The sequence below is a fragment of the Mycobacterium sp. 1081908.1 genome, assembly GCF_001673535.1.
Lineage (GTDB): Bacteria > Actinomycetota > Actinomycetes > Mycobacteriales > Mycobacteriaceae > Mycobacterium.
The window spans coordinates 1-55,208 of record NZ_LZLY01000079.1 but is presented as its reverse complement, the minus strand read 5'-3'; the positions used below and the strand labels follow the sequence as shown (position 1 = coordinate 55,208).

64 protein-coding genes (1 of these 64 running past the window's edge) are annotated in these 55,208 nt (G+C 66.1%); 33 read left to right on the top strand and 31 right to left on the bottom strand.

What is annotated here, in order from left to right; all coding sequences use genetic code 11:
• The 5 genes from A5655_RS11365 to A5655_RS11345 all read right to left on the bottom strand — a co-directional run.
• Positions 1-164, bottom strand: the 5' portion of a protein-coding gene (locus A5655_RS11365) for an ABC transporter permease (RefSeq protein ID WP_067009722.1). 709 nt of this gene lie to the left of the window's left edge; 164 of the gene's 873 nt are visible here — the first part of the coding sequence; its start codon is at positions 162-164; its stop codon lies beyond the left edge, outside the window.
• Positions 164-877 (bottom strand): MlaE family ABC transporter permease, encoded by a 714-nt coding sequence (locus A5655_RS11360; protein ID WP_369807206.1) that lies wholly within the window; start codon positions 875-877, stop codon positions 164-166. Before A5655_RS11360 ends, A5655_RS11365 begins: the two co-directional genes overlap by 1 nt.
• Before the next feature lie 602 nt (positions 878-1,479).
• Positions 1,480-2,118, bottom strand: coding sequence for a TetR/AcrR family transcriptional regulator (locus A5655_RS11355; protein WP_231999134.1), 639 nt, complete (start codon positions 2,116-2,118; stop codon positions 1,480-1,482).
• A gap of 147 nt (positions 2,119-2,265) precedes the next feature.
• A complete protein-coding gene (locus A5655_RS11350) occupies positions 2,266-2,580 on the bottom strand; it encodes a hypothetical protein (RefSeq protein ID WP_067009801.1) in 315 nt (104 codons plus the stop codon).
• Between the two features lie 155 nt (positions 2,581-2,735).
• On the bottom strand, positions 2,736-4,088 hold the full coding sequence (locus tag A5655_RS11345) for an acyltransferase (protein ID WP_369807205.1): 1,353 nt from the start codon (positions 4,086-4,088) through the stop codon (positions 2,736-2,738).
• A 46-nt stretch (positions 4,089-4,134) separates the two neighbouring features.
• Here A5655_RS11345 and A5655_RS11340 point away from each other — a divergent pair, with 46 nt between their 5' ends.
• Positions 4,135-5,106: an aldo/keto reductase gene (locus A5655_RS11340; RefSeq protein WP_067009795.1), complete on the top strand. Its 972-nt coding sequence runs from the start codon at positions 4,135-4,137 to the stop codon at positions 5,104-5,106.
• The gene (locus A5655_RS11335; protein ID WP_067009797.1) at positions 5,106-6,086 is read left to right on the top strand and encodes an NAD-dependent epimerase/dehydratase family protein; all 981 of its coding nucleotides are present in this window, start codon (positions 5,106-5,108) and stop codon (positions 6,084-6,086) included. Before A5655_RS11340 ends, A5655_RS11335 begins: the two co-directional genes overlap by 1 nt.
• 3 nt (positions 6,087-6,089) lie before the next feature.
• Here A5655_RS11335 and A5655_RS11330 read toward each other — a convergent pair whose 3' ends face one another.
• The gene (locus A5655_RS11330; RefSeq protein ID WP_067009717.1) at positions 6,090-7,184 is read right to left on the bottom strand and encodes an NAD(P)-dependent oxidoreductase; all 1,095 of its coding nucleotides are present in this window, start codon (positions 7,182-7,184) and stop codon (positions 6,090-6,092) included.
• Positions 7,185-7,191: 7 nt separating this feature from the next.
• A complete protein-coding gene (locus A5655_RS11325) occupies positions 7,192-7,710 on the bottom strand; it encodes a nuclear transport factor 2 family protein (protein ID WP_067009793.1) in 519 nt (172 codons plus the stop codon).
• A 169-nt stretch (positions 7,711-7,879) separates the two neighbouring features.
• On the opposite strand from A5655_RS11325, the gene A5655_RS11320 reads away from it, so the two are divergent.
• From A5655_RS11320 to A5655_RS11295, 6 genes are all read left to right on the top strand, one after another.
• Positions 7,880-8,899: an NAD(P)-dependent alcohol dehydrogenase gene (locus tag A5655_RS11320; protein WP_067009714.1), complete on the top strand. Its 1,020-nt coding sequence runs from the start codon at positions 7,880-7,882 to the stop codon at positions 8,897-8,899.
• 24 nt (positions 8,900-8,923) lie between these two features.
• Positions 8,924-9,289, top strand: coding sequence for a DUF1801 domain-containing protein (locus tag A5655_RS11315; protein WP_067009711.1), 366 nt, complete (start codon positions 8,924-8,926; stop codon positions 9,287-9,289).
• Positions 9,290-9,376: 87 nt separating this feature from the next.
• Entirely contained in the window at positions 9,377-10,624 is a 1,248-nt protein-coding gene (locus A5655_RS11310) for an acyl-CoA dehydrogenase family protein (protein ID WP_067009707.1), read from the top strand.
• Entirely contained in the window at positions 10,621-11,493 is an 873-nt protein-coding gene (locus A5655_RS11305) for a hypothetical protein (protein ID WP_067009704.1), read from the top strand. The genes A5655_RS11310 and A5655_RS11305 overlap by 4 nt, the downstream gene beginning before the upstream one ends.
• Positions 11,494-11,737: 244 nt before the next feature.
• Positions 11,738-12,064, top strand: coding sequence for a DUF732 domain-containing protein (locus tag A5655_RS11300; protein WP_197508668.1), 327 nt, complete (start codon positions 11,738-11,740; stop codon positions 12,062-12,064).
• Between the two features lie 81 nt (positions 12,065-12,145).
• Positions 12,146-12,928: an SDR family oxidoreductase gene (locus A5655_RS11295; RefSeq protein ID WP_067009699.1), complete on the top strand. Its 783-nt coding sequence runs from the start codon at positions 12,146-12,148 to the stop codon at positions 12,926-12,928.
• A gap of 15 nt (positions 12,929-12,943) precedes the next feature.
• Here A5655_RS11295 and A5655_RS11290 read toward each other — a convergent pair whose 3' ends face one another.
• The 4 genes from A5655_RS11290 to A5655_RS11275 form a co-directional block, all read right to left on the bottom strand.
• Positions 12,944-15,838, bottom strand: a complete 2,895-nt coding sequence (locus A5655_RS11290) for an RND family transporter (protein WP_067009696.1) — start codon at positions 15,836-15,838, stop codon at positions 12,944-12,946.
• Positions 15,835-16,269 (bottom strand): MmpS family transport accessory protein, encoded by a 435-nt coding sequence (locus A5655_RS11285; protein ID WP_197508667.1) that lies wholly within the window; start codon positions 16,267-16,269, stop codon positions 15,835-15,837. Before A5655_RS11285 ends, A5655_RS11290 begins: the two co-directional genes overlap by 4 nt.
• Before the next feature lie 238 nt (positions 16,270-16,507).
• Positions 16,508-17,116: a TetR family transcriptional regulator gene (locus A5655_RS11280; RefSeq protein ID WP_067009693.1), complete on the bottom strand. Its 609-nt coding sequence runs from the start codon at positions 17,114-17,116 to the stop codon at positions 16,508-16,510.
• Positions 17,117-17,151: 35 nt separating this feature from the next.
• Positions 17,152-18,081: an alpha/beta hydrolase gene (locus A5655_RS11275; RefSeq protein ID WP_067009690.1), complete on the bottom strand. Its 930-nt coding sequence runs from the start codon at positions 18,079-18,081 to the stop codon at positions 17,152-17,154.
• A gap of 110 nt (positions 18,082-18,191) precedes the next feature.
• Between A5655_RS11275 and A5655_RS11270 the strand changes: the two genes are divergently transcribed.
• A complete protein-coding gene (locus tag A5655_RS11270) occupies positions 18,192-19,520 on the top strand; it encodes an aldehyde dehydrogenase (RefSeq protein ID WP_197508666.1) in 1,329 nt (442 codons plus the stop codon).
• A 49-nt stretch (positions 19,521-19,569) separates the two neighbouring features.
• Here A5655_RS11270 and A5655_RS11265 read toward each other — a convergent pair whose 3' ends face one another.
• From A5655_RS11265 to A5655_RS11255, 3 genes are read right to left on the bottom strand one after another with little or no spacing between them, the layout of a single operon-like run.
• Positions 19,570-20,193 carry a hypothetical protein gene (locus tag A5655_RS11265; RefSeq protein WP_067009689.1) on the bottom strand — a complete coding sequence of 208 codons (624 nt, stop codon included), beginning with the start codon at positions 20,191-20,193 and terminating at the stop codon, positions 19,570-19,572.
• Positions 20,190-20,792, bottom strand: a complete 603-nt coding sequence (locus tag A5655_RS11260) for a methylated-DNA--[protein]-cysteine S-methyltransferase (protein ID WP_067009686.1) — start codon at positions 20,790-20,792, stop codon at positions 20,190-20,192. Before A5655_RS11260 ends, A5655_RS11265 begins: the two co-directional genes overlap by 4 nt.
• Positions 20,789-21,295 carry an RNA polymerase sigma factor gene (locus A5655_RS11255; protein ID WP_067009684.1) on the bottom strand — a complete coding sequence of 169 codons (507 nt, stop codon included), beginning with the start codon at positions 21,293-21,295 and terminating at the stop codon, positions 20,789-20,791. The genes A5655_RS11260 and A5655_RS11255 overlap by 4 nt, the downstream gene beginning before the upstream one ends.
• A gap of 143 nt (positions 21,296-21,438) precedes the next feature.
• Between A5655_RS11255 and A5655_RS11250 the strand changes: the two genes are divergently transcribed.
• The 3 genes from A5655_RS11250 to A5655_RS11240 are packed head-to-tail and all read left to right on the top strand — an operon-like array spanning position 21,439 to position 23,353.
• Positions 21,439-21,951 carry a methylated-DNA--[protein]-cysteine S-methyltransferase gene (locus tag A5655_RS11250; protein ID WP_067009681.1) on the top strand — a complete coding sequence of 171 codons (513 nt, stop codon included), beginning with the start codon at positions 21,439-21,441 and terminating at the stop codon, positions 21,949-21,951.
• Positions 21,951-22,664, top strand: a complete 714-nt coding sequence (locus A5655_RS11245) for a 2OG-Fe(II) oxygenase (RefSeq protein ID WP_067009678.1) — start codon at positions 21,951-21,953, stop codon at positions 22,662-22,664. The genes A5655_RS11250 and A5655_RS11245 overlap by 1 nt, the downstream gene beginning before the upstream one ends.
• A gap of 23 nt (positions 22,665-22,687) precedes the next feature.
• Positions 22,688-23,353, top strand: a complete 666-nt coding sequence (locus A5655_RS11240) for a nitroreductase family protein (RefSeq protein WP_067009783.1) — start codon at positions 22,688-22,690, stop codon at positions 23,351-23,353.
• Here the strand turns inward: A5655_RS11240 and nthA are convergent.
• The 4 genes from nthA to A5655_RS11220 are packed head-to-tail and all read right to left on the bottom strand — an operon-like array spanning position 23,343 to position 25,814.
• The gene (nthA, locus tag A5655_RS11235) at positions 23,343-23,942 is read right to left on the bottom strand and encodes a nitrile hydratase subunit alpha (protein ID WP_067009675.1); all 600 of its coding nucleotides are present in this window, start codon (positions 23,940-23,942) and stop codon (positions 23,343-23,345) included. The two genes, A5655_RS11240 and nthA, sit on opposite strands and share 11 nt — an antisense overlap.
• Entirely contained in the window at positions 23,939-24,622 is a 684-nt protein-coding gene (nthB, locus tag A5655_RS11230; protein WP_067009672.1) for a nitrile hydratase subunit beta, read from the bottom strand. Before nthB ends, nthA begins: the two co-directional genes overlap by 4 nt.
• A gap of 12 nt (positions 24,623-24,634) precedes the next feature.
• On the bottom strand, positions 24,635-24,922 hold the full coding sequence (locus A5655_RS11225) for a hypothetical protein (protein WP_231999133.1): 288 nt from the start codon (positions 24,920-24,922) through the stop codon (positions 24,635-24,637).
• A gap of 28 nt (positions 24,923-24,950) precedes the next feature.
• Positions 24,951-25,814, bottom strand: a complete 864-nt coding sequence (locus tag A5655_RS11220; RefSeq protein ID WP_231999132.1) for an SAM-dependent methyltransferase — start codon at positions 25,812-25,814, stop codon at positions 24,951-24,953.
• Between the two features lie 105 nt (positions 25,815-25,919).
• Between A5655_RS11220 and A5655_RS11215 the strand changes: the two genes are divergently transcribed.
• The gene (locus A5655_RS11215) at positions 25,920-26,525 is read left to right on the top strand and encodes a TetR/AcrR family transcriptional regulator (RefSeq protein WP_067009666.1); all 606 of its coding nucleotides are present in this window, start codon (positions 25,920-25,922) and stop codon (positions 26,523-26,525) included.
• Positions 26,526-27,137: 612 nt separating this feature from the next.
• Here the strand turns inward: A5655_RS11215 and A5655_RS11210 are convergent.
• On the bottom strand, positions 27,138-28,118 hold the full coding sequence (locus A5655_RS11210) for a WD40 repeat domain-containing protein (protein WP_197508665.1): 981 nt from the start codon (positions 28,116-28,118) through the stop codon (positions 27,138-27,140).
• 478 nt (positions 28,119-28,596) lie between these two features.
• On the opposite strand from A5655_RS11210, the gene A5655_RS11205 reads away from it, so the two are divergent.
• Complete coding sequence (locus tag A5655_RS11205; RefSeq protein ID WP_197508664.1) at positions 28,597-29,214, top strand: maleylpyruvate isomerase family mycothiol-dependent enzyme; 618 nt, start codon at positions 28,597-28,599, stop codon at positions 29,212-29,214.
• A gap of 22 nt (positions 29,215-29,236) precedes the next feature.
• On the opposite strand, the gene A5655_RS11200 is transcribed toward A5655_RS11205, so the two are convergent.
• Entirely contained in the window at positions 29,237-29,659 is a 423-nt protein-coding gene (locus tag A5655_RS11200) for an SRPBCC family protein (protein WP_067009657.1), read from the bottom strand.
• Between the two features lie 87 nt (positions 29,660-29,746).
• On the opposite strand from A5655_RS11200, the gene A5655_RS11195 reads away from it, so the two are divergent.
• Positions 29,747-30,298 carry a MarR family winged helix-turn-helix transcriptional regulator gene (locus tag A5655_RS11195; RefSeq protein WP_067009654.1) on the top strand — a complete coding sequence of 184 codons (552 nt, stop codon included), beginning with the start codon at positions 29,747-29,749 and terminating at the stop codon, positions 30,296-30,298.
• 19 nt (positions 30,299-30,317) lie between these two features.
• Here the strand turns inward: A5655_RS11195 and A5655_RS11190 are convergent, their stop codons facing one another.
• Complete coding sequence (locus A5655_RS11190) at positions 30,318-30,926, bottom strand: LGFP repeat-containing protein (RefSeq protein ID WP_067009777.1); 609 nt, start codon at positions 30,924-30,926, stop codon at positions 30,318-30,320.
• 312 nt (positions 30,927-31,238) lie between these two features.
• Here A5655_RS11190 and A5655_RS11185 point away from each other — a divergent pair, with 312 nt between their 5' ends.
• Positions 31,239-31,694 (top strand): MPT63 family protein, encoded by a 456-nt coding sequence (locus A5655_RS11185; protein ID WP_067009652.1) that lies wholly within the window; start codon positions 31,239-31,241, stop codon positions 31,692-31,694.
• 221 nt (positions 31,695-31,915) lie between these two features.
• Here the strand turns inward: A5655_RS11185 and A5655_RS11180 are convergent, their stop codons facing one another.
• Positions 31,916-32,161: a hypothetical protein gene (locus A5655_RS11180; protein WP_067009649.1), complete on the bottom strand. Its 246-nt coding sequence runs from the start codon at positions 32,159-32,161 to the stop codon at positions 31,916-31,918.
• A 378-nt stretch (positions 32,162-32,539) separates the two neighbouring features.
• On the opposite strand from A5655_RS11180, the gene A5655_RS11175 reads away from it, so the two are divergent.
• Positions 32,540-33,349: an alpha/beta fold hydrolase gene (locus A5655_RS11175; RefSeq protein WP_067009646.1), complete on the top strand. Its 810-nt coding sequence runs from the start codon at positions 32,540-32,542 to the stop codon at positions 33,347-33,349.
• Between the two features lie 69 nt (positions 33,350-33,418).
• Here the strand turns inward: A5655_RS11175 and A5655_RS11170 are convergent, their stop codons facing one another.
• From A5655_RS11170 to A5655_RS11150, 5 genes are all read right to left on the bottom strand, one after another.
• On the bottom strand, positions 33,419-33,841 hold the full coding sequence (locus tag A5655_RS11170) for a nuclear transport factor 2 family protein (RefSeq protein WP_067009643.1): 423 nt from the start codon (positions 33,839-33,841) through the stop codon (positions 33,419-33,421).
• Positions 33,842-33,955: 114 nt separating this feature from the next.
• On the bottom strand, positions 33,956-35,101 hold the full coding sequence (locus A5655_RS11165) for a diguanylate cyclase (RefSeq protein ID WP_067009640.1): 1,146 nt from the start codon (positions 35,099-35,101) through the stop codon (positions 33,956-33,958).
• 100 nt (positions 35,102-35,201) lie between these two features.
• The gene (locus A5655_RS27100; RefSeq protein ID WP_082978604.1) at positions 35,202-36,485 is read right to left on the bottom strand and encodes an EAL domain-containing protein; all 1,284 of its coding nucleotides are present in this window, start codon (positions 36,483-36,485) and stop codon (positions 35,202-35,204) included.
• Between the two features lie 130 nt (positions 36,486-36,615).
• On the bottom strand, positions 36,616-37,044 hold the full coding sequence (locus A5655_RS27095; protein ID WP_082978603.1) for a cellulose-binding domain-containing protein: 429 nt from the start codon (positions 37,042-37,044) through the stop codon (positions 36,616-36,618).
• Positions 37,045-37,155: 111 nt separating this feature from the next.
• Positions 37,156-38,769: an MFS transporter gene (locus A5655_RS11150; protein ID WP_231999131.1), complete on the bottom strand. Its 1,614-nt coding sequence runs from the start codon at positions 38,767-38,769 to the stop codon at positions 37,156-37,158.
• Between the two features lie 387 nt (positions 38,770-39,156).
• Between A5655_RS11150 and A5655_RS11145 the strand changes: the two genes are divergently transcribed.
• From A5655_RS11145 to A5655_RS11125, 5 genes are all read left to right on the top strand, one after another.
• Entirely contained in the window at positions 39,157-40,626 is a 1,470-nt protein-coding gene (locus A5655_RS11145) for a biotin carboxylase (RefSeq protein ID WP_067009638.1), read from the top strand.
• Positions 40,623-41,819 (top strand): serine hydrolase domain-containing protein, encoded by a 1,197-nt coding sequence (locus A5655_RS11140; RefSeq protein ID WP_067009635.1) that lies wholly within the window; start codon positions 40,623-40,625, stop codon positions 41,817-41,819. Before A5655_RS11145 ends, A5655_RS11140 begins: the two co-directional genes overlap by 4 nt.
• A 256-nt stretch (positions 41,820-42,075) precedes the next feature.
• Entirely contained in the window at positions 42,076-42,471 is a 396-nt protein-coding gene (locus A5655_RS11135) for a thiol-disulfide oxidoreductase DCC family protein (protein ID WP_067009630.1), read from the top strand.
• Between the two features lie 29 nt (positions 42,472-42,500).
• On the top strand, positions 42,501-43,055 hold the full coding sequence (locus tag A5655_RS11130) for an FKBP-type peptidyl-prolyl cis-trans isomerase (protein WP_067009628.1): 555 nt from the start codon (positions 42,501-42,503) through the stop codon (positions 43,053-43,055).
• 81 nt (positions 43,056-43,136) lie between these two features.
• The gene (locus A5655_RS11125) at positions 43,137-43,340 is read left to right on the top strand and encodes a cold-shock protein (RefSeq protein WP_067009625.1); all 204 of its coding nucleotides are present in this window, start codon (positions 43,137-43,139) and stop codon (positions 43,338-43,340) included.
• 65 nt (positions 43,341-43,405) lie between these two features.
• Here the strand turns inward: A5655_RS11125 and A5655_RS11120 are convergent, their stop codons facing one another.
• Positions 43,406-43,636: a DUF167 domain-containing protein gene (locus A5655_RS11120; protein ID WP_067009765.1), complete on the bottom strand. Its 231-nt coding sequence runs from the start codon at positions 43,634-43,636 to the stop codon at positions 43,406-43,408.
• A gap of 120 nt (positions 43,637-43,756) precedes the next feature.
• Here A5655_RS11120 and A5655_RS11115 point away from each other — a divergent pair, with 120 nt between their 5' ends.
• The gene (locus A5655_RS11115) at positions 43,757-44,578 is read left to right on the top strand and encodes an oxaloacetate decarboxylase (protein WP_067009622.1); all 822 of its coding nucleotides are present in this window, start codon (positions 43,757-43,759) and stop codon (positions 44,576-44,578) included.
• Positions 44,579-44,770: 192 nt separating this feature from the next.
• On the opposite strand, the gene A5655_RS27090 is transcribed toward A5655_RS11115, so the two are convergent.
• Positions 44,771-45,163 carry a hypothetical protein gene (locus A5655_RS27090; RefSeq protein ID WP_082978602.1) on the bottom strand — a complete coding sequence of 131 codons (393 nt, stop codon included), beginning with the start codon at positions 45,161-45,163 and terminating at the stop codon, positions 44,771-44,773.
• A gap of 88 nt (positions 45,164-45,251) precedes the next feature.
• Between A5655_RS27090 and A5655_RS11110 the strand changes: the two genes are divergently transcribed.
• From A5655_RS11110 to A5655_RS11075, 8 genes are all read left to right on the top strand, one after another.
• On the top strand, positions 45,252-45,701 hold the full coding sequence (locus A5655_RS11110; RefSeq protein ID WP_067009762.1) for a nuclear transport factor 2 family protein: 450 nt from the start codon (positions 45,252-45,254) through the stop codon (positions 45,699-45,701).
• Between the two features lie 107 nt (positions 45,702-45,808).
• A complete protein-coding gene (locus A5655_RS11105; protein WP_067009619.1) occupies positions 45,809-46,654 on the top strand; it encodes an alpha/beta fold hydrolase in 846 nt (281 codons plus the stop codon).
• A 125-nt stretch (positions 46,655-46,779) separates the two neighbouring features.
• Complete coding sequence (locus tag A5655_RS11100) at positions 46,780-47,469, top strand: DUF899 family protein (RefSeq protein WP_067009759.1); 690 nt, start codon at positions 46,780-46,782, stop codon at positions 47,467-47,469.
• Complete coding sequence (locus A5655_RS11095; RefSeq protein WP_067009616.1) at positions 47,466-47,942, top strand: SRPBCC family protein; 477 nt, start codon at positions 47,466-47,468, stop codon at positions 47,940-47,942. Before A5655_RS11100 ends, A5655_RS11095 begins: the two co-directional genes overlap by 4 nt.
• Positions 47,943-48,199: 257 nt before the next feature.
• Positions 48,200-49,288 (top strand): diguanylate cyclase, encoded by a 1,089-nt coding sequence (locus A5655_RS11090; protein ID WP_067009613.1) that lies wholly within the window; start codon positions 48,200-48,202, stop codon positions 49,286-49,288.
• 601 nt (positions 49,289-49,889) lie between these two features.
• On the top strand, positions 49,890-50,531 hold the full coding sequence (locus tag A5655_RS11085; RefSeq protein ID WP_231999130.1) for a hypothetical protein: 642 nt from the start codon (positions 49,890-49,892) through the stop codon (positions 50,529-50,531).
• A complete protein-coding gene (locus A5655_RS28660; protein WP_067009607.1) occupies positions 50,528-50,761 on the top strand; it encodes a helix-turn-helix transcriptional regulator in 234 nt (77 codons plus the stop codon). Before A5655_RS11085 ends, A5655_RS28660 begins: the two co-directional genes overlap by 4 nt.
• A 10-nt stretch (positions 50,762-50,771) precedes the next feature.
• The gene (locus A5655_RS11075; protein WP_156764820.1) at positions 50,772-51,086 is read left to right on the top strand and encodes a hypothetical protein; all 315 of its coding nucleotides are present in this window, start codon (positions 50,772-50,774) and stop codon (positions 51,084-51,086) included.
• Here A5655_RS11075 and A5655_RS11070 read toward each other — a convergent pair.
• Positions 51,028-52,392: an NAD(P)/FAD-dependent oxidoreductase gene (locus A5655_RS11070; RefSeq protein WP_067009604.1), complete on the bottom strand. Its 1,365-nt coding sequence runs from the start codon at positions 52,390-52,392 to the stop codon at positions 51,028-51,030. The genes A5655_RS11075 and A5655_RS11070 overlap by 59 nt on opposite strands.
• A 271-nt stretch (positions 52,393-52,663) precedes the next feature.
• Here A5655_RS11070 and A5655_RS11065 point away from each other — a divergent pair, with 271 nt between their 5' ends.
• On the top strand, positions 52,664-53,869 hold the full coding sequence (locus tag A5655_RS11065) for an FAD-dependent oxidoreductase (protein ID WP_082978600.1): 1,206 nt from the start codon (positions 52,664-52,666) through the stop codon (positions 53,867-53,869).
• Between the two features lie 3 nt (positions 53,870-53,872).
• Here A5655_RS11065 and A5655_RS11060 read toward each other — a convergent pair whose 3' ends face one another.
• The gene (locus A5655_RS11060) at positions 53,873-54,313 is read right to left on the bottom strand and encodes a limonene-1,2-epoxide hydrolase family protein (RefSeq protein WP_067009601.1); all 441 of its coding nucleotides are present in this window, start codon (positions 54,311-54,313) and stop codon (positions 53,873-53,875) included.
• A 296-nt stretch (positions 54,314-54,609) separates the two neighbouring features.
• Between A5655_RS11060 and A5655_RS11055 the strand changes: the two genes are divergently transcribed.
• Positions 54,610-55,208 (top strand): PE family protein (locus A5655_RS11055; protein WP_156764819.1); only part of this gene is annotated, 599 nt, incomplete at its 3' end.

Below are 55,208 nucleotides of genomic sequence, written 5' to 3'. Positions count from 1 at the left end.
TGGTAGCGGCGCATGGCGAAGGGGATCTGCCCGACGGCGGTCAGCGCGAACCAGATCATCTGCCCGATCTCCACCAGCGCCCGGGCCGGGGCTTCCCCGTATCGACTGAGGGTGGTCCACGAGAGGCGGGCGGGCGCGGGGGAAGCCGCTGCGGTAACGGTCATCAGCGCCCCGTTCCGAACCGGACGCCGATGGTGGTCAGCGCCGCGTTGACCGCGAACAGCGCGATGAAACACAGCACCACCGTCTCGTTGACGGCGGTGCCCAGACCCTTGGACCCGCCACGGACGATCAGCCCGCGATAACAGCCGACGAGGCCGGCGATCAGCCCGAACGTCGCGGCCTTGATGAACGCGATGACCACCTCGGGCAGGCCGGTCAGCGCCGTCAGCGTGGACAGGTAGGCGCCGCTCGAGACGTTCTGCAGGTAAACGCTGAAGAGGTAGCCACCGCCCAGTCCGACGGCGACCACCAGGCCGTTGAGCAGCACCGCGACCATGGTCGAGGCGACGACGCGCGGCACGACCAGCCGGTGGATCGGGTCGATGCCGAGCACCTCGAGGGCGTCGATCTCCTCGCGGATGGTGCGGGCGCCGAGGTCGGCGCAGATGGCGGTGCCCCCGGCACCGGCGACCACCAGCACGGTCACGATCGGACCGAGCTGGGTGACGGCGCCGATCGCGGCGCCGGCACCGGAGACGTCCGCGGCGCCGATCTCGGCCAGTAGCAGGTTGAGCGTGAAGATGAGCAGCACGGTTTCCGGGATGGACACCGCGATGGTGGGCAGCAGCGAGACCCGCATGAGGAACCAGCCGGTCCAGATGAACTCGCGCCACTCGAACGGCTGCTTGAGGGCCTTGCCGGTCAGCACGCACATCCGGAAGAACCCGCCGGCCACCTCCGTGCCCGGCCGGATCCGTTGGCCCACCCTGCCGGCAAACGAGTGCGTGGTCGTCATCGGCGCCGCCCTCGAGGCGAATGCACAACGAATCGCGACTCGTCTGCACGCCGCTCGAGCGAGCCACGCGGCGGCGTGGGGGAGAGGCGGAGACGTCGGGTGTGATTCCGATTCGCGACCTCGCCCGAAGAGTAACGGCGCCCCGAAAATCGGGGCACCAGAGGGGGTTTCGACGGCGCCACGTTCCGGCCTGCTGGTGCTCGGCGCGACCCCGGGTGCGGCGCGCACGGGCCGGCACCGTGGTCCCTCCACGCGGCGATCCCGGTCCCCGCCCTGCGGCCCCGCGCCGCGATCGTTTGCGCCACGCTGCAACTATTGCATTAGACCGTACGTGCGGTCAATAAATCGCAAATGTCAGCCGCTTTCACCCGAAACATGGCGCGCCGATTCACGGATCGTCCGGTTCTACCAGGCCGTTTGCGCCTCGCGCCCCCTGGGCTGGCGCCGGGTCGGCTCGCGTACACATGCACGCCGCTAACGGCGAATTAGGCTCCCGCGCAACCTATTCCGCCGATTGGCCGTCAGCTTCCGCCGGCCGTTACCGCGGCGAGGCACTCCCGCACCACCGAGACGACACCGGTGGAAGGGTTCGTCCACTTGCTGAGGCCCAGGCGGTCGAGCAGCAGCCCGCCGAGGAACACGTCGACGAAAGCGGCTCCGACTTGCTCGGGTGTCCGGGAACCGGCGGGATCGAACCACACCCACATCCATTCGAGCGATCCCCACAGCTGCAGCGCCGCCAATTCGACGTCCACGCTTCGGAACACGCCGACGTCGATGCCGTTGCGGATTTCGTCAATCGCGTGTGTTTGCAACTGATCGCGCAGCTTGCGCACGTGCTGCATCGCCGGATCGTCGGACAGCTGAACCACCTCGCGCTGGCTCGCAACCGTCGCATGGCGGGCGCTCACCTGCAACAGCGCGGAGGCGTAAATGATCGCGGCGATGCGTTCGTGCGGCGCGGCCAGGCGATCCCATGCCAGACGCAACACGTCGAGCTGGCGGGCCAGGTGGGTCTCTTCGAGCTCCCGCAACATCTGGGCTTTGGTACCGAAGTGATGAACGATCGTGCCCTTTGACATGCCAAGTTCATCGGCGATGTCGCCGATATTCGTTCTGTCATAGCCACGTTCGGCGACGTAGCGGACGAACGCGTCCAATATCTCGCTACGCCTGCCAGGCGATCTGGGCATCTTCAACCCTTCGGCATAACTAACCGTACGAACGGTCTATCATAGCCTTCGCCGACGCGGATACACGTAACGGTTTAACGACCGTGCCGCGGCCGGTGAGTCGTCGCCGTTGCGTCAGCGGGGCCCGTGACGTCCCACACCGGAGCCGTCCGGTGCCGTCACGACATACATGTTTTCGCCGGGCGCCGAGCTGATGTCACCCGCGGCGTACACGGTCAAAAGTTCCCGGCCATCACGATCCGCGACGCACACGTAGGCGTCCGTCTCCGCGTCGTATTCGAAGCCGTCCCAAGCCAATACGAACGCTAGGCAGTTGCCGTCGCGGTCGAGAACGACGACCTTGTGCACGCCGGATTCCTTCAACAGTTCGGCATCCTGAGTGCGCCGTTGAGGGCCGTGGTTATTGGTGACCGCGAGGCTGTCTAACATCTGCATACTCCCTTACCGAGGGTGTCTCCTTGCGGTCCGGGCGCGCTCAAACGTTCCGAACCTGCCGGAGACGTTGCTCCCCGATACTACCTCCGACCAGGGCATTACGGCCCCTCTCAAGGGGCCGTAAGTCGCTTGCCAACGGGCCGACGCCGCTAATGCCGGCGCGCGGCGGTTCCCCCGGTCGGAGGCGCCGGATCGGCCGCGCGCCGCCCGGCCTTCGTCGGGCGAAGCGCCACCAGCACCACTCCGACGGCGAAGAGCGCCGCGGTCACCCATGGCAGGCGGCCGTCCGGCGCGAACCCCGCGTACGCAAAGAAATGCAGGCCAGTGGCGGCCAGTGCGGCGCCCGCCAGCATGAACACTTCGCCCCAGCGTTCGGTCAAGGGCACACCGAGCATGGGCAGCGGGGCCGCGAAAAGACGCCGCAGCGTCCACAACAACAGGAGCTCGGCCGCCGTCACCACGCTGAGGACGACCACCCACTCCAGCCGAGCCAGCCACCACAGCCCCGTTCCCTCCGGCGGTTGGGGCAGCAGACCCGCCGGATACGCGACGATCGCGACGATCACCACCGGGATCATGTGCCAGAGGTACAGCGCCATCACGTTGTTGTTGCCGATGGCCAGCACCCGCTTGATCATGTCTGCGCGCAGCGCCCGGTTCAGCGCGGGCGCGAGCGTTATCGCCAATGCGCCCTGGGCGCATCCGAACGCCAGCAGCGCAGCGGTCGGCGGCGTCGTGTTGTCGATCGTCTGCCCGGGAACGCCGATCATGCTGATCGGATACACGCCCAGCCAGATCAGCAGCGCCAGCGCGATCGCCGAGCAGGCGGCCAGCACCGCCGATCGGCGACCGCCCAGTAGCCCTCCGCGCCAAGCGATCCCGAGCTGGTAGAACGTGCCCCAACACAGCAAGTAGTTAACCCAGCCAAGGTTGTGCACGTGGGCACCGATCGAGAGGACGTCCACCGCGACGACCCCTACCGCGAGCGCCGCCGGCGCCAGCAGCCCCCAACGCCGATGTGCCGCAACCGCAATCGGGGTCAGCGAGACAACGATCAGGTACACGGCCAGGAACCACAGATGCATGGCCACGGCCCAACCCGCGTACTCCAGCGTCGCGCCGGCCACGTGGCCGGCGTCGAGCGCCGCCACCACCACCGACACCAGCGCGACGTAGACCGTGGTCGGGCCCAGCACGCGGGCCAGCCGGTGCCGAAGCCAGGTCTGGCGCGACATGCCGTCGGTCTCGCGCCGGTGCGTCCAGGACAACGCGCCCGCGTAGCCGGCGACCAGAAAGAACGTCGGGACGGCCTGGAAGGGCCAGGTCAGCCACTGGGTCCACGGGATGTCGACGAGCGGGTTCTGCCGACCGAAAGATCCGTCGTGATAGGTCACCGAGCCGGCCAACCAATGCCCCAGCACGATGAGGACCACACCCGACACGCGATAGAAGTCGACCGCGAGATTGCGGACCGGTCGCGCGGTGTCTGGCACGAGCGCCACGGTACCCGCCCGGTCGCCCGGGGTCGCCCGGCGCACAATGGGGGCCATGAAACGGGCTCATCTCGCGGAACTCGAAGTCGGACGCCTCGGTCTGGGCGCGATGGGCATGTCCGTCGCCTATGCCGGTGCCGGCACCGACGACGCCGAATCCATCCGCACCATCCATCGCGCCATCGACCTCGGCGTCACGCTGATCGACACGGCCGAGGTCTATGGCCCCTATGTCAACGAGGAACTCGTCGCCCGCGCCCTACAGGGCCGGCGCGATCGGGTGGTGCTGGCGACGAAGTTCGGCCTGATCTCCCACACCGGCCGCAACGGCCTCGACAGCAGCCCCGCCAACATCCGCATCGCCGTGGAGGGGTCGCTTCAGAGGCTGGCGACCGACCACATCGACCTCTACTATCAACACCGCCTCGATCGCGAGACCCCGATCGAAGACACGGTCGGGGCCCTGGCCGAGCTGGTGTCAGCCGGAAAGATCCGGCACATCGGGCTTTCCGAGGTGGGCGTCAACACCATTCGCCGCGCCCACGCCGTGCATCCGATCACCGCCGTGCAGTCCGAGTACTCCGTGTGGACCCGCGATCCCGAAGACGGCGTGCTCGACGCGTTGCGCGAACTGGGCATCGGGTTCGTCGCCTACTCGCCGCTGGGCCGCGGGTTTCTCACCGGCGCCATCCGCTCCAACGGGGAGCTTCCCGACAGCGACTACCGCAAGACCAACCCCCGCTTCTTCGACGAGAACTTCCAGCACAACCTGCGGAGCGCGGACGAGCTGCGTGAGATCGCCGCCGACGTGGGCGCCACCCCGGCCCAGGTCGCGTTGGCCTGGCTGCTGGCGAAAGGCCCTGACATCGTGCCGATTCCGGGGACCAAGCGCGTCAGCCGGCTCGAGGAGAACGTCGCCGCCGACACCGTCGAGCTCGCCCCCGACCAGCTGGCGAGGATCGACCGACTCACCCCACCGATCGGTGGCCACCACGCCGAGGCGCAGATGGGATGGATCGACCGCTGATGGGCGGCACGAAGCTGGTGATCGGGGCCAGCGGTTTCCTGGGATCCCATGTCACGCGCCAGCTCGTCGCCTCGGGCGCCGACGTGCGAGTCATGTTGCGCCGCACCAGTTCCACCCAAGGAATCGACGAGCTCCCCGTCGAGCGCTGTTACGGGGACATCTTCGACGACGACGCGCTGCGCACGGCGATGACCGGCTGTGACGTCGTCTACTACTGCGTCGTCGACGCCCGGATGTGGCTGCGCGATCCGGCGCCGTTGTTTCGCACCAACGTCGAAGGGCTGCGGCACGTCCTCGACGCCGCACTGAATGCCGACCTGACAAAGTTCGTATACACCAGCACCACCGGCTCTTTGGCGATCAGCGACAGCCGGCCGGTCACCGAAGGCGACCCGCACAACTGGGACCAGGGCGGCCCCTACATCGAAGCCCGGGTCGCCGGCGAAAACCTGCTCCTCTCGTACGCCCGCGAGCGGGGCCTGCCCGCCGTGGCCATGTGCATCTCCACCACTTACGGCCCCGGCGATTGGGCGCCGACGCCGCACGGCTCCCTGATCGCCCTCGTCGCCACGGGGCGTTTCCCGTTCTATTTCGGCTACTCGTCGGAGGTCGTGGGCATCGAGGACGCCGCCAGGGCAATGCTTTTGGCGGCGGAACGGGGACGAAACGGCGAGCGCTACATCGTGTCCGACCGCTACATGAGCGGCCGGGAGCTGCACCAGATCGCCGCCAGCGCCGTCGGCAGGCGCCCGCCGCGCATCGGCATCCCGATTTCGGTGCTGCGCGCCGGTGCGCGCGTCAACGATTTGGCGGCGCGGCTGCTGCGCCGAGACCTTCCGTTCGCCTACGCGGGAATTCGCATGGCGGAGCTGATGTCGCCACTCGACCACGGCAAGGCCGAGCGTGAACTGGGGTGGAAACCGGAACCTGTCGAAGACTCGATCCGCAAGGCCGCGGTCTTCTTCGCTTCCCGGAGGTAGCCCTTACTGCGCGCCGGCCAGCGCCTCCGGACCGTACTTCTTCTCGATCAGCGCCCACGGGTCGGCATACGGGCCGCGGCCCTCGGCGCGGCGCTGCAGCTTGAGCAGGATGCGCAGCACCGGTCGCAGGATCGGGCCCAGCGCCCACAGGACGATGCGTATGCGGCCCTGGGATTCGGCGACCCAGGCGGTCGACTCGTGCCAGTCGTGCTCCTGGAAGTCAAGCAGCGCTTGGGCTTCGGTGGTGTCGAACCATCCGGTGAAACTCCAACCGCGGTCGTCGCCGGGGTCGCCGGGCAGGCTCGCGGAGGGGCCGAGCCGGCCCAGGCCGGCGGCGGTCATCAGGTCGTCCTCGAGGTCGCGCTGCAGCATCACATACGATTCGTTGCCGCCGATCAGCAGGACCTTGCCGGCGATGCTGGCACCCCGATCGACGGCGTTGGCGAACGCCAGCGCCACGTCGCGCGCGTCCACCATGTGGATGCGGTTGTCGCCGGGCATCGAGCGCATCAGGAGCAAGTGGTCCCCGCTGATGCTCGCCTGGGTGTCCGGCGAGACCACCCCGCCCAACCGGAACAGCGCATACGGCAGGCCGCTGGCCCGGGTCGCCGCCTCGGCCAGCACCTTGTCCTCGCCGTACTGGTCGATCGGCTGCACCGCCGTGTCCGGGGTGATCCGCTCGGGGTAGCGGTACGGATTGCGCGACCCGTAGACCGCCGCGCTGGAGGCCAGCAGAAACAGCGGGGGATCGGGCAGCTGGGCGGCCGCCGCCAGCAGGGTCTCGGTACCGCCGACGTTCACTCGCCTGGCCAGCGCGGGATTGCGGTACGACGGCGGTGAAATGACGGCGGCGAGGTGAATGATCGCGTCGGGCCGATGGGTCGCGATCAGATCGCCCACCGCATCGGCGTCCAGCAGGTCGATGTAGGCCGGAATCAGCGTGCCGGCGCCCGGGGACAACTCGGCCTCGGCGGCGACGGTCTTGTCGGTCCGCAGGTCGGTGGCGACGACGGTCCGTCCCCGGTCGAGCAGGATTTGCGCGCATCGCCTGCCGACCTGGCCGAACGCGCCGGTGATCAAAATGGTACCCACACTCATCGGCGTATCACTGCTCCATCAGTCGGCCGGCGAGCTTGCTGGCTGCCCGCCGGATGCGGTCGGAGATGTAGATCGAGAACAGCGGGGTGACGATGTCCTCACGGAGCCGAGTCAGCTTGGAGCTCTTGATAACCCAGCGCCCGTCGCTGCTCTCGTAGGTCTCGTGGTAGTGGCCGTAGCCGACCAGCGTCACGCCCGGCCCGAAGCGGACCACGTCTTGCAGCGCCCACACCCCGCGCGCGGTCGTCGCCGAGGTCAGTTCGATCTCGGGCGCGTGCACCTGGTGCGCGGTGGCCTGCGCGGGGCGCCCGACGCCCTTGCGGGTGAACGCCACGAACTCGTCGGCGCCGACGATCAGCTTGCCGCCCGCCTCGGACGTGTCGCTGACGAAGTCGTCGGCGAACAGCGCCCGCCATGCCGCCCAGTCCTTGGTGTCGAGGTACCGGCAATACCGCGCTTTGAGCTGTTTGATCGCCTCGATCGCCAGCAGCGCGGTGGCGTCGACGTCCGCGGTCGGCCCCGTCATCGCGGCCTCGCGTGACACTTCACCCCAAAACTGTAACCCGAGACGCGGTCGACGCCGCGGGCGGCGCCCGAGACGGTTGTCGCGGCCCGGGGGAATCAACGGGCGCCGGCGGGAGCTTATGGTCACATGGAACCCGCGCAAGTGCCGAACCCGAGGAGGCGCGCACCGCATGACCATTCCTGACCGTCAGCGGGCGGTGGTGATGCCGGGGCCCGGCGCGCCCCTCGAGACCGTGGACAGGCCGGTCGACGAACCCGGCGCGGGGCAGGCGCTGGTCAGGGTCAGGGCGTCGAGCCTGAACTTTCACGACAACGTCAACCTGACGGGCCTCCTCCCGGGCCCGTGGCCGCGCGTGCCGATGAGCGACGGCGCCGGAGAGGTCGTAGCGGTCGGACCCGGGGTGGACGGCCTGCGGGTGGGGGACCGCGTCATGGGGGCATTCCATCCCGGTTGGCTGGATGGGCCGCCGACACCGGAATCGAAACGGGTGCTGCCCGGCGACACCGAAGACGGGTGGTTGCAGCAATATCGCGTCGCCGACGCCTCGGGTCTGGTTCGCACGCCCGGGCACCTCAGCGACGTCGAGGCCGCGACGGTGCCGTGCGCCGGTGTGACGGCCTGGAGCGCCCTGATGGAAGCCGGCATCGGTGACGGCGACGTCGTGGTGACCCAGGGCACCGGCGGGGTATCGCTGTTCACGGCGCAGCTGGCCCGGGCGCTGGGCGCCACGGTGATCTTGACGTCGTCGTCCGACGACAAACTCAAGACCGGATCGGACTTGGGTGCAACGCATCTCATCAACTACCGCGCGACCCCGAGCTGGGAGACCGAGGTGAAGCGACTGACCGGCGGCCGGGGTGCCGACCTGATCGTCGACCTCGGCGGGCCCGCCACGCTGGCGCAGTCGGTGCACTCGGCGCGGGTGGGAGGCACCGTCGCGGTGATCGGCGTGCTGAGCGGATTCGACACGGCGCCCATCTCGGTCGCGGAAGTGATGCTCAACAACCTGCGGATCGTCGGAATCACGGTGGGCAGCGTGCGCGCGCAGCGGGACCTGTGCGATTCGATGTCGGCTACCGGGATCAAGCCCCACATCAGCCACGTCTTCGACTGGGAGAAGTTGGACGAGGCGCTGGCGGTGATGCGGGCCGGCGAACACGTTGGCAAGATCGCGATAACCATCCCCTGACGAAACCATCGGGAAGGCAACGATATGACGGATTCTCCCTCCCGGCTGATCGACGCCAGGATAAAGGAACTGGGCGATTGGCGCGGCGAAATGCTCTCTCGCATCAGGGAATTGATCAAGCAGGCCGACCCCGACGTGGTCGAGGAGTGGAAGTGGAGGGGCGTCCCGGTGTGGTACCACGACGGGATGATCTGCACCGGCGAGACGTACAAGAGTGTGGTCAAGGTGACGTTCGCCAAGGGCGCCTCGCTCGAGGACCCGTCCGGCCTGTTCAACTCCAGCCTCGACGGCAACACCCGACGGGCCATCGATTTCCACGAGGGCGACAAGATCGACGAGCGCGCGTTCAAGGCGCTCGTTCGCGCCGCGGTGCAGCTGAACGCCTCCTAGGCGACCTGTACAGTCGTCAAGCGGTGCTGTACAGTCGCCCAGCACAAGCTCGAGGAGGCCATCGGCGATGACGCGCAGGCGAATTCGGTGAGCGCCGAGTCGGTCGAGGAGTTCCGCGGCCGGGCCAGGGCGTGGTTGGCCGAGAATCTGCCGCGGCTGGATTCCGCCGACGCCATGGTGCTCGAGCGCGACGAGCTGACGTCCTGGCGGCGCGCCCGCGAACTGCAGCGAAAGCTGTACGACGGAGGATTCGCGGGGATCTGCTTTCCCCGCGAATACGGCGGGCTCGGGCTGAGCTACGAGTACAAGAAGGCGTTCGACGCCGAGGCGCTGGCCTACGAGACGCCGCTGCTGCTCAACGTCCCGTCGTTCGCCATCTGCTGCGCGACGATCCTGGACATGGGCACCGAGGACCAGAAACGCACCCACATCGGCGCGGCGCTGCGCGGCGACGAAGTGCTCGTCCAGCTGCTCTCCGAACCCAGCGGTGGTTCGGACCTCGCGGGCGTCATCACCCGCGCCGACCGCCGGGACGGGCGGTGGATCATCAACGGCGCCAAGACGTGGAGCACCTGGGCGTTCGCCGCCGACTACGGCCTGTGCCTGGCCCGAACCGACTGGGACGCACCCAAACACAACGGCCTGACGATGTTCCTGCTGCCGCTTCGTCACCCCGGGGTGACGATCAACCGCATCCGTCAGGTCAACGGCTCGGTCGAGTTCTGCGAGGAGTTTTTCGACGACGTCGACGTGGGCGACGACGCCGTCGTCGGAGAGCCGGGCAAAGGGTGGGACGTCGCGTCACGGCAGCTCTACCACGAGCGCCGCACGATGGGCGACGGCTCGGAGTACACCAGTGGGCCCGGAATCGCTGAGGCCGAGGATATTTCGATCGACCTGATGGCGTTGGTCGACAGCACCAGGCAAGGGGAGAGCGAACGTGTCCGCGAGATGGTGGGCCGGGTCCTGGTCCACCGGGCGGTGCACGGGCAACTGAGCGAGCACGTCTACCACGCCGTGGTCGACGGATCCCTGCCGCCCGCCGCGGGATCGATCATCAGGCTCGACATGGCCGAGGTGCACGACGTCGAGAACGACACCGCCCTCGCCATCGCCGGCTCCGCGGGCGTGGTGGAGGACGACGCGGGCCTGCTCGGCGTCGGCACGCGATACCTGGGCCGTCAGATCGCCAGCATCGGGGGCGGCACGACGGAGATGGCCCGCAACGTGATCGGCGAGCGGGTCCTGAACTTTCCGCGTGAGTACGCCGCCGACCGCGGTGTGCCGTTCAACCAGGTGCGCCGTGGCAGAGTCGCAAAGGGGAACCACCAGTGAGCGACCGACCTCGCGACATCCGAGAGCTGGCCGATGACACCGGCGCCTACCGCGACGAGTTGTTCCGACGCTGGACCGGACTGCTCAGCTATCGCTACATCGGCCGTAACCACTCGTCGATGAACGTCGGCGAGACCGACGACACCGTCACCATCCGCCGCGACATGCGCAACGACGCCGGTGGACTCATGGTGGCGCCGTTGGCGATTTCGTCTCCGGAGGGATGCCAGACCGACATGGTCGCGGTGCCGAACCCGGTCATCACGTCGGTCCAGATCATCGACCCGGGCTATGACGTCACGCGGATCGAGATCGTGGGGTCCGGCATCGTGCACCAGGGCCGCACCATGGGTTACGGACGGTGCAAGATCGTCGACGCCGACAACCCCGACCGGGTGATCGCCTTCAACGAGGGGCAGGGGGCCGTCATCGGCGTCCCACCGGAAGGCCTTGGCAAGATGGATGTTTCGGGCACCGAGCTGGTGATCGAGGACTCGCCCGATCTGCCTCCGCTGTGGCAGGCGTTCGGTGCCGGCAAGCGCGCCGACGGCCATTGGGTGCTGCCCGCGCTGAGCGCCGAGCTGGCTTCGCCGGATGCCGCGCTGCACATCGGGCCGCAGCACGTCGTCCTCGAGACCGCGGCGACCGACCTGGCCGCCGAGGTCGCAGGCACCAGGATGCTGCAGGTCGTCAGCTGGCACGTCATGTTCATGTCGCGCGGCAAGGTCGGCCCGTTTCGCGTGGAGGGCACGGCGCACGCCGGCTCACCCGGACGCATTGGCGTGCGCATGCTTCTGCACGACGAAGGAAACGCGGACAAGGCCGTAACGTCCGCCGCCGCGATCTTCGAGACGGTGAACCCCCGCTAATCCGGTTGAATTCAGCCGGAACTAGAGGCGACCCTCGGGTAAAGCTTTCGGCCGCGACGGGCGTGTCCCGCGTGTGTCCTTGACCAGTGGTGACCAGCGCATAACTATGTTTGCCATAGGCAATCATGGACGCTAGACATCATGGATGGTAGAAACATTCCGATGTGTAATTTCGGGGTTTTGGGTCAATCCGAATTTGGTGTGGACCTTGGATAGTCATGGGGGAACGATGAAGCAGCGCGGTATGGCTCAGAAGGTTTCTGCGTGCGCGGTGGGCGCGCTGGCGGCCGTCATGTTGGTGCCGACCAGCGTCGCGCGGGCCGATCCGACGGACGAGGACTTTACGAACTACCTGCAGTCGCACGGCGTCGACCTCGGTGGCCCGGCGATGGACGTGAAGGCGGCCCAGGTCATGTGCAATGACCTCAACGCCGGGTACAGCCAGAAGGATGAGATCGACCAGTTGACGGGCGCGCACCGGTTGAGCCAGAAGCAAGCGGAGATGTTCGTCGGCGCGGCCACCGCCGACTACTGCCCCGGAAAGCACCCGGCCAACAAGCCCAGCAAGTAAGGGCGTCGAAGGCCAGCCCTGGTCATACATCTGTGTGCGTCTGTATGGTGCAAAAAACACCGGCACGACAGGAGACGCGCAGTGGCAGAACGGTTGGCGGGAAAGGTCGCGCTCGTCAGTGGCGGGGCGCGGGGGATGGGTGCCTCGCACGTGCGGACGCTGGTGGCCGAGGGTGCCAAGGTGGTGTTCGGCGACATCCTCGACGACGAGGGCAAGGCCGTCGCGGCCGAGCTCGGCGACGCCGTCCGCTACGTGCACCTGGACGTCACCAAACCCGAACACTGGGAAGCGGCGGTGGCCGCCGCCGTGACCGAGTTCGGCGGGGTCGACGTCCTGGTGAACAACGCCGGCATCCTCAACATCGGCACCATCGAGGATTACGAGCTGTCCGAGTGGCACAAGATCCTCGACGTCAACCTGACCGGGGTGTTCCTCGGCATCCGTGCCGTGGTCAAGCCGATGAAGGAAGCGGGACGGGGATCGATCATCAACATCTCCTCCATCGAGGGGATGGCGGGCACCATCGCGTGCCACGGGTACACCGCGAGCAAGTTCGCGGTCCGGGGGTTGACCAAATCGGTTGCGCTGGAACTCGGGCCGAGCGGCATCCGGGTGAACTCGATCCATCCGGGCCTCATCAAGACGCCGATGACCGAGTGGGTCCCCGAAGACATCTTCAACACCGCGCTCGGCCGGATCGCCGAACCCAGGGAGGTCTCCAACCTCGTGGTCTATCTGGCCAGCGACGAGTCGAGCTATTCGACCGGCTCCGAGTTCGTCGTCGACGGCGGCACCACCGCGGCCCTGGCGCACAAGGACTTCTCCGCGGTCGATGCAAGCCAGCAACCCGAGTGGGTGACGTAGCCCTCTCGCAGAGGCTTAGACCGCCGCGACGGATTCGCGCTCCTTGGCCGGCGTGGGCCACGGCGAGGGCACCGGCCGCTGCCGCACCCGCTGCGGCCACCAGAACCACTTGCCCAGCAGCGCCGCGATCGACGGCGTCATCAGCGACCGCACGATCAGTGTGTCGAACAACAGGCCCAGGCCGATGGTGGTGCCGACCTGACCGATGACCGTGAGCTCACTGACGGCCATCGTCATCATCGTGAAGGCGAACACCAGCCCCGCCGAGGTGACCACGGAACCGGTACCGCCCATCGCCCGGATGATCCCGGTGTTCAGGCCGGCGTGGATTTCCTCCTTGAACCGGGACACCAATAGCAGGTTGTAGTCGGCGCCAACCGCCAGCAGGATGATCACCGACATGGCCAGCACCATCCAGTGCAGTTCGATGCCGATCAGGTGTTGCCAGATGAGCACCGAGAGCCCGAAGGACGCCCCCAGCGAAAGCAACACCGTCCCCACGATCACCGCTGAGGCCACGACGCTGCGCGTGATGATCAGCATGATGATGAAAATCAGGCACAGCGAGGCGATTCCGGCGATCAGCAGGTCATAGTTGCTGCCGTCCTGCATGTCCTTGTAGGTCGCCGCGGTGCCGCCGAGGTAAATCTTGGAGCCCTCCAGGGGTGTGCCCTTGAGCGCCTCGTAGGTGGCCTTCTTGATCGCCTCGATGTGCGAAATGCCCTCCGGCGTCATCGGATCGCCGTCGTGGCTGATGATGAACCGCACCGCGTGGCCGTCGGGTGGCAGGAAGTTCTTCATGCCCTTCTTGAACTCGGCGTTGTTGAAGGTCTCCGGGGGCAGGTAGAACGAGTCGTCGTTCTTGGACGCGTCGAACGCCTTGCCCATGGCGTTCGAGTTCTTCTGCGCCTCGTTCTGCTGATCCTGCAGCCCCTTTTGGGTCGAATACATGGTCAGCATCGTCGTTTTCATGGCCTTCATGTTCTCGATCATCGACGGCATCAGCGCCACCATCTGGGGCATCAGCGTGTCCAGGTGATCCATGACGGGCAGCAGGCTCTGGATGTCGTCGGTCATCGTGTCGATGCCGTCGAGGGCGTCGAACACGGACCGTAGCGACCAGCACACCGGGATGTCGTAGCAGTGCTTCTCCCAGTAGAAGTAGCTGCGGATCGGCCGGAAGAAGTCCTCGAAATCCGCCATGTGCTGGCGTAATTCGTCGATGTCGATGGTCATCTCGTGCATCTTTTTGACCATGACGTGCATGTCGTTCGCCATTTGCGCGGTGATGCTGGACATCTTTTCCATGCTGTCGATGGTGGTCTGCATCATGTCGGCCTGGTGCAGCATGTCGGCCATCTGGTCCGCCTGGTACTTCTGATTCATCTGCTGGGTGACGCCCTGCATGCTGATCTGAAACGGGATCGAGGTGTGCTCGATCGGCGTGCCCTGCGGCCGGGTGATCGCCTGCACCCGCGAGATTCCGGGCACCCGGAAGATCGACTTGGCGATCTTGTCGATGACGAGGAAGTCGGCGGAATTGCGTAGGTCGTGGTCGCTTTCGATCATCAGCAGCTCGGGGTTCATCCGAGCCTTCGAGAAGTGCCGGTCGGCCGCGGCGTAGCCGGCATTCGCCGGCAGGTCGGCGGGCAGGTATTTGCGGTCGTTGTAGTTGGTCCGGTACCCGGGCAGGGTGAGCAGGCCGACGAGCGCGATCGCGATCGTCACGATCAGGACGGGGCCGGGCCACCGGACGACGACGGCACCGACCTTGCGCCAGCCGCGAATTCGCTGCGCACGCCTTGGCTCGAGTGTCTGGCGGAAGCGCGATGCCACCGAGATCACCGCGGGACCCAACGTCAGCGCCGCCGCGACCACGACCACCATGCCGATGGCCAACGGGATGCCCAACGTCTGGAAGTACGGCAGGTTGGTGAAGTGCAGGCAGAAGGTCGCGCCCGCGATGGTCAGGCCCGACCCGGCCACCACGTGCGCGGTGCCGCCAAACATCGTGTAGTACGCGTCTTCTCGCGACTCGCCGATCGAGCGGGCTTCCTGATATCGCCCGATCAGGAAGATCGCGTAGTCGGTGGCGGCCGCGATCGCCAGCGTCACCAACAGATTCGTGGCGAAGGTGGAGAGCCCGATGATGTTGTAGTAGCCGAGGAACGCCACCATTCCGCGGGCGGCGGCAAGTTCGAGCACGACCATCACCAACGTCAGCAGCACCGTGACGATGGAGCGGTAGACCATCAGCAGCATCGCGATGATCACGATGAACGTGACGGTGGTGATTACCTGCAGGCTACGGTCGCCGGCGATGTGCTGATCCGCTTGCACCGCCGCGGGTCCGGTGACATAGGCCTTGACACCGCTGGGCGGGCTCAGGCTCTTGACGATGCCCTGGACGGCCTCGACCGACTCGTTGGCCAGCGCCTCGCCCTGGTTCCCGGCCAGGTAGACCTGGACGTAGGCGGCCTTGCCGTCGTTGCTCTGGACGCCCGCCCCACTCAGCGGATCGCTCCACATGTCCTGGACGTGCTCGACGTGTTTGGTGTCGGCGTCGAGCTTTTTGACCATCTGGTCGTAGAAGGCGTGGGCGTCGGCGCCCAGCGGATTTTGCCCCTCGAGCACGATCATGACCGAGCTGTTGGACTTGTATTCCCCGAACACCTCGCCCATGTGCTTTGTCGCGATGACCGATTGCGCGTCGTCCGGGCTCATCGAGACCGAGCGCATCTTTCCGACCTCGTCCAGCTGCGGGACGATCGTGTTGAGCACCGCGATGATCGCGATCCAGCCCAGGATGATCGGCACGGCGAAGGTTCGGATGATGCGCGGGATCGCCGGGCGCCCGGCGTGTCTTGCGACGGGCAGGACGTCGGTCGGGTGTTCAGCGCTTGCGCTCATGCGGATTTCACCAAGCAGAAGGTCAGGGCGTGCACGCCGTTGGTTATCTTCTCGTCCTTGACTTCGTCGTCGATGGTGATGCGACACCCGAGGCGGTCACCGTCGCTCTGTGCCGAGAGATTCGGGAACACCGACGGGGTGGTCGTGCTGAGGACCAGCGTCCAGGGCAGCGGCGCGTCGTCGACCCGCTTCGGGTCGGCGGACAGATCCAGGTAGTTGACGTTGGCGTGACTGGCCGAGCCGAAGATCTCGTATTTGACGACCTTGGGCTTGAACGGCTTGGAATCCTCCTGCCGTGGGCTGGTCAGGACGCCGGTGTCGTTGGCCGTGAAGAACGACTTGACCCGCGCCACGGTGAACCCGCCGATCACCACCACCGCCACGATCAAGAGCGGCAACCACGCGTTGCGCACGACCCTGGATAGCTGCACCTGCGTGGATTCCTCTCGTCGTCAAATCAACGTTGGTGCGTCGCCTTCGCGGTGATCACCGTATTAGGTTGCGCCACAACGGAGTTCGTACGCCGCCGTGATCGGTTTGGGCAGTCGGAAGCTGGGAACGCTGTCCCCGCATCGCGAACCCCCGTCTGATGCCACCACAGCATAATACATCGCCTGCATAATTTGCAGACAATGCAAACGAAGGTGATCTAGGTAACTATCCGGCGGATCACTTCGCGAAGATGCTGTTGACCAGGGCGGCAGCGCGCTCGACGTAGGGCATCGGCGTGTCGTCGAAATCCTGTGGCTCGGCGCTGGCCCAGCGCTCGATGCCCGAACGCACGGCGGTCAACGCCAGCGCCGCGATCAGCGGGGGTATCTCGTCGTCGGGCCGCATCGCCTGGCGACGGGCAACGATGTCGGTCAGCTGGTTCTGAAACCGTTCCAGCTCGGCGAGGAATGCCGCCAGTACCGCCGGGCTGGTCTTGCAGAGTTCGAGCATGCCGGCGGCCTGTTCGCGCAGCGGGGGCATGTCGCGCAGGTGATGTCCCGCGAGGCTGATCAGGTCCGCGAGGACAACCGAATAGGGCGCCGGCCCGGCCGCGACGAAATCCGCGGCCAGCTCCACGGGCAGGTCCGACGGGCCATACGCGATGGCGGACTCTTTGTTCGGAAAGTAATTGAAGAACGTGCGCGTCGAAATTCCCGCTTCGACACAGATCTCCTCAATGGTCACCTTGTCGAAGCCACGTTCCAGCGCCAAGCGCACCGCGGCGTTGCGGACGTCGGCGCTGGTCTGGCGACGACGCCGCTCGCGAAGGCCTAGGGGATTGCCCATGCCACTCATAGTTGCACAAACCGCAAACTTTGCAGTCAACTTGTGCGCGGCGCGAGGGCCTCGCGCAGGTGAGCGCACTGACTGGCGAAGAACTTCATCGAAATCGGCGCCTTGTCCGCGATCTGGTCGAACGCGTGAAACGCGCCCGGAGCGATCTCTTCGTGCACGGGCACCCCGGCCTCCCGCAGGCGTCGCGCGTAGTCCAGGCACTCCTGATAGAACAGGTCCAACGTCCCGACGCCGATCCAGGTCGGCGGCAGGCCCGACAGATCTTCCCGACGGGCCGGCGCCGCCTCTCGGGGATCCGCGCCGTTGAGGTACCACCGCCACGCCAGCTGATTGTCGAATCCGGTCCACATGAGCCGCTTGTGGCCGTCGTGGTCCGCGCCGGTGCGGTCGTCGAGCATCGGGTAGACCAGCATCTGGAACGCGACTTTGACGTCGTCGCGGTCGACGGCCCGCTGAGCCACGGCGGCCGCGAAATGTCCACCGGCACTGGCCCCGCCGACCGCGACCCGGTCCGGGTCCGCCCACGGTTGGTGCGCCAGCCACCGCAATGCCGCGTAGCAGTCCTCGACCGGGATCGGATACGGGTGCTCCGGCGCCAGGCGGTGTTCCACCGCGGCCACCGCGACGCCGGTGAGATGCGACAGCTTGCGTAGAAACCTGTCGTCGTGGGCGGCGTGTCCCATGATCGTGCCGCCGCCGTGGATCCACAGCATCGCCGCCGCCGGGCGGGTACGGCTGACGGGTAGGTGCAGGCGAACCGTGACGTGTTCGTTGACCGCGGCCACCGGGACATTACGCAGCCGGCCCGCGTTGCCCATCAGGTTCATCAGCGCCCGCTGGACCCGGTAGCCGCGATGCAGGGCGTAGCCGCGGGGCAGGAACCGGGCCGCCTTGCGCAGGCCGGGATCCAGGGCATGCCGCGACGTGAAGGCGTTGCCCGCGTGTGTGTTTGCCATCGCGTGCCCTCCGGTCCGGTGCGCCGACCATACCTGAAGCGGATATCGTCCAGGGCCATTAACTGATTGGCCCGCGCGCCGAGAGGGTAAACGGGGTCGTGGCTTCGACCATGACCAAGGTCATCAACGTCCTGGACCCGCGCACCGGCGACCAGGTGACGCAAATTCCCATCACGGAGCCGTCAGACTGTGACGACGCAATCCGGCGCGCCGCGGATGCGGCCCCCGACTGGACGCGCACCGCGCCCGCCGAACGTGCCGAGGCGATCGCGGCAGCCGCCGCCGACGTCCGCGGCGCCATAGACGAACTCGCCGAACTGAACGAGCGCGAAACGGGAAAACTGCGCGACGACGCGCGGTGCGGCGTGGAGGCCGGAGTGGGCACGCTTTTGCAGTACGCCCAACTCGGCCCGTTGCATCGCGGGCGCGGCCTGCAGGGCGACTGGTCGGCAACGGATTTGATGGTTCCCCAGCCGCGCGGCGTCGTCGCGGTGCTGACGCCCTGGGACGACCCCGTCGCCGTGGCCGCCGGGCTGCTCGGCGCGGCGCTGGTCACCGGAAACACGGTGGTCCACAAGCCCAGCGAGCGCTGCCCGCGGACCGGTCGGCGGTTCGCCGAGCTGTTGGCCGCGCGGTTGCCGAAGGGCGTGCTGGAAATCGTTGACGGCGACGGAACGGTCGGTGCGCGATTGGCCGAGTCGGAGCTCGTCGACGTGGTCGCGCACGTCGGCAGCAGCGCGACCGGACGGGAGATCGCCCGCGCCTGCGTGGAACGCGGCGCCAAGGCGCTGCTGGAGAACGGCGGAAACGACGCCCTGATCGTCGACGCGGACGTCGACCCCCGCTGGGCGGCCGGCCAGGCTGCACTCGGTGCGTTCGCCAACGCGGGTCAGATCTGCGTGTCGGTGGAGCGGGTCTACGTCGTCGCGCCGATCGCCGAGGCGTTCGTCGATGCGTTGGTCGACGAGGCCCTGTCGTGGGCCGATCGGATCGGGCCTTTAGTCGACCAGCGCCACCGCGAGCACGTGCACGCCCACGTCGAGGACGCGGTGCGGCGCGGCGCCCACGTCCTGGCGGGCGGCGAACCGCGACCGGGACCGGGTTCGTTCTATCCGCCGACCGTGCTGACGGACTGCGCGCCGGACATGCTGGTGCTGCGCGAGGAGACGTTCGGTCCGATCGCGCCTGTGCGGATGGTGCCGGACTTCGCCGCCGCGCTGGCCGAGGCCGGTAACGACCGCTTTGGCCTGGCCGCCACCGTGCTGACCGGCGACATGGCGCACGCGCAGGAGGCGTGGCGCAGCCTCCCGGTTGGCACCGTCAAGATCAACAACGTGTTCGGGGGCGCCCCCGGGGCCAGCGGCACCGGGGTCGGCTTCGGCCCCGAGCTCCTCGACGAGATGACCACCATGAAGGCGGTGCACTGGTCGCCGCTTTGATCCGCCGCGAGAGTGCAACTGCCGACGCCTCCACTCGAGAAACGCGTCGCTAGTTGCACTTTCGCGGGCCGAGTTGGACCGGATAGCTGGCGCGAAGGATGGCCACATTGGACGGCGGCGTGACGACGACCGCGGCGCCGGCTGCCGGCCGTGCGAGCTCGCCTCCGTAGCTGTAGTCCAGCCGGTTCCAGACCCTGAGGTGGTCGCCGACGACGACCGCGGGCCCACGCTCGGTTACGACGAAGACCCCGTCGGGCAGGTCGTCCCAGGCGGCGCGATGACCGGCCCGGTTTATCCGCTCCAGGTGCAGCTGCGCGTCGATGTCTTTAGCGTAAGGTGTTGCACCGGAGTGGGTTTCGGCCCACAGATCGCGGTACTCGTTGTAGGCGCCGCGACGGCATTCGGCGCAGGGGCGGTGTCCGGCGGCCAGCGAGACGGCCTCGTCGAGGAAGAACAGCGGCGTGTAGCGATTCGGCTCCCATTGCGCGACTCGACGGCTCCTGAATGACAGGACGCAGGTGATCCAGGTCTTGTGCTGATGGTTGCGCACTGCTACGCGGGTGCCGCGACCCTCGTGCAAGCGACCACGGTTGCCCATCCACGCCCCGCGGCCCGGGGCGGCGATGATCTCACCCAGGGGCGAGACCCGGTTGCGCGCCGGCCCGTTCGTCATCGACCTTGTTCGAGATCGAGCAGCACGCGCTTGGCGGTCGGGCCGCCGCGGTAGGCGCCGACCGCCCCGTCGGAACGGATCACCCGGTGGCACGGCACGAAGATGGGGATCGGGTTGGTCGCGCACGCCGTGCCGACGGCGCGTACGGCCTTGGGGGAGCCCGACAGTCGGGCCAGGGTGGCGTAACTCGCGGTGTCGCCATAGTTGATCTCGGCGTTGAGGTGTGCCAGCACGGTGCGCCGAAAGCCTCGCGACAGCGACCAATCCAGCGCGACGTCAAAGCTGCGACGGCGCCCGGTGAAGTATTCGTCTAGTTGTCGCACCATGGGGTCCAGCCGTGGGCGCGATTCGAGCACGCGCGGGCTGATGCGCTCCGCCAGGTTCTGCAGCACGCTGTCGCGGTCTTCGTTGGCGAACGCCACGCGTAGCAGTCCCAGGGGCGTGGCCGCCAACAGCAGGGGTCCGACGGCGGAGTCCACTGTGCGGTAGGCGATGTCGAGCAGATCCCCGGCCTGGGCGTCCCTTTCCAGGCGAGCGTGCAGGCGCCGGAGCCGATCGCCGTCGACGGGGTAGTGCGCGGTGAGATCCGGTGTGGTCATTGGTGTTTCCTTGTCGTATCGATGAGGGGATAGGTGCGGCGCAGGGTGGCGATCCCGTCGGCGGCGGCTCGGCGGGCGGCGTCAACGCTGCTGTCGAGAATCACCGCGATCTCGGCGTAGGGCAGGCCGGCCAGATAGTGGTAGGCAACGGCCTGGCGCTGCTTGGGCGGCAGCGCGCCCACCGCGGCGTCCAGGTCGAGATCGTGCGCGTCGGCCCGCTCGCGAGCGGGGGAGTCGGGCGGATCGGCGACGGGGGCGGCCCGCCGCGCGGCCCCGCGCGCGATGTCAATGGCCTTCCGGTGCGCGATGGTCACCAGCCACGCCTCGACATTGGCGTCGGCCGGCAGCTGCGGGTAGGCCTTCAGCGCGGCCAGGAACGTGTCCGACCAGGCGTCATCGGCGTCGACGTGGCCGATCACCGCTCGAACGACCCGCCACACCGTGGCGCCGTGTCGAACCACAACCGCCTCGAAAGGCGGCTTGACGTGCCGATCGACATTCATCCTGGCGCTGTTTCCTCCGTGCAATCCGCGACTCTCATTGTGAAGACGTCCGCGCGGCGCCGAATGTGAGCCCCGGGGCACATCGAAAAGGCGATCTCACGATTCCAAGCCGATCGTCGTCTACCAGGAAAGGAGGTTCGACGATGCACACACGACACACGGTGACCGACAGCCCGCTCGGGGAGCTGACCCTGGTCGCCGACGGCGACGCCCTCACCGGCGTGTACTTCCGGCGTCATTGGCACCCACCCACCGCCGACGCCCTCGGTCGGTCCGTGCTACCCGGCGCCGATGAACTGTTCCGGTGGACCGCCGATCAGCTGCACGAATATTTCGCCGGCGCGCGGACACAGTTCGACGTCCCCGTCGCCCTGAGTGGCGACCTGCGTCGCAGGATGGTCTGGGACTTGTTGCCCGCCATCGGCTACGGCGAGACCACGACCTACGGTGAGCTGGCCACGACGCTGGCCGACGGCTTCACGGCCTACGAAGTCGGCCAGGCGGTCGGACGCAACCCGCTCAGCATCATCGTCCCGTGCCATCGGGTCGTCGGGAAGGATGGCGCGCTAACGGGTTACGCTGGCGGTCTGAAGCGAAAACGATTCCTGCTAGACCTGGAGGCGCCGGTGCCCGCGGCGGCCGGCAGATTGTTCTGATGCCGTCGAAATGGGATCGGAGGGTGACCGCCGCCGACTGGGACGCGATCACCGCCGATGTGAACGATGTTGGCGGCGCACTGCTTCCGCGGCTGCTCACTCCGAGGGAGTGCGCGGCGGTGCTCGATCTCTACCCCGACGACAGCCTGTTCCGCGCCACCATCGACATGGGCCGCCACCGTTATGGGCAAGGCGAGTACCGCTATTTCAAACGGCCCTACCCGCACCCCATCGACGAGCTGAAACAGGCGCTCTACCCCAGGTTGTTGCCGATCGCCCGCGACTGGTGGACCAAGCTGCGACGCGACCCGCCCTGGCCCGACACGCTCGACGAATGGCTGGACATGTGCCACCGCGCCGGCCAAACCAAACCCACCGCGTTGTTGCTCAACTACGGGCCGGGTGACTGGAACGCGCTGCACCGAGACCTGTACGGGGACCTCGTGTTTCCGCTGCAGGTCGTCATCAACCTCAACGAGCCGGGCGTGGCGCACACCGGCGGCGAATTCCTGCTCGTCGAGCAGCGACCCCGGGCCCAGTCGCGCGGGACCGCCACCACACTGCCGCACGGGCACGGCTACATCTTCACCACCAGGGAACGGCCGGTCCGCTCGACGCGGGGATGGTCGGCCGCGCCCGTGCGACATGGGGTGTCGGTGGTCCGCACCGGTCACCGTTGCACACTCGGGTTGATCTTTCACGACGCCGCCTGACGGCGTGCGGCACGATGGCGGGCATGGAGCTTTACGACGTTATGCGCTCGACGTCCGCCGTGCGCGAGTACACCGACGACGCCCTTCCCGACGACGTACTGGCACGAATCCTCGACAACGCCCGCTTCGCGCCCTCCGGCGGCAATCGGCAGGGCGTGCGCGTCATCGTGCTGCGAGACAGGGACACCCGGGCGGCGCTGGCCGAACTCGGACTTCCCGCCGCCCGCCGGTACACCGCGCAACTCGCCAACCGCGATACGCCGTGGAATCCGTTGCAGCCGACCGGCGTCGACGCGTCGACGATCGAGGCGACGGACCCGCCGGCGCAGATGTCGGCCCCGCTTCGCGACGCCCCGGTGGTGCTCGTGATCTGTCTGGACCTCGCCGTCGTTGCCGCCACCGATCAGAACCTCGATCGCATCGGCGTGGTGCCGGGAGCCTCGGTCTACCCGTTCGTGTGGAACGTGCTGCTGGCCGCGCGCAACGAGGGCTACGGCGGAGTGTTGACCACGATGGCCGTCGCCGAGGAGCCGCGTGTCAAAGAGCTCCTCGGCGTGCCCGACCCGTACGCCGTCGCCGCTGTGGTCCCGCTGGGCAAACCGGTGCGACAGGTGAGGAAGCTGCGCCGACGGCCGGTCGCCGAGTTCGTCACCCGCGAGCGTTTCGACGGGACAGCTTTCAGCGGTTAGGTGGCGCCGGCACGACCGCAACGCCGACCATGGCGTCGCGGCTGACGAGGCGCGCCAACTCCTCGACGCCCCAGTCCCGGGTATTCGCCGGTTGCTGCGGCAACACCAGATACCGGGTTTCGGCGTTGGAGTCCCATACGCGGATCTGAGTCGAATCCATCAGGTGCAGACCGAATTCAGCGAGCACGGCGCGCGGCTCGATCACAACGCGGGCCCGGTACTCGGCGGACCTGTACCACTCGGGCGGGAGGCCAAGTATGGTCCACGGATAGCACGAACACAGCGTGCAAACAATGACGTTGTGGACCAGGTCGGTATTTTCAACCACGATCAGTTCGGCGCCCAGCGTGAGACCCGCTGCTTCGATCGCGGCATTGCCATCCTGCAGCAGTAGGTCTTTGTAGTCCGGGTCGCTCCATGCGCGAGCGACGATGCGCGCGCCGTTGAGTGGGCCGATGTCGTGTTCGAGCATGCCGGCCACGGCATCGATGGCCCCGGGTGGAACCAATCCTTTTTCCAGCAGCAGAGACTCGATCGTCTCTGCCCGGAGGGCGGGATCCCGCCGCGGGGCATCCGGTTGGTCGATCATGCTGCCTCCAGGTAGCGTTCCCACAGCCCGACGTAGATTCCTTCGTTCTGCTCGGCCGTGGATCCCCACAGATCGTGGCTGTCGAAGCGCACGGTATAGACGTGTTGGGGGTGCTCCCCTTGACCGCGAGCGTCGGTGTCGGGAAAGACGGCGCCCGGGTGGATGCGCACAATCATGCCGGGGCGCCCACGGACGTAGCGAGGCAGCCGGGTGTGTCCGTGCGGGTGCGCGTTGACGGCAATTACCGCGTCGCCCAACGCGAACCGCGGCGCTCGATCGATGTCGCGGCGGTTACTCGGTGCGCCGCCACCGGCCGTCGTTGCTTTTAGAATGTCGGCCGCTGGTCTGCGCTCGCGTTGCAGTGGCGAAGTGGTTACTGCACCGAGGCGTTCGACACGCAGCTGGATCTCCTCTGCGCTCAACAATGTGCGGTCCACCAGCGCCGCTTCCAGCGCGTCGAGATGGCGTTCGTAGTAACTGTCGGAAAGGTAGCGCAGCGGCGGCAGGCTCTCTATCGCCAGACGCAGGGCGCCACCGCCTCCGAAGAGGCCGCGCATCAGCAATAGCATGGTCATCGCTTCGACCCGACCTTCCCATGGGTTGCGAAACACCGGCTCGTTCTGCGCGCGCGGCACCGGTCCGAACGATTGCATGCCGCCCAGGTCGTGTAGCCCGTTCATCGCCGGACTCCTTCACCGGATCGGTTGCGCCCCATACCAGACACCGTCCGGGGCGCCGATGGCGCCGGCCCGTTCGCGGGCCTCCGCCAGTTCCGGCGAGCGCGCGAATTGGCGGGCCTTGTCCACGTCGTGCATGTCCATGACCACGACGACTGTGTCGGCGTTCTCGGCGTCGACGTAGGTTCCGGTGACCACCAAGCCGTGCTTTCGGCGCACGGCGTCAAGCTCCGGATCGCGGAAGACAGTGTTCCATTGCTCGACACTGGTGACACGTTGTTTGACGAGCATGATTCCGGCCACGATGAGTCCTCCTGACACTGAATGTTTTTCAGGGTGCGGTTTTATGAGCGGTTGCCAGCCAGGCGCGGCTGGCTTCGACATTGCGTTGATCGAATGCGGGCGGGGCGGGACGGCCGTATTCGGCGGCAACCGCTGTGATATCGCGGATTTCGGCGCTCCAGCCGTGCCGACGCAACCAGGCGTCCAGCTCGCCAGTGGGGCCGCCCTTCCACATCGAGACGAGTTCGGGTGAGATCGCCGCTCGCGCGGCGCGAAGCTGTTCGGAATCCTCGTTGTGATCCAGAGCGAGCGTGCTTCCCGTCGCGGAGCACGAGGTGATCCGGTCGAGGAAGACATCGGCCGCATCCGGTTCGAGGGCATAGAGGATCCCCTCGGCGAGCCACGCCGTGCGCTGCTCGGGATCGAACCCGGCCTCGACCAGCTGTGTCGCCCAATCGGTCCGCAGATCCACCGGCACTTCGACGCGCCGACAGCGCGGCTGTGCATGCAGCTCTTGCAGCACAGCGGATTTGAAGGCTAGGACCTCGGGCTGGTCGGCTTCGTAGACCCTGGTTCCGGTCGGCCACGTCAGGCGGAACGCCCGACTATCCATACCGCAGGCGAGCAGGACGACCTGTGCGGCGCCGGCTCGCGCGGCATCGAGCAGCGCGTTATCGAAGAACCGGGTGCGCACCGCGACTTGCTCGGCCATCAGCTGGAAGAAATCTGGGGCCGCGCCCTCGCTGTTCCACACCGACCCGCGCGGATCGGCGCGGTCCACGAACACGCGGGCATACGGGTCGTTGAACAGCCGGTCGGTGCGGGCGCTTTCGCGGGCGCGCAGCATTGCCACGCCTAAAGACGTCGCCCCGATGCCGGTCGGGGCCGCACGTGTTTGCCGTTGCTGTGTCATAGGCTTCACCTCCGACATCGATGTCTACAGGTGTAGATATAACGACTCTAGACCGGTCGAGCACGTATGTCTACCGTTGTAGATAAATCCGGCACGGAGGTGGCAATGAAGTCCAAGGTGGGCGAGAGCGCCGATGCGAACCCGCCGCGGCGCAACGCCGCGGCCACCCAGGCGCGCCTGCTCGTGGCCGCGCGCGAACAGTTCTTGCGCCATGGGTATCGGGCAACGTCGTTGCGGTCGATCGCGGCCCAGGCCGGCGTCGACGTGATGCTCATCAAGCGGTATTTCGGTTCGAAGGAACAGCTTTTCGCCGAAGCCACCGATGTCTCGGACAACGTTGACGCGGTGCGGCGTGCTGCCGACGACGTGGTGGCCGCCGCCATGATCGAACGGGTGTTGCGCGCTCGCCGCGACGTCGACGCCCCGTTGTTCGCGCTGCTGCGCTCCAGCGGCGACCCCGCCGTCGTCGAGCGCCTCAACGACCAGCTCGAAACCGGGCTCACGCGCAACCTTTCCCGCAGAATCAAGTCGAACGAGCCACGACTTCGCGCCGACATGGTCGCCGCCCTGCTCCTCGGAATCGGCGTCCTGCGTGCGCTGCTCAATAAAGATCCGATCGCCACCGCCGACGACCGCGCTATCGCCGCAATCTTCAGGGAAGCGTTTGAGGCACTGACGAAACTGCCCCAAACGGCCCCGCAAGGGGAGTGACAGGCGGAGCGCTAGGCGCCGTGGAACTCCGCCTCGGCGGTCGCGTCCGGCTCGTCGTCGATTAGGGGAAGTCCAATCACCCTGTGCCACAACCAATTCGTCACAGTGACGTATTGCGGGCCGTTCGGTACCGAAGGGGAGTAAGCCGACCACCGTCCGTAGCGGTTGCGTCCGCGCGGCCGAGTGGGACCGCCGGCGGAAGATCTCGACAGCAGCGGTCCAACCCGCCGGTTAGGAAGAGGCCGACGATGATCTGCCAGTAGAAATACCGGCCCACCGCATCCGCCGTGAAGGCGGTGTCGCCGTTGGCATGAACGCAGGGACTCGATGTCCGTGCGCCGCAAGCCAATTCGTCACAGTGACGTATTGATGCCGCGCCGGGGAGAGGGAGGATGGTTGGTCGATCGCCGGCAATCGGCCGACCGCTGGGTAGCGCGCCAGACCCATCCGGTCCAGTGGCTGATCCATCGCATGGTCTCGGGGTGAGTGCAACTGACGACAGGTAAAGGGCCGTAGGGGGCGAGCCGCTGCGTCAGCGCCGTGACGCGCTCGGACCGCGCTTCCACCGAAGACGCTCGTCTCCGCTTTACCGATAAGCGACATTATGTCAAGTTAGTCCCACTCCAATTTCTGAATTCGCAGCGTTCGATCGTGCGAACAGGTGGCCACGACCTGTGCGTCGGCGCTGAGTGCCACCGAATCTACCGACGCGCCGTGGGCGTCGAACTGCGTTAAGCATTCCCCGGATTCGAGATTCCAGAGCCGGGCCGTGGCGTCTTCGCTGCCAGTCAGCGCGATTCGAGCATCTGCGCTCACGGCGACCGAGGTAACTTTTCGATCGTGGCCACCGAGCGTGCGCAGTAACCTCCCGGAAGGCACGTCCCAAACGGTTGTCTCTCCGTCGACGCCTCCCACGACCGCGACGTCGCCGAGGCGGGCCAGGGCGCTCGCCTGCCAACAGTCAGTAGGGACCGCAAAGGCATGCGTTCGTTGACCGGTTGCGGTGTCCCACACCCGGATCGTCTCGTCCGCGAGAACGAGTGCGTCGCGTCCGTCGTCGCTGAGTCGCACGATCCGGGCGATTCCACCCAGGTCCTTCACCGCGTGCAGGCGACGTCCTGTGGTGACGTCCCAGGCCGTGGCCGAGCCCCTCGTCCCGCACAACGCAACCGTTCCGTTGCCGTTGACGGCGACCGAGTAGACCGGCCCGCTATGGCTGCGCAGTGTTCGCAGTCGCCGCCCGCTCGGCACATCCCACATGCGCAGCCGCCCATCGTCGGAACCCGTTGCGGCAGTGCGCCCGTCGGCGCTGAGGGCGACACAGCGAACTGCCCGCCAGTGCCGGCGCAGCACCCGGATCTGCTCGCCGGAAGCACAATCCCACAGCCGTGCCCTGCGGTCCCGGCCGCCGGTGATGAGCACACTTCCTTCTTCGGAGAAGGCCCAATTGACGGTATCGGCGCTGAACTTGGGAATGGTCAGGACACAGCGGCCGGTCGTCGTGCTCCATACCCGCGCCGGATCGCTGCCGGCGATCACCAACCGGCCACTCGGGTCGATCCCCATACCTAACGACCACTGGTGTGCCAGCACGTGCAAATCCACAACGGCACACCCGCGCCGCCCCGGGCCCTGTTGTCCGTCATCGCGCCACACCGCATACAGCCTAGGTGCCTTTCCTGAGGAGCACAGTCTCCGGAAGTCGCGTCTTCCGCGGCGGGTGGCTCGGGACGCCGTCATGAAGCCGCCACCTCCAGGCCCGGTGGCTACCCGACGGATCGGCAAAAACCACCGAACATACGCAGTGCACGCATTGCGCTACGAGCGGCCGTTGCTAACGGTCGCAGCCCTGCAGCGATGAGTTTCAGCGACTCGTCGCCTCGGTATCGGCGAGCCGCAGACGCTAGAAAGCCTGTCGGGCCGCTCGCTCGGTCGTCACGTAGTCCAGTGATCACGCTCGTCGGAAGGAACAACATGCCCGTACGACAGACCCGTCGCCGAGTACCGGCGCGCACTGCCTGAAGTCGGTCGCCGCGTTGACAGCCATACACGAATTGAAGGGAGGCTTGCCGTGGGCAGCACATGGAAGTTGATAGAAATCGAGCGCACGAGACTCGCCGAGGCGCTCGGAGGGCTCACCGCGCAGGAATGGCAGAAGCCGTCGCTGGTCGCCGGGTGGGACAACCACCTCACCCTCGCCCACGTCGTGGGCAGCGCCCAGGTCAACTTCCGCACGGCGATCGTCGGCCTGGTCTCGCACGGCTTCAGTTTCTCCAAGATGGTGGCCGACTTAAACCAGCAGACGGCCACGGTCAGCTCGCGGGAGCTGGTGGCCAAGCTGCGCGAGCTGTCCACAGCCCGCGACCGGCCGCCGGGCCCGGTAGCCGCCCAGCTGCTCGAGGTGGTCGTGCACGGCGAGGACATCGTCTACTCGCTGGGGCGCAAGGTCGAGCACGACCACGTGGCACTGATCGCCGCGGCCGAATACGCAAAGAACGAACAGACTTTCGTCGGGGTCCGCAAGCGCATCGCCGGGCTGCGCGCGCGGGCGACCGACTTTGACTGGTCCACCGGAGCGGGGCCCGAGGTGTCCGGACCGATGGTCGCGCTGCTGCTGGCCATCTGCGGGCGCAAGGCGGCCCTTGACGAGCTGACCGGCGACGGGGTCGAGATCCTGCGCAGCCGGTGATCCCCGCCAACAACGACCGGGGCTATCCCTCGACGGTCCTCTTCAGGCCGGCTAGCATCGAATTCCAGTTCGCCTCTGCTCGGTTGGCTTCTTCTTGACTGGAGTTGTTGTCCTGCGACAGTTTTACGTCGGTGCCTGAATTCGTGGATCTCAATTCGTAGGTCAGTGTGTGGTAGTTCTCGGGCTTGTCCGGCAGGCCCGTCATCGGGCTGAAGTGCGTGACCCGCAGCAGGTGCGGCTCCTGCACGTCGATAACTGACCCCTTGTCCTCGTAGGCCTTTCCATCGTATTCGCCTGACCAGGTGATGGAACTGCCCGGTTTCCAGTCGGTCTTCACGCGTGTCCCGAAGAAGTACTTCTCCACGATGTCCGGATCGGTCAGCGCCTGCCACACCCGCTCAACAGATGCGTTGATGCCGATCTCTGCGGTGGCTGTGAATGTCATCGACGATCCTCCTATCGTTAGGATATATGACTGAGTCATATATCGACTACCCTGTAGGACGAACCGACAAACCATGCAGCAGGTGCGATGGACGACCATGACCACGAGCAGCTGATCAACTGGGTGGCAGTGGCGGCGCTCGCCATCAGCGACGCCATCTACGACTCGCTCGAATCGTCGACCCGACACGATCGCAGCGCCGCTGTCGCGCTGGTCGCGTTGGCAGACTTGGCGCACGGGGGGTCCGTCCAGTCGCTGAGCTCGGTGCTGGGCGTCAGTCACTCGGGTTGTGTCCGGATCATGGATCGACTGGCTCGCGACGGGCTCGTCGACCGCCGGCCCGGCACGGATGGCCGCACACGCTCCCTGGCGCTGACACCCGAAGGACGACGACTTGCGCGCCGGCTGCGTCGCGCTCGCGACGATGCGGTCGTCGCCGCGCTCAGGCATCTCAGCGCCGAGCAACGGAAGCAGCTTCGCGGGATCAGTCGGGCGGTGGTTGCGACATCGGCGCGTGACCGCCTCGAACATCGCCGAACTGGGTGGTCACCGGGCGGCGGTTGGCTGTGTCGGCTATGCGACGCGGCAGCCTGCGGGCGCGACGCCGGCCAGTGCCCAGCCGCGAACGCGGTGCAGTGATGAACGCCTGATTTTCCGGCTACAGCCCGGACGGTACGACCTTGCCGTTTACCGTCACTTCGGCCTGGCCCGTCTTCGAGTTGTACTCGATCCTGCCGTGCTCGAAGTTCGACACCAGCAGATCGCCGACTGCGTTCACATCGCTGGTGGGAAAGCCCAGCGGGCCCGCCGAACCGTTAGTGCCGGTGATCGCGGGCGTGCCGTCCGGGTCGCGTGGCACGTTCCAGGCCTCCCGGATCTTGCCTGTGGTGATGTACGCGGGCGTGCCGGCCTGGTCGTTCTTGGCGGTGATCACGCCGCCCTGAAACTGCTGGAATACCAGCCCGCTCTGCCGTGTCCCCGCGTTGCGGTCGCCCGTCAGCGGCTTGCCGAGAGCTTTCTTCTGATCCTCGGTCGCCGACGAGTATTTGGCAGCGATCGGGCCGGTCAGCGTCACCTCGACGTCGCGCTCCCCGATGAGCTTCACCTCGGTGGGCTGCGCTGGGGTTTTAGACGTCGAGCTGGCATTCACCCCGACCTGAGGCGGTGGCGACGCGTCGACGCTCGTGCCATTGCTGCAGCCGGCAGTAATCAGCGCGACGGCGGCCAGGCCGACCATCGCCGGGTGGCGGTATGCGATCGTTCTCATGAGCTTCTCCCCCGTGTCTTCCTCTGGAGTGGTCAAGTTGCGGCCGACCTCCCCGCCCGGCTCCGACCACAACCGAACCATGCGAGGGGCGCAGGCGGTCGCGGTCGTCGTAGCTCCGAACGACCTTACGACGCGGTCATAGCCGGCGAGGCAGAGCACCTGCCTAGGGATCATCGGTGCTCGATGAAATCCACCATGGGCTCGGCGGGTCCGTTCGTGACATCTGGTTTGAAATTCCGAACACGGGATAGACCTCACGTGTGAATCGGCTGCCGCTCTTCGACAGCCGGCACCTCATGAAGGGAGCCCGACGTGGCGTTCTCACACATTGCATCGAAGACAACTGCACTAACAGCTGCATTGGCGGCGGCCGGAATCCTCGCGGCAACACCGGCATTCGCCGATCCGCAAGTACTGCAATTCGGCCAGATGGCAGAGCTTTCCAGTAATGGTGGCACCATCGACTACACCGTGAGCAACCTGCAGCCCAGCGGCCATAACGACGGAATTTGGTACTCCGACGTCACGGCCAAAGGTGTGAGCGGTAACGCGATCCCGAACATTGCCGACTTCAACGCTCGGGCGGTCAACAGCTCCACGTTCGCGGTAATGAAGGGCAACCAGACCGACGGCCTTCCTGAGGGGCCACTCCCCCTAGGCAGCCCCGTTACTGGGCGCATTTACTTCGACGTTCGCAACGGTACGAACCCCGACAGTGTCGTCTACCGGGACGCCGGAGGCACGGACAAGGTCGTCTGGAAAGGCTAGTCACTCAACTCGCGCACCTCGCTTCATCGGTGAATACGCACGAATCGAATATGCAGCACTACCAATAGATCTCGTCGTATTCATGAGATAATTCAGCTCTCATCGCAAGCACCGCTTCGCCGCTCCGCGTCGTCCGACCAGCTGTCCCCAGTGCAGTGGCGCGGACCGCGGCCTCACGGGGTGATCGCGACGGGCGAACCGACGTGCCGCGGGCACGGCTGCTAGCCCATTGTCACGATCGCGCCCACGGCGATGCCGATCACCGCCACCAGGGCCACCAAAATCACCGTGATCGCCGCGCGCACGATCTCTTCTTCCGTGAGTCGCCAGCGCGGCTTGAATTCGGCGAGAACGGAGTCCCCTCGGCAGTCGATAGCGTCGAGTCTTGCGATCGCCGAAGTGACAGCTTCATGCTCGTGAGCCGCGTCTTTCTCGACCGGCTGGTGCGCGGCGATTGCGGTCGTCATATCAGCCCCCCAGGCTTGCGGATGCCGATCGGGCGTTATTGGTCGGCAGCTTTGGACTTCTCGTAAATCCAATGATACGAGCGCGAAAATCACGATTGCGGTAAACGAGCCTTAACGGTCACAGCACAGAATTGTGCTCCGCGCCGACGGCCATGCTCCGCGTGAGGACGCGGACGCTCGGGTGACCCGCACCCGCCGTTTCAGTCAAAATGCCTGGACACCAACGGTATTCGACGGACAACGCTGAGTGCGCAAACCGTCCTCCCCGGCTGTCGCGGCAACTGGCTGGAGAGCTCGCAGGACAACCTGGTGACTTACGGTTGACTGTCACTCGATCGCGGGAAGCGCCCGCGAGGGGCCACTGCGCGGGGAACGACTATGCCTACCATCGCCACGTCGGATGGTGTCTACAAGGACTGGGGCTCTGGCCGGCCAATCGTTTTCAGTCATGGCTGGCCGCTGACGGCCGACGACTGGGACGCGCAGAAGATGTTCTTCCTGCACCAGGGCTATCGCGTCATCGCTCACGACCGGCGCGGGCATGGCCGGTCCGAGCAGGTTGGGAACGGCAATGACATCGAGCACTGGGTGGCCGACCTGGCGGCGTTGACCGATCGGCTCGACCTGCGCGAGGCCGTCCATATTGGGCACTCGACTGGTGGGGCTGAGGTCGCTTGCTATGTGGCACGCCATCAGGAGCGGGTCGCCAAGGCGGTACTGGTGTCTTCTCCGACACCGAGCATGGCCCAGACGGAGAACAATCCGGGCGGCCAACCCCAGGAGTGGTTCGAGGCGGTGCGGGCGGGTGTCTTGGGAAATCGATCGGAGTTCTTTCGTGCGGTGCCGGAGGGTCCGTTCTACGGGTTCAACCGATCGGGCGTGGAGCCGTCCGAGGCGGTCATCGCGAACTGGTGGCGACAGGGCATGTCCGGCAGCGCCCAGGCTCACTACGAGACGGTGGTGTCCTGGCTCCAGGACTACTCCGAAGAGCTGAAGGCGATCACCGTTCCCGTCCTGGTGATGCACGGCGACGACGATCAGATTGTGCCGTTCGCCAGCGCGGTGCCCCGAGCGGTCGACCTACTCCAGAACGGCGCGTTGAAGACCTATGAGGGTTATCCGCACGGCATGCTCACCACGCACGCGGATGTTCTCAACCCGGATCTGCTGGCGTTCATCGCGTCCTGATCGGCAGCGACGGACGGTTGGGCGTCAATCGTCGGCCCACCTGACCGCCACTCAAGACGCATAGTCCGCTTAACGCACTTTGGAGCGGTGCCAGCGCCAGGCGACTGACGGGTGGCGCAGCAGCGTTGGCAGCACGGCTAGAGCGTCGAAGTAGGTGATGCGCTCGATGCCCTTGCCGTCACGCAGCCGGAGCCGGTTGACATTCGGCCATTCGAATACGTCGCGTCCGAGGAAGGCACGGAGCCGGAATTCGATGAAGACGATGTCGTCGTCGCCGCTCCAGTGGTCGACGTCGGCAGTCAGCCCGGGAAGGGAGCGGCAGAATCGGTCGAACTGTGCTTGTGCGGCCTCGATGCCGACCGTGCGCGGTGCGAGCGGTTGCACAAGCACGACATTTGGATGCAGCAATTCCGGCAACCCGTGCGATGACGGATGGCGCCAGAAGTCGGCAAACCTCGTGACGAATTGCTCTGCATCGGAGCGCGTGTTCATGCCGACCACGATGCCGCGAACTGACTGCCACCTCGACCCGTTGCGCTGCCAGCTGCTGCCACATTCCCTACTGATCGGGCGTCTGCCCTGAGTGCCGGCGAGCGGCCCGACGACTCAACTGTCTTGATCAACGGGAGTTGTGTCGACGGTGATGTTGCCGCCCTTGCGTTTCGCATCGAGCATCGCTTGGTCGGCTCGACTGATGCTGGCGTCGAGGAGGGCCATCGGGTCGGCCTCCGGCGCTGTGAAGACGCCGAGTTCGACATGAGTAACGCCGATGCTGGCGGTGACGGGAGCGTGATCGGCCGGTGCGGCGATCGCGCACCTGACTTGTTCGGCGGTTCGTTGCGTGTGGCCAGGCTCGGTAACGTCGATGACGACAAATTCTTCTCCGCCGATTCGGGCCACTAATGCCCTACTCCGCACAGCGGATTCGATCCGCCGAGCGGTGCGAATCAAGACGTCATCGCCGATCGGATGGCCGAAGGTGTCGTTGATTTCTTTGAAATGGTCGAGGTCGGCGACCATCACGGCCAACTGCCCGCCCGAGCGGTGATGATCGCTCAACAGCTCGGCGAAGTACAGGTGCAGGCCCCGCCGGTTGAGCAGACCGGTCAGCGGATCGGTGCCCGACTCGTTGGCGTCGTTGCGCAGCGTCCGGATCCCGAACTGGATCCCCACGGGTGCGGCGAGGACCGGTGTCGTCACGGCCAGGATGCTAACGGCGAAGACCGCGACGTCAAAGTGCGCGTCCGCAGCCGCCCGAATGGCAAACACGGCCGTCGACGCGAAGATCCACAGGGTATGCAGGGCAAGGAATCTCGGCCCGTCGAAGAACAGCAGATAGACCGAGAGTTGCGTGAACGCGTTGAACCCGTACAGGCCCGCGAGCCAGGCTGGTTCGTACAGCGCCAGCGTGGCGATGCCGATGTCGCAGGTAATCACGAACGCGCGCGACACCGGCAGTGACGGCCATGGTCGAAAGCACCACCGGATCACCCAAAACATCACCAGGACCGTGAACGACGCCACCACAACCTGAGAGACCAGACGATGCGGGCCGGCCCAGGGAAGAAGAATCGCCAGGGCAGTCACGACCGTCAGCCCGTTACCCACCCCGATCATTACTCGGATGGCCTCTGCCATCGACCGCTTGGCGAAGTACTGCACCTGTGCGGCGTAGTCGACTGGCGAATTCCACCATTCACCGACGAGACCGCGAAACACCGCGAAACTTCTGGACTCGGCCAGCGAAGCCATCTTTGGAGACGCCTCCTCGACCGCCCTGAGAATATTGCCGCGAATCAAACGCAAGAGTGCACGAAGATCAGCGAACGATATTACAGGCGATGCCCGCCAGTTATGCCGACGTATCAGCGCCTGGTTGGGGTTGCCCGAGATGAATGCCTTGTCCGTATTCGACGCCGAGACGAATCAGCGTCTGGAGCTGGCTGGGTGTCTCCACACCTTCGGCGACTAATTTCGCCTGCAGCTCGGATGCCAGCGAGTTCAGTGCCGTCGCCAACGCACGTTTGACGGGATCCTCGTCGATTCCGGCGATCAACTCGCCGTCGATCTTGATGATGTCGGGGCGTAGCCGCAGCAGTTGGGTGAAGCTGGCGTATCCGGCGCCGGCATCGTCGACTGCCACACGTATTCCGTGATCGCGCAGATGGGTCAGGCCCGCGCCGAGATCATCCGGAAACGGTTCGTGCTCGGTGATTTCCACGATCAACGGCCGGCCCTGAAATGTAAGCACGTCCTGAATCGCCGGCTCCAGCGCGGCGCTCGGGCTCAGGTTGCCGGCGACCGGACAATCGCTGGGGATGCCGCGAGCGCCACTCAGGACGGTGCACAGCGCGGCATGTTCCAAGTCGACGCCTCGGCCCACGCGCCGGGCAGCGTTGAACCATTGCGTCGGGGTCAACTCCGACGAGGCGGGAAAGCGTATCAACCCCTCGTAGGCAATCGTCTTGCCGCTTGTCAGATGGACGATGGGTTGAAAGACCGCGCTGAGAGCGTCCGGCTGTGCCAGCAGTGCGTCCACTCGATCTTGCAGTCCTTCGGTCTCGACTGCCTCGGGCAACATCACCGAGGCGATGAATCGCTCGGTAAGGGCGCGTTGCCCGCGATCGTCGCTGTCGCTCATCACGTGGGTCAGCAGCGTGGACAGTTGTGACTGCGCGCCTATCACGGCGGAAACGAACTCACTGATAGCGAGCATCGCGTCGACATCTGTGTCGGTGAACGCAGCGGGGGCCCTCGCGGCCAGTAGCAGTGAACCGATGACGTCGTCGTTGTACATCAGGGGAATCGCCGCCCACGACCGCGTGCCCCACTGCTTGTTCATCGCACGAACCCGTGCCGACAGTCGTCGGTCTGTACGGGCATCGTCTATTAGCTTCGGGTGTTTTTCCTGCGCCGCGAGGCCCTGAATACTGCCCTGTTTGGGCACCACGAAACCCGGCGTGCTCGCTAGCACGCCATGTCCAGAAACGGTCACGTACGCGTTATCGGAGGCGCGAAGTAGCGTGACGGCCGCACCATCGGCCTTCTGCATAAACGCACAGGCCTGCTCAGCAATGCGTCCCATCAACGACACGGGATCCATCGACGCGGCCAGTGCCTGCGCCAGGCTCTCCACATTTCACCCCCGTTCTCAGCGGCGTGTGCGGGTTGCGCCGTTTACGATAACGACCGGGCACCGAACGCGGACGAGATTCAAAGCGGGCGACCGGGCGGGTTACCAGTAAGCCTCGCCGTGCGCAGCCACTCTAGCTGCAGCGATATTGCCCGTTGAGCACACAATTAGACGGCGGCGTGTAGGTGCCGATCAACACTCCCCTGAAACCACCTGTGGCTGAACCAGCGGGTGAAATGACGCGATTCCAATTCGCGGGTGTGACGACAAAGTGGGTGCCGGATTGGGTGACGGTGCTATTCCACGCGTGCGAGACGGATTGCCCCACCGGCATGTCGAATTCAAGCTTCCAATCGCTCAGCGGTGCCAAGCTCGCATTGGTGACGGTGAAGTTCGCGATAAAACCGGTCTGCCACGTGTGTTCCACCGACAACGTCGCCGCGGCTGCAGCCGCATGAGCCGCGGGAGCGACGCCGAGTCCGAGGATGGCAACCATCAATGCCGACACGCTTACGTGAAGCGCTGCGCGCCACCGCTTCACGAAACTGTGCAGTCCCGCCATGCAGCCAACCTAAAGCCAATCAGCCGCTCTGGGCCCTCGCATCGCGGGTACGCTGCAATACCTTTGCTCAACTGAAACCGTCGTGAAACGTTAGCCTCCGCGGCAGCGGAGTCATCGAGGCACGCGCACCGCGAGGTAGTACTCGGGGCGCCGCTTCTTGTCGACGGTGTAGCCGATCGCCTCCGCAGTGCCTTGCGAGTCGTAGGCCAACCAGCGCTCCGTGCGCTGACGCGCGAATTCGGTCCACGACGCCACCGTGAATCGTTCGACGAACGTGTCCGGTTCTCCCACACGTTGATACAGCTGCCAACTGTGGCCACCCGTGCGCAGCCGTGACCGCCTCACCGCGCCCATCGCTGTCACGAAGTCCTTGAGATTTTCAGCCGGCACTCGATAACTAACGCTCACCAGCACCGGCCCATCGTCGTCAGACGGTTCGGACACCATTGTCGGTACCGGCAAGGTCGAGGAAACGTCGAAGACGTTCACTTTGCCGGTCGCCGGGCGCAACGGAAGCGGTCCGACGCTGAGGGCGACCACGCCCAACAAGATGGCCGAGGCGATCATCGCGACGTCGAGCCCCTCGCGGGTGGCGACCAACCCCCAGGCATAGGAACCGATCGCTTGAGCCCCCGTGAGGGCCAGAAGATAGATCGACAGCGCACGGGCTCGAACCCAGCGCGGCAATGACAGCTGTGCGGCGGCGTTCAGCGTGGTAAGGGTGATCAGCCACGCCGTGCCCGACAGCACCAAAAATGGCATCGCCGCGGCGAACGGGAGCCACACCGCGGCCAACGGAGCAAGACCGTAGACGGCGGCACACGCCGCCAATAGAACGTTGTCCGAGAACCTCCGGCGCAGCGGGGCGGCCACCGCGACGGCCAGGACAGCGCCCACCCCGATGGCCCCTAATGCGACACCGTAGCCGGTGGGCCCCGACTCCCACCGTTGGGCGGCTGCCACCGGCAGCAGCGCCGTCAGGGCCGACGCGGGGAAGAGGAAAAGCGCTGCGCGAAGCAGGATCCTGCGAAATATCGGCCCGTGTCGGACGTATCGCAGTCCGCTGACGACGGCTTGCCTGAGTCGTTCGCGCTCGAGGGGCGCCAGTTGCCTGGACCGCTGCCAGGTCATCAGGGCGACGATGATGCCTGCGAACGAGACGGCATTCAACGCGAACACCGCGGCGGGTCCCGCCAGCGCAACAACGACGCCACCGATCGCAGGCCCGACCGCCCGGGCGACGTTGACCGAAACGCTGGCTAGCGTCGCGGCGGCCGATATCTGCGCACGCGCGACGACCTCGGGTTGGATCGCCTGCCACGCCGGAGCGGTGAGTGCAGAGGCACAACCGATGGCCACGGTGAACGCCAACAACCATGCTGGGCTCAGCCGTCCGAGGTAGGTCACCAGCGCCAACGCCAGCGCCACCAGCACGGCATAGGACTGCAGCACCATGAGGAGACGGCGTTGGTCGAAAAGGTCGGCGAGCGCTCCGGCGAACAACCCCAGCAATAGGGTCGGCCCAAGACTGGCGGTTTGAACCAGAGCGACAACGACATCGCTGCTGTGCGATTCCACCAAGAACCACTGGGCCGCCACGATCTGCATCCACGTGCCGATGTTGGAGACGAACTGCGCAATGAACAAAGCGCGAAACACGCGATTGCGCAACGGTGCCCAGGTAGACGGGTGCCTGCCGTCGGCGCGTTCTTCCTGCCGAATCACCTTGGAACGATTTGTCGGCGACCTGAACACTGGACTTGCGCCGTCGCCGCCACGGGCGAAATCGCACTGACAAGGTGGTCTGACATACGGTCAACGCCTTTCGCGCGTCATGGCGGCGTTCGAAGTCTACAGCCGCTGCCCCAGGCAGCACTCCGCAAATGAGCGTTGTCGCCGGCCGATATCTCCCCCAACGGTTTACGCATTTCGGTCCTGAAACCCTCGGTCCGCGGCCCGCGACACCGGCGCCCCGCATGTTCAGGTAATCCCACTTTCGTCGGCCACCGGCCGGGGCGCACACTTGTGCAATGGAGATGCGTGATTTCATCTGCGTCGTGCCGCTCACAGCGCGCCTACACCCGTCGCCGTCGACAGCGCGGGGGGCGTGACGTGCACACCGCCGAGCCGACGCCGCCCCGCAAGCTGAACGGCCTCTCGGACATACGCGCGTTCTTCCACACCAACAAGACCCCGCTGTACTTCATCTCGCCGACGCCGTTCAACCTGTTGGGCGTCGACCGCTGGATACGAAACTTCTTCTACCTGACCTACTTTGACTCGTTCGAGGGCACGCACTCGCGTGTCTTCGTGCCGCGACGACGCGACCGCCGTGATTTCGACTCCATGGACGAGGTGTGCAGCCACCTGCTGTCCGACGCTGAGACGCTCGACTTCATCGCGGGCAAGGGTCCCGGTGGCAAATGCTGCTTTGTGATGATGAACGAGGAAATCCAGGCCCTGGCGCGGTCGGCAGGCCTCGAGGTCATGCACCCGCCGATCGAGTTGCGCAATCGCCTGGGTTCCAAGATCGTCATGACGCGCCTGGCTGACGAGGCGGGAGTGCCGAGTGTGCCCAACACGATCGGCCGGGCCGGCTCCTACGACGAATTGCGGTCGCTCGCAGAAGGCGCCGGCTTGGGAGATGACCTCGTCATCTCGATCGCGTATGGCAACGCCGGCAGCGGGACGTTCTTTGTGCACGGTCAGCGCGACTGGGACGAGCATGCCGGTGACCTGGTCGGGCAGGACCTCAAGGTCATGAAGCGGATCCGCAATGTCGAGGTGTGCCTCGAGGGCGCCGTGACCCGCCACGGCACCGTGGTAGGGCCAGCGATGACGAGTCTCGTCGGTTATTCGGAGCTGACACCGAGCCGGGGCAGCTGGTGCGGAAACGACATCTGGCACGAGGTGCTGCCGCCCGCACAGACACATGCCGCGCGACAAATGGTGACAAAGCTGGGCGACGTCATGCGCCGCGAGGGTTACCTCGGCTACTTCGAGGTGGACCTTCTGCACGACCTCGACTCCGACGAGCTCTACCTCGGCGAGGTGAATCCGCGCCTCAGCGGCGCGAGCCCGATGACAAATCTGACCACCGAGGCGTACGCCGACATGCCGCTGTTCCTCTTTCACCTGCTCGAGTACATGGGCGTGGACTATGAGCTCGACATCGATGAGATCAACTCGCGCTGGGAGCGCGGCTATGGCGAGGACGAAGTCTGGGGCCAGGTGATACTCACCGAGACCTCGCCCGATATCGAGATCTTCACCGCGACGCCGCGCACCGGCGTGTGGCGCATCGATGACGACGGTCGGGTCTCCTTTTCGCGGACCGCCAACGACTGGGCCACGCTGCTCGACGGGTCCGAGGCCTTCTACATGCGGGTCGCGGCTCCCGGTGACTTGCGTTCCGAGGGCGCCCAACTCGGCGTGCTCGTCACCCGGTCACACCTGCAGACGGACGACTATCAGCTCAGCGACCGCTGCCAACGCTGGGTGAAAGGCATGAAGGCGAAATTCGTCTCGACGCCCCTCACGCCGGCCGCCCCGATCGTCTCGCGACTCGTCGCGCGCGCGTGAGCGCCCCGGCCGGTATCTCCCTGGACAACTGGCTGTCGGCGCCCTATTCGCATTGGTCGTTCCAGCACGTCGAGGACTTCGTGCCGACCGCGCTGATCCTACGCGGGACGGGGCCGGCCGCGGAACTGCCCGTGGCCCCCGCTCCCCTGGCCGACATTCGGGTCACCAGCACCAACGGAGCGGCCACCACCGTCGGCGCGGTGATGGCCGCCACCGCCACCGACGGGTGGGCGGTCGCGTGCCGCGGGTCGCTGGTGGCCGAGGAGTATCTCGAGGGCATGGGGGCACAGACCCGGCACCTGCTGTTCTCGGTGAGCAAGTCGCTGGTGGGCGCCGTCGTCGGCGCGCTGCACGCGGCCGGCGCGATCGAGTTAGACGCGCCCGTCACCACTTTCGTTCCCGCGCTGGCGAATTGCGGATATGACGGCGCGACGGTGCGCCACCTGCTGGACATGAGATCGGGCATTGCCTTCTCCGAAAACTACGACGACCCGACCGCCGAGATACACCGGCTCGACCAGGCGATGGGTTGGGCGCCCAGAAGTCGTCCGGACGCCCCGTCCACGCTGCAGGAGTTCCTGCTGACCTTGCGGCAGAAGTCGGCGCACGGCGGCCCCTTCGAATATCGCTCGTGCGAAACCGACGTACTCGGCTGGATCTGCGAAGTCGCCGGCGCCCAGCGGATGCCCGAATTGATGTCGGAACTGTTGTGGAGCCGCATCGGCGCCCAATGCGACGCCACCATCGGCGTGGACACGAACGGCACCGGGCTGTTCGACGGCGGCATCAGCGCCTGCCTTACCGACATGATCCGGTTCGGGTCGCTGCTCCTGCGCGACGGGGCCTCGTTGACTGGCCGGCAAGTGGTGCCGGCGGCGTGGATCGCCGACACCCTCACCGGCGGCCCCGACTCGCGTCAGGCATTCGCCGCCAGCCCCGATGACACCGAGCTGCCCGGGGGGATGTACCGCAACCAAGTGTGGCTCCCCTACCCCGACAGCAACGTCGCGCTGTGCCTGGGCATGTGCGGTCAGATGATCTACGTCAACCGCGCCGCCGAGGTGGTCGCCGCCAAGCTATCCACCCAGCACCACTCGCACGAGCCACACATGCTGGACACGCTGCGCGCATTCGACGCCGTCGCCGAGGAACTGGCCGGCGTCCCCCACCGTGCGGCTATCTCTGACGATTGAACGCGATCCGCTCGGGCGTGCGTCGCTCCACCACGGGCTGGTCATGACGTTGGCGCGCCCACCACGCCCGCAGTGTTTGAACATCGATCGGCGCAGTGGGGTCGTCAAAAGGCGATGGTGCGGTGTACATGGCGCCTTCGTTCTGAAGATTGTAGACGGAAACGTTCACTGTTAGCTGTGAGCATACTATGTGTAGATAAGAAACGCTAGCGTCTACTAAGTGACTGACACGCCCCCGTGCGGGCACAATTGAGGTATGGACGGCGTTCTGATCTTCGATGGAAAGTGCGGGGTGTGCACGCGCGCGCGGAACGGCCTGCTCCGGCTGAACCGGACTGGGCGGCTGCGAACCGAGCCCATGCAGAAGCCAGGAGTCTCCGAGCGGCTGGGAATCCCGACCGAACGCTTACTGGAATCGAGTTGGTGGCTGGATTCGTCTGGCGCCGTGTTCGCCGGTGCGGAGGGGATGAACGCGGCGCTATCGACCGCTCTGGGAACGCAGTTGCCGCTACGTATCTACCGCTTGCCCGGGATCCGCGCGGTGCAGGAGGCGGTCTATCGGTGGGTGGCCGCGCACCGGTATCGATTCCGGGGGGTCACGCCACTGTGTGAATCCGAACCCGCCGAGTGCGTTTCCCCTCCCGCGTCCTGACACCACTCCGGAAAACGAGTGGCTGTAGCGTGACGGCCGTGAAGTCCTCCTCCATCACGCTTGCGGCGTGCGTCGCGGCGCTCGTCCTCCCACTGGCCACACCCGGGACCGCAACCGCGGCCGGCTCGTGCCCGACCGCCGCACCGCAGGGTGGCGGGACACCCGAATGGACGCTGACCGGGACCACCGGCAGCGTCGCGGTCACTGGATCCACGGATACGACGGCTCCTCGGGTGACTGTGACGACACCGTTCAGCGTGACTCAGACCCAGGTTCAGACGCTGCACGCCGGAGATGGGCCGGTGGTCCCGGCCACGGCCAAAGTTTCCGTCTGCTATATGGGCGTCAACGGACGCGACGGTTCCGTGTTCGACAGCAGCTACGAACGGGGCGCATCCGTTGACTTCCCCCTGGGCGGAGTCGTGCCGGGCTTCCAGAAGGCGATTGCGGGACAAAAGGTCGGGTCGACCGTCGCGGTCGCAATGACCTCCGCGGATGGCTACCCGAACGGTCAGCCCAGCGCGGGGATCCGGCCGGGCGACACCCTCGTCTTCGCAATCAAGATCCTCAGCGCGTCGAGCTGAGCGCGGACTTTTCCAGCGCCTGCTACCCTTGCCCCTTGGATGTTTTTGGTACATCCAATTTGAAATGAGAGAAGTAAGTAAATGGCACAGGGAACTGTGAAATGGTTCAACGGCGACAAGGGCTTCGGCTTCATCACCCCTGACGAGGGCGACAAGGACCTTTTCGTCCACTACTCCGAGATCCAGGGCAGCGGCTACCGCTCGCTCGAGGAGAACCAGCGGGTTCAGTTCGAGGTTGGGCAGGGAGCGAAAGGTCCTCAGGCAGTAGGAGTGTCGGCCGTCTAAGAAACTCACAAACCTGACAGTGGGCTGGTGCGGTAATTCGCACCAGCCCACTTTGTTTCATCCACTCAACGGCTCACCTGGAAACGCTTGATCCGCGACGTCATTCCGGACACCAACTCGACTCGGCTTCTTGGCAATTGAAGGTGTTCGGCCAGTAACCGGACGACCGCCTCGTTGGCCTTGCCCTCCACCGCCCGCTCCCGGACGTAGATCGTCAGCTCGTCATCAGAGCCGACTTCGACTAGCGGTCCCTTTCGGCTGCCGGGCTTGACCTTAACGACGACGCAGTCGCTCACGCCGAACAAGGCTACCGGCCCGGACTTCTACGTCGACTCGCGGAAACGTTTGCGCAATTGTCGGTGGCTGGTGCTATGTCTGATCGCAAACGGTGGATGGGAGTCGGAATGGATAGCACAGTGCGGGCCGAGCGCGGCGAACGATTCCGTCGCCTCCACGAGGATGACGAGATCCTGTTGCTCCCGAATCCCTGGGACATCGGCACCGCCCGGTTGTTCGCCAACCTCGGGTTTCAAGGGCTGGCGACTACCAGTGCGGGACTGGCGTTTTCATTGGGTAGACGCGACGGCGATGGCGCCGTCAGCAGGAACGAAACACTCGAGCATGTGCGCACCATCGTCGATGCGACGCCATTGCCGGTGACCGCGGATCTGGAGAACGGCTTCGGTGCGTCGCCCGAGGCTGTGGCAGAGACGGTGCGTCTCGCGGGCGAGGTCGGCCTGGCGGGAGCCTCGATCGAAGACGCAACATACCGGCCTGACGACCCGATCTTTCACCGCGAGCTGGCGATCGAACGAATCGAGGCCGCCGTGGACGCCGCGCGGTCCCTGCCCTACCCCTTCACCCTGACGGCCCGCTGCGAGAACTTCATCCGCGGCCGACCCGACCTCGACGACACGCTGTCGAGGCTGCAGGCCTTCGAAGCCGCCGGCGCCGATGTGCTTTACGCGCCGGGTTTGCCCGACGAAGCAGCCCTTCGCCGCGCGTGCAGCAGCGTTTCGAAGCCGCTGAACTACGTTGCCGGCATCGGGACGGTCCGATTCACCGTTGCCGAACTCAGGGAATTCGGGGTGCGCAGGGTGACTATCGGCACCTCGTTTTGCCGTGCCGCCCTGACCGCCGTCGTTCGGGCCGCGCGTGAAGTGCTCGACAGCGGATCGTTCAACTATCTCGAAGGCGTGCACAGCGTGGCCGAGTTCAACGCTCTCATCGATCCCTGATGGCGGATCCCCACGGCAACGGTGCTACAGGTCGCGCACAATTCGCAACGCGGTGTCAACTCGCCGCAACTCGTCGCGGCTGGCCGGCGGACATGCGCCGAGCGTGAAGCTACGGCGGAAAACGACGAAAATCTCGCCACAGCTTCACGTTCGGCGATCCGCTAATCGGCGATCCGCTAACCCGAAGGCTTATCACCCTGGCGGCGGCACCAGGGGCGGACGGCAGGCATTGGAGGTCGGATCCCACCACCAGCCGTTGTCGCATGCCAGCGGTTGCGGGCCGACGCCGACCGGACGGCACACGTTGGCCGTCGGGTCCCACCACTGGCCCGGGTCGCACGCCAAGGGTTGCGGCCCGACACCGAGTGGTCGGCACACGTTGGCCGTCGGGTCCCACCATTGCCCGGGGTCGCACCCAAGCGGTAACGGCGCCCCGGCGGGGCGACACATGTTGGCCTTCGCGTCCCACCACTCCCCGTTTGCGCATTCCGCCGAGCTCACCGGCGGCATCGCGATCGTCACCGCGGCCATCGACCCCAATGCCACCGTCGCGGCGGACACCCCCCGGCGAATCAACGTCTTCATTGCGGTCCTCCCCTGTCGGCGTACAAATCATCGAACCGAGCCCGCGCATGGAGGTCAAGGCCCATCCGGCGCGGCTAGCGTAAATCCCGTGACCACTGCGACTGAGCACTCGGACGACGAGGCCGACATTCGACGACGAACCGACCGGTTGGCCGGCGCGATCCGCGATGCGGATCTCGAAGCCGTGATGTCGGTTTACACCCCGGACGTCGTGTCCTTCGACCTCGAACCGCCCCTGCAACACGTGGGGGCGGACGCCAAACGGCGAAACTGGGAGCGCGTGTTCGCGGCATACGAGCACCCGCTCGGCTACGAGATCCGCGACCTCACGGTCACCGTGGGCGACGACGTCGCATTCGCGCACAGCCTCAATCGGCTCAGCGGCACGCTGAGGAGCGGCACGACGACCACCGGCTTCTGGGTCAGGGCGACGACGTGCTTCCGCAAGCTCGACGGCCACTGGTTCATCGCCCACGACCACGTGTCGGCGCCTCTGGACGTGACGACCGGCGCGGCGCAACTGAACCTGGAGCCGTGAGGCGATTTGGCAGTGGTTGGCAGTTCGTCGGGTAGACCTGGCAGCGGCCATGAAGTGCGATAACAGTCGAAGGGTCGGAACGAAACGCACCAGGAGGAACAACCGACATGCCCCAGCTCGCACTTCGGCAGGCCACCATCGAATACCACGAATTCGGACCGCAGGATTCCCCGCACGCGCCGGTCCTGTTCGTGCACGGCATCCTGGCCGACGGGCGGCTGTGGCGCGAGGTCGCGGACGGCCTGGCGCGTCGGGGGTTCCGTTGCATCGTGCCGACGTGGCCGCTGGGCTCGCACAACATCCCGGTCAGTGACGCCACCGCGCTGTCGCTGCCCGGCGTCGCCGAGATGGTCAACGACGCGCTGGTCGACCTCGACCTGTCGGACGTGACGCTGGTGGGCAGCGACACCGGAGGCGGGATATGCCAACTGGTGGTCGACGCCCACCCGGACCGGATCGGCCGGCTGGTGCTCACCAACTGCGACGCCTTCGACAAGTGCCCGCCCTTCCCCTACGACGTCGCGTTTCGGGCGCTTCGTAGCCCCTCCTCAATCAAGGCGCTATCCCAACCACTGCGGTCGCGAAGGGTGCGGCAGTCGATATTCGGCTACGGCCTGCTCATCAACAAGCCCGATCCGGACCTCACCGCCGCCTGGCTGCAACCCTGCCTCAAGGACTCGCGCATCCGCCGCGACCTCGCGGCGCTGGCGCGAAGCGTGGCCCGCTTCGATCTCACCGACGTGGCCACCCGCCTCCCCCGGTTCACGAAGCCCGTCACGCTGGTGTGGGGCCAGCGGGACCGCTGCTTCACCCCCGGCCTGGGCCGGCGCTTGGCCGGGTTGTTCAGCAACGCGAAGCTGATCGAGGCGCCCGACGCGAAAACTTTTGTCTCGCTGGACCAGCCGGACGCGGTGATCGACGCGATAGCGGAAATCGCCGCGGTGAGCCGGTGATCCTCCCTGCTAAGCGGCGCTGAATTCCGCGCCGGCAAGCGTCGGCGATGAGTTTCGGGCGTGCCACCAGTCATACCTATGAGATCGGAGTAATCGACAGCGTCAAAACAGAGAGGGTGGATCCGATGCCCAATGCCCTGCCCCCGATCGTCGATCAGCAGACCTGGCGCGCCGCGCTCGACGACCTGCGCAAGCGTGAGAAGGCCGCCACCCGGGAGCTGGATGCGATCGCCGCCCAACGGCGCCGGCTGCCGATGGTCGAATTGCCGGACTACACCCTGATCGGGCCCGACGGACCCGTCCGCCTGGTCGATGTGTTCGACGGCCGGTCGCAGCTCATCGTCTACCACCACATGTGGTCCGACGGCGCCGAGTGGCAGTGCGGCGGGTGCACGGGCTTCACGTCGCAGTTCACCCGGCTGGAGTTCCTCGACAACTACGACGCCCGCTTCGTCATCGTCACCAATGGACCGATCGACGAGGCGCTCGCCTACAAGCGCAAGGTCGGCAACCGGATGGAGTGGTATTCGTCGTCGGAGAGCTCGTTCGGCGCCGATATGGACGCACCGCCCGGCGGGGGCTTCGGGGTCAACGTGTTCCTGCGTGACGGCGACACCGTCTACCGCACCTGGCACACGAACGGGCGGGGCACCGAGCAGCTCAGCCATTCTTTCGGGCTGATCGACATCCTGCCGTGGGGCCGGCAGGAGGAATGGCTCGATTCGCCCGAAGGATGGCCGTCCCGGCCGACATACTCGGGGTGGCTCGACTCCCCCGATATCGCCCGGGCCTACGGAAGCGAGGACAACGCATGACCACGACCGCCGAACGCTACGTCGCCACCCGCACCATCGCCGCGAGGCCGGAAGAGATTTTCGCCGTCCTCGCCGACCCCGCCCGCCACTGCACCACCGAGCCCACCGACTGGGTACGCGACGCGGTGGACGCCGGGCCGATCACCGGCGAGGGACAGATGTTCGCGATGAACATGTTCCTCACCCGGGCCGGTGGTGACTACGTCGTCCACAACCTCGTGCACGTGTTCGACAGGGACCGCGCGATCGGGTGGATGCCGGGCCAGCTCGACGACGCGGGCAACCACAATCCCGGCGGCTGGTTCTGGCGCTACGACCTCGCCCCGAACGGCGATGGCACCGACGTCACCCTCACCTATGACTGGAGCGGGACGCCACAGGAGTTCCGCGAGCAGGTCGGCGAGATGCCGATCTTCGCCGAGGATTACCTCGCCGCGTCGCTGGCGACGTTGGAACGGTCCGTCGTGGGTTGACGAATGGCCGTGCAGCCCTCGGGTACGTCGAAGCCGCTTCGAACAAACCTATTTTCCTGTGCGGGCGCGGAATGAAGACGGCCGGATCGAATATCGCGGATTTCACTTAAACCGCGTGCTTTTGGTGCGCGTTTGCCCGAGAACCGGCACTCTCGAATTGGCTCCCCTAATTCGCGCTATCGGGTTTACTTTGGTAGAAATCCAAGCCATGCTTCAGCGACATCGGTCGGTGAATCCGGTAGTCGGGAAGGCTCGCAATGAGTTGGTTGGCGGCGTCGTGGCGACGGCCTGACCATTTTGACTGGCTCACCGGCTACCTGCAGGCTCACGGGTTGAGCACTCCCACTCGCCGCATCATGGCGGGGGTATCGGCTTCGCTGGCATTATGGCCGGTCAACGTTTTGTGGGGAACGACCCCGTTTTTCCCGGGCCTTTCGCTCGCGGCCTCGGTGCTGTGCGGAGCGATCGGGCTAGTCATGGCGGTGCTCTGGCTGACCCGCTGGCCCACGAGACGCCAATCGATCTTTTTTGCGATGACGGGCAGCGCGAGCATCGTGATCGGTTGCGTGACGCAAACCCAACCCATCGTCGCCCTGATGGCGTGTTCGGCCCTGGCCGTGTCGGGCGGCTACCTCGCGTTTTTCCACACCGCGCGATATATGGTCGTGAATTTCCTGCTGGCCGGCGCGGCGGGCGCCGTCGAAGTGGCCCGCCTGGTCGCCGCCGGCGAGACGACGCTGGCCTTCACCGGCTACTTTCTCGTGCTCGAACTCAACGTGGTAGTCCCCTTCGCCATCCATATCGTCATCCGGGCGCTGGGCGTGGATTTGTTGCGCGCCGACCGCGACCCGCTCACCGGTCTGCTGAATCGGCGCGCCTGCGACCGCGCCATCATCGGCCGGATGCTTGCCGGCCACGACCACATGTTCCTGGCCGTGGCCATGGTCGATCTCGACCACTTCAAAGCGGTCAACGACAGCAGAGGGCACGCCGCGGGCGACGAGGCGCTCGTCGCGGCGGCCCGCGCGCTGACCGCCGTGTGCCAGGACAGCGCCGTCGTCGGCCGCGTCGGCGGGGAGGAATTCCTGATCGCAGACGTCATAGCGACACACCGGCCGCAAGGATGGGGTCACAAGTTCTGCAACGCGGTCGCGGCGATCCCCGCCTCGGTGACGGCCAGCGTGGGGACCGCCACCCTGGCGTTGCGCAGCGTGGGTTGCGACGACGTGGAACAGGCACTGCGCCAACTGGTCGCCGATGCCGACACCGCCATGTACGAAGCCAAGCGATGCGGCGGAAACCAAGCCCGGCATCACCGGTCCGCCGCGCCGGCGACCATGTCCTGACGGCAGGGTCACCGACCGCGGCACAAAAAGCCTGTCTAAGGGACGATTGTTAAGACAGCCCGCACCGTTTGGCGCAGCAACTGACTTCCGTGGGAGCCGAGTTCCCGGGCCAGTTCCAACGCGAAAAAGGGATTCCCGCGGGCGATTTCGTGGATACGTAGCAACGTAGGGCGAGCGATCGAGCGGCCCAGCCGCAGCGAGAGGACCTGATGCAGCTCACCAACGGATAAGGACCGCAGTCGGATTCGGCGCGCCCGTCCGGACTGGGCAGCTGTAGGCGCGAAGCGGCCTGCTCGGTACGCGTCGTGCACACCAAGGCCGCCCCGGGCGGCCGCCGCGCGGCATACGACACCACATTCGCGCTGGAGGTATCCACCCATTGCAGGTCGTCGATCGCGATCACCACCGGACCTTCGGTAGCGAGGCGCCGAATAACGGTCACGAACGCCGGCGCTGAGCTTCATTGACTTCAATGCCGTACTCAACAGTGTCTGGCGAGGTCGCTACGACGAAGCGGCGGTGATCGCCCGGGGAGTCGGTCGAACGCGCGCGCCAGCTTGGCGGCGATGTGCCCCTGGCCGCCGCAGTTACCAGCCGGGCGGTGGTCGCGGCTTACCGCGGGGATGAGCAGCTGACGCGAAGCGATGTCGCCGCGGGGCTAGCTGGGTTTGAGCGGGCTAACTCGTTCCGGCTGCGCGAGTGGGCTTTCACCGCGCTGGGTTTTCTCGAATTGTCTTTGGATAACTACCAGGCGGTCCTTGATGCAGTGAGGCCGCTGCTTTTTCAGTTGGATTCGTCGATCGGCGCGACCGAGATCATCCAGTCGTCGTTCATCCCCGACTCCGTGGAGGCGATGATCGGCCTGGGCCAATTCGACGACGCCGAGCCGCTGGTCGATGCCCTCGAGCGCAACGGCAGTCGGCTCGATCGGCCGTGGATGCTTGCCACCGGCGCACGTTGTCGCGCGATGTTGCAGGCGGCACGCGGTGATGTTGCCGCCGCGCTGACAACCGCCGAGCGGGCTATGGGCGAGCACCAACGCCTGGCAATGCCGTTCGAGCGGGCCCGTACCCAACTGTTGCTCGGTCAATTGCAACGTCGCCATCGCCGCCGCGAGGCGGGTACAGCGAGCCTGCGCGAGGCGCTGCGGACTTTTGAGCGCCTCGGCGCCACGGTGTGCAGGGCGCGCCGAAGCGGAATTGACGCGCGGGTGTCCGAGGCAGGCGGCGCGAGCAGGGGTTGACCGCGACCGAAGGGCGCGTCGCCGAGCTGGCCGCCTCGGGCATGATCAACCGCGACATCGCCGCGGCGCTGTTCGTCAGTCCCAAGACGGTGGAGGTCCACCTCAGCCGCATCTATCGCAAACTGGGCATTCGCTCCCGTGCGGAGCTGTACCAAGCAATGCAATCCCGAAAATCAGAATTGGATATGAGTAGGCAAACCCCTGATGTAAGCGGGCGCCGCCGGCTATAGCGTGGCCGGGGTGGCGGGCATCGACGCGGGAACACACTCGTTTCTTGTCGAGTGGTATGGCCCCAGCGCGCCCGCGCAGTGGATGGGCCAAACCGCTCAGCGCCTCAACGACCACGCCGTGGCGATTTCGGCGCGCGGCGGACAGGTCCGGTTGCTCATGGCCGTGGCCGTGCCCTCGGACGACTACGCGTTCGGTGTGTTTGCCGCCGCGTCCGCCGAAGTCGTCGCCGAAACCTGCGCCGACGCCGGCGCTCCCCCCGAGCGCATCAGCGCCGCCGTGGGCTGGTGGCGGGGACAGGATTTTCGATCGCCGAGTGAGACGTAGGGCATTCGCCGGCCCACGCCGCGATCCGTCCCTGCCGGGAACGGCGGGCGTTGCGCTTCCCCGCTTCGACGATCTCCTTGAGCGTTGCGATCAGGCGATCGGGCCGATCGCGTAACGCACGCGCCGCGGCCCGCATGACAAGGGGCGTCGTGAAAAGGCGTGACGGGCGGACCTCGTGGTTGAGCACGCCGAGAAGCGTCTGGGTGGCTTCCGGATCGGCGGCGATATCCTTCATCAAGCGGGTATTGAACGGCGTCGACGCGCCTGGCCTACCAAAATCGCTTGCCATCCAATGCATTTCATACGCATCGTCGTCGCGCCACCGCCACCATTGCTGCATGGCGTCGTCGGGACCGGTGCAGCCCAGCCCACCCTCGATCGAATCGGCCAGCCGACGGGCCTGGCGGAAAGCGTCGCCGATGCCTTGCCCCGGCGACGGATCTTTGAAGTGCCCGGCATCGCCGACGAGGACCCACCCGGGGCCGGCGGCCTCTCGGAAGTACCCGTGCCACTTCGCCACTACCCGGATGGGGCCGACGCGTCGCCCGTCCCCGATCACGTCGGAAAGTTCGGGCCAGGCTCGTAGGCCAGAGGCGAAGTTGGCGTCACGATTGGCATGGAACTCGGCTTGTTTCGCCATATCGATCCCGATCGCGGCCATGTAGAGATCGCCATCGGTCGGGCCGGCGAGGAAGCCGAGATCGCCACGGCGGCCAAGCCGCGCGTGCCCTTCCCGGTCATGGACGTGCTCGAAATAGGCCCAGGCAAACATCTTTCCGGGCGGCGCGACGTGATATTCGCGGGCACCGGCGAGCGCGGCGACCGTCGAGTGGCGACCGTCGGCGCCCACCACCAATCGCGCATGGATGGGGCCGTTCCCCGTGTCCACCCCGGTGACGCGCCCGTCTTCGCTGATGAGGTTTGTGACGCGCAAACCCGTGCGAACATCGGCGCCCGCCGCAGCCGCCGCGTTGACCAGCAACGCATCCAGCGTCACCCGCCGAACGCACACGCCGCGGGGTGTTTTGATCGCGGGGTCGGTCGTCGCCTCGATTCGAACGTCGTCGTCGATCACCATCGTCATGCGATCGAGCGGGACCGCGCCGGCCGCCAAGACATCGTCGAGCACGCCCAACTGCTCCAGCACCTGCACGCCGGAGGGCTGAATTATGTGCGTAGACGGTGTCTCCGAAGGAAACTGGGCGCGGTCGACGACGCAGACGCTCACGCCCCGGCGGGCGAGCATCGCGGCCAGCGGCGAGCCGGCGCACCTCGCACCGACGACGACGACATCGAATCGCTTCATACCGTTCCCCGCAATCGCTCGACGAATCACTACCGCCGAGGCTACCCGAAGATTAAGAAAATAGTAAGGGCTTTCTTAGATTACGTTTAGGCCAAGCGGAGAGAACTGCGGCCTGCGTCGCCGGAATATGGTCGACCACAACGTGGTTCGCGGCGATCCCCATCTGATCGATGCTTGGGCCAAAGCGCGGTACGGGGGTCCTCCAAGGGGTGCGCCGTTCTTAGACAAGCTGCGCGCTAGACCCACGCGCGCCCGCGGGTAGGGTCAGCGCATGTCCGCTCTGCGAACCCAGGTCTGTGTAGCCGGCGGCGGTCCCGCCGGACTCGTTCACGCTCTTCTGCTCGCCCGCGCCGGCGTCCAGGTCGTCGTCCTGGAGAAACACAACGACTTCTTGCGCGACTTTCGCGGCGACACCGTGCACCCCACCACGCTGCGGATCATGGACGAGCTGGGGTTCGTCGACGAGTTCTTGCGCCTGCCCCACACCAAGATCACGCGTGTCGCCATGGATGCCGACGGGACACTTCGCACTTTCGGTAATTTCAGCGCGCTCAAACGGCTGGGCTTCAACCAGCCCTACATCGCGCTGATGCCGCAGTGGGACTTCCTGGATTTCCTGGCCGAAAAGGCAAGCGCGTACTCCGAATTCACCTTGATCCGCAACGCCGAGGTCACGGAGTTGATCTTCGACGGCGACCGGGTCGTCGGCGTGCGCACGCCGGAACTGGAGGTGCGTTCCGAGTTGGTGATCGGCGCGGACGGACGCAAGTCCGCGGTGCGTGCCGCCGCAGGGCTGGACCTCGCCGCCGCGCACTCGTCCATGGACGTCCTGTGGTTCCGGCTGAAATGGCGTCCCGGCGATCCCCAGGAGCTCTTCGGAGTCCTCCGCAGGGGCCTGCTCATAGCCATGATCTATCGCGGCGACTACTGGCAGGTCGCCCACCTCATGCCGAAGGGGACCGACCCGCGCGAGGGTTCGCTGGAGGCGTTCAAGGAGCGGCTGGTCACCGCGCGACCGCAGCTGCGCGAGCACGTCAACGACCTGCACTCCTGGGACGACACCAGCCACCTCGACGTGCGGGTGGACCGGCTCAAGACATGGTGGCGCACAGGCCTGCTGTGCATCGGCGACGCCGCGCACGCCATGTCGCCGGCCGGCGGGGTCGGGATCAACCTCGCCGTCGCCGACGCGGTCGCCGCGGCGAATATTCTGTGCGCCCCGCTTCGCGAAAACCGGTTGACCGATTCCGATCTCGCCAAGGTTCAGCGCCGCCGCGAGCTGCCCACCCGGATAATCCAGGCCGGGCAGGTCTTCCTTCAGAACAGGGCGGTCGAGCCCAATTTGACCGGCGACCTCTCCCCGATCCCCGTTCCCAAGTTCATCGGTCGCGGTCCGCTGCAGTTCATCCCGCCGATCATCGTCGGACGCGGGTTCCGCCCAGAGCACGTTCGCACCCCGGACGTTCACGGTTCCTAGCGGTTAGCCGGCCAGCGCGTCGAACATGTGCGCCGGGTCGATGCCGAGTTGTTGCGCCACGTGGCTGGTGTCCCAATACTCCCGCCAGTGCGTGATCGCCCCGTCGCGGACCTCGAAAATTGCTGTGACGAAGAACTTCACGGCGACGCCGTTCATCGCATTCACGTCGATCCGCTCGACGACCACCGTGTCGGCGTTCGACACGACCGTGCGGATTTCGCTCCCCTCGATCATGCCGGTCGAGAGGCCGCTGTGCTTTTCGAGCTCGGCGCGTGCCGCGTCGCGCCCCACCACCACCGGCGAGAGCGGCACATGGAGCTGCCAGACAAAGTCGTCGGCCATCATCGCGGTCATCGCATCGACGTCCATGCGCTCGCCGTACGCCGCATGGATGAAGTCGAGGACCAGCTTTTCGTTCGCATTTTTTGCAGCGGCTTCGGGCATGCCGTTTCCTTACCTCGCGACGACCTCATGGCCTAAATAAACTATTTGATTTAATCGCAGGGTGCTCACGCTATCCCGTTGACCGGGTGGGGTAAAGACCCGGTGTGCCGGTATATGGCCGGCGTACGCCGCAGGGTCGGCGACGTCGTGCGGCGGCGGGAATCTCGGTTGGCAAGCGAAATATAGGGTTTTCCCTGATGCAACCCAGCCCCCTCCATCCCTAGCCTTCAGCTCAGGATCGGCTCGTCTCACGTCGCAGGTGGTCGTCGTCAACGGTTGAGGGTAGAGGGGTAACGATGTCTTTTCTGGTGGCGGCTCCGGAGATATTGGCTTCCGCGGCTGCGGATTTGGAGAACCTTGGTTCCACACTCAACGCCGCGCATGCGGCTGCCGCTTCACCCACGACGGGCATCCTGACGGCCGCGGCCGATGAGGTTTCGGCTGCGGTGTCCTCACTGTTCGCCGAGCACGGCCAGGCCTACCAAGCCCTCAGCGCCCAGGCGGCGTCGTTTCATCAGCAGTTTGTGCAGCTGCTCAACGGTGGGGCGGCACAATATGCGCTCACCGAGGCCGCCAACGCCAACCCCTTGCAAACCGTTGAGCAGGAGGCGCTCGCCGCCATCAACACGCCCAGCTTGCTCCTGACCGGCCGTCCCCTGATCGGCAACGGCGCCAACGGGGCTCAGTTCTCCGGCCAAAACGGCGGAGACGCCGGATGGTTGTTCGGCAACGGCGGAAACGGTGGCTCGGGCAAGGCCGGCCACGCCGGGGGCAACGGCGGCGCCGGCGGCCTGTTCGGCGGCATCGGCGGGAGAGGCGGAACGGGTGGCGGGCCCGACATGGGTGGCAACGCCGGGCGGGGCGGCAACGGCCGCACCGTCGGCCTGTTCGGCGG

Excerpts from the sequence above, each read along its gene's own strand:
- A5655_RS11320 (WP_067009714.1), top strand. The coding sequence starts at position 7,880 with ATGACCATTCCTGACCGTCAGCGGGCGGTGGTGATGCCGGGGCCCGGC.
- A5655_RS11350 (WP_067009801.1), bottom strand. The coding sequence starts at position 2,580 with ATGTTAGACAGCCTCGCGGTCACCAATAACCACGGCCCTCAACGGCGC.
- A5655_RS11340 (WP_067009795.1), top strand. The coding sequence starts at position 4,135 with ATGAAACGGGCTCATCTCGCGGAACTCGAAGTCGGACGCCTCGGTCTG.
- A5655_RS11095 (WP_067009616.1), top strand. The coding sequence starts at position 47,466 with ATGACCACGACCGCCGAACGCTACGTCGCCACCCGCACCATCGCCGCG.
- A5655_RS11175 (WP_067009646.1), top strand. The coding sequence starts at position 32,540 with ATGCCTACCATCGCCACGTCGGATGGTGTCTACAAGGACTGGGGCTCT.
- A5655_RS27090 (WP_082978602.1), bottom strand. The coding sequence starts at position 45,163 with ATGAAGACGTTGATTCGCCGGGGGGTGTCCGCCGCGACGGTGGCATTG.
- A5655_RS11270 (WP_197508666.1), top strand. The coding sequence starts at position 18,192 with ATGACCAAGGTCATCAACGTCCTGGACCCGCGCACCGGCGACCAGGTG.
- A5655_RS11100 (WP_067009759.1), top strand. The coding sequence starts at position 46,780 with ATGCCCAATGCCCTGCCCCCGATCGTCGATCAGCAGACCTGGCGCGCC.
- A5655_RS11360 (WP_369807206.1), bottom strand. The coding sequence starts at position 877 with ATGTGCGTGCTGACCGGCAAGGCCCTCAAGCAGCCGTTCGAGTGGCGC.
- A5655_RS11255 (WP_067009684.1), bottom strand. The coding sequence starts at position 21,295 with ATGAATGTCGATCGGCACGTCAAGCCGCCTTTCGAGGCGGTTGTGGTT.
- A5655_RS27095 (WP_082978603.1), bottom strand. The coding sequence starts at position 37,044 with ATGGCGGGACTGCACAGTTTCGTGAAGCGGTGGCGCGCAGCGCTTCAC.
- A5655_RS11165 (WP_067009640.1), bottom strand. The coding sequence starts at position 35,101 with ATGGCTTCGCTGGCCGAGTCCAGAAGTTTCGCGGTGTTTCGCGGTCTC.
- A5655_RS11325 (WP_067009793.1), bottom strand. The coding sequence starts at position 7,710 with ATGACGGGGCCGACCGCGGACGTCGACGCCACCGCGCTGCTGGCGATC.
- A5655_RS11105 (WP_067009619.1), top strand. The coding sequence starts at position 45,809 with ATGCCCCAGCTCGCACTTCGGCAGGCCACCATCGAATACCACGAATTC.
- A5655_RS11220 (WP_231999132.1), bottom strand. The coding sequence starts at position 25,814 with ATGACACAGCAACGGCAAACACGTGCGGCCCCGACCGGCATCGGGGCG.
- A5655_RS11065 (WP_082978600.1), top strand. The coding sequence starts at position 52,664 with ATGTCCGCTCTGCGAACCCAGGTCTGTGTAGCCGGCGGCGGTCCCGCC.
- A5655_RS11170 (WP_067009643.1), bottom strand. The coding sequence starts at position 33,841 with ATGAACACGCGCTCCGATGCAGAGCAATTCGTCACGAGGTTTGCCGAC.
- A5655_RS11265 (WP_067009689.1), bottom strand. The coding sequence starts at position 20,193 with ATGACGAACGGGCCGGCGCGCAACCGGGTCTCGCCCCTGGGTGAGATC.
- nthA (WP_067009675.1), bottom strand. The coding sequence starts at position 23,942 with ATGATCGACCAACCGGATGCCCCGCGGCGGGATCCCGCCCTCCGGGCA.
- A5655_RS11245 (WP_067009678.1), top strand. The coding sequence starts at position 21,951 with ATGCCGTCGAAATGGGATCGGAGGGTGACCGCCGCCGACTGGGACGCG.
- A5655_RS11060 (WP_067009601.1), bottom strand. The coding sequence starts at position 54,313 with ATGCCCGAAGCCGCTGCAAAAAATGCGAACGAAAAGCTGGTCCTCGAC.
- nthB (WP_067009672.1), bottom strand. The coding sequence starts at position 24,622 with ATGAACGGGCTACACGACCTGGGCGGCATGCAATCGTTCGGACCGGTG.
- A5655_RS11275 (WP_067009690.1), bottom strand. The coding sequence starts at position 18,081 with ATGGCAAACACACACGCGGGCAACGCCTTCACGTCGCGGCATGCCCTG.
- A5655_RS11315 (WP_067009711.1), top strand. The coding sequence starts at position 8,924 with ATGACGGATTCTCCCTCCCGGCTGATCGACGCCAGGATAAAGGAACTG.
- A5655_RS11195 (WP_067009654.1), top strand. The coding sequence starts at position 29,747 with ATGGACGACCATGACCACGAGCAGCTGATCAACTGGGTGGCAGTGGCG.
- A5655_RS11180 (WP_067009649.1), bottom strand. The coding sequence starts at position 32,161 with ATGACGACCGCAATCGCCGCGCACCAGCCGGTCGAGAAAGACGCGGCT.
- A5655_RS11125 (WP_067009625.1), top strand. The coding sequence starts at position 43,137 with ATGGCACAGGGAACTGTGAAATGGTTCAACGGCGACAAGGGCTTCGGC.
- A5655_RS11330 (WP_067009717.1), bottom strand. The coding sequence starts at position 7,184 with ATGAGTGTGGGTACCATTTTGATCACCGGCGCGTTCGGCCAGGTCGGC.
- A5655_RS11090 (WP_067009613.1), top strand. The coding sequence starts at position 48,200 with ATGAGTTGGTTGGCGGCGTCGTGGCGACGGCCTGACCATTTTGACTGG.
- A5655_RS11300 (WP_197508668.1), top strand. The coding sequence starts at position 11,738 with ATGGCTCAGAAGGTTTCTGCGTGCGCGGTGGGCGCGCTGGCGGCCGTC.
- A5655_RS11070 (WP_067009604.1), bottom strand. The coding sequence starts at position 52,392 with ATGAAGCGATTCGATGTCGTCGTCGTCGGTGCGAGGTGCGCCGGCTCG.
- A5655_RS11290 (WP_067009696.1), bottom strand. The coding sequence starts at position 15,838 with ATGAGCGCAAGCGCTGAACACCCGACCGACGTCCTGCCCGTCGCAAGA.
- A5655_RS11260 (WP_067009686.1), bottom strand. The coding sequence starts at position 20,792 with ATGACCACACCGGATCTCACCGCGCACTACCCCGTCGACGGCGATCGG.
- A5655_RS11250 (WP_067009681.1), top strand. The coding sequence starts at position 21,439 with ATGCACACACGACACACGGTGACCGACAGCCCGCTCGGGGAGCTGACC.
- A5655_RS11190 (WP_067009777.1), bottom strand. The coding sequence starts at position 30,926 with ATGAGAACGATCGCATACCGCCACCCGGCGATGGTCGGCCTGGCCGCC.
- A5655_RS11240 (WP_067009783.1), top strand. The coding sequence starts at position 22,688 with ATGGAGCTTTACGACGTTATGCGCTCGACGTCCGCCGTGCGCGAGTAC.
- A5655_RS11200 (WP_067009657.1), bottom strand. The coding sequence starts at position 29,659 with ATGACATTCACAGCCACCGCAGAGATCGGCATCAACGCATCTGTTGAG.
- A5655_RS11215 (WP_067009666.1), top strand. The coding sequence starts at position 25,920 with ATGAAGTCCAAGGTGGGCGAGAGCGCCGATGCGAACCCGCCGCGGCGC.
- A5655_RS11335 (WP_067009797.1), top strand. The coding sequence starts at position 5,106 with ATGGGCGGCACGAAGCTGGTGATCGGGGCCAGCGGTTTCCTGGGATCC.
- A5655_RS11135 (WP_067009630.1), top strand. The coding sequence starts at position 42,076 with ATGGACGGCGTTCTGATCTTCGATGGAAAGTGCGGGGTGTGCACGCGC.
- A5655_RS11280 (WP_067009693.1), bottom strand. The coding sequence starts at position 17,116 with ATGGGCAATCCCCTAGGCCTTCGCGAGCGGCGTCGTCGCCAGACCAGC.